This window comes from Nocardia cyriacigeorgica (assembly GCF_010868145.1).
GTDB classification, from domain to species: Bacteria; Actinomycetota; Actinomycetes; order Mycobacteriales; family Mycobacteriaceae; genus Nocardia; species Nocardia cyriacigeorgica_D.
The window spans coordinates 805,121-852,451 of the sequence record NZ_JAAGUY010000001.1; the positions used below are offsets into that span (position 1 = coordinate 805,121).

50 protein-coding genes and 1 pseudogene (1 of these 51 running past the window's edge) are annotated in these 47,331 nt (G+C 67.5%); 24 read left to right on the forward strand and 27 right to left on the reverse strand.

Annotation, left to right across the window (positions count from 1 at the left end; genetic code table 11):
* On the forward strand, nt 1-780 hold the 3' portion of the coding sequence (locus GV792_RS03605; RefSeq protein ID WP_163822111.1) for an alpha/beta fold hydrolase. The gene continues 189 nt to the left of window position 1, outside the view; 780 of the gene's 969 nt are visible here — the last part of the coding sequence; its start codon lies beyond the left edge, outside the window; its stop codon occupies nt 778-780.
* On the opposite strand, the gene GV792_RS03610 is transcribed toward GV792_RS03605, so the two are convergent.
* Nucleotides 700-924 carry a lipopolysaccharide assembly protein LapA domain-containing protein gene (locus tag GV792_RS03610; RefSeq protein WP_163822112.1) on the reverse strand — a complete coding sequence of 75 codons (225 nt, stop codon included), beginning with the start codon at nt 922-924 and terminating at the stop codon, nt 700-702. The two genes, GV792_RS03605 and GV792_RS03610, sit on opposite strands and share 81 nt — an antisense overlap.
* Nucleotides 925-1,334: 410 nt before the next feature.
* On the opposite strand from GV792_RS03610, the gene GV792_RS03615 reads away from it, so the two are divergent.
* From GV792_RS03615 to erm, 4 genes are all read left to right on the forward strand, one after another.
* Nucleotides 1,335-1,754: an ankyrin repeat domain-containing protein gene (locus tag GV792_RS03615; protein WP_175583074.1), complete on the forward strand. Its 420-nt coding sequence runs from the start codon at nt 1,335-1,337 to the stop codon at nt 1,752-1,754.
* Between the two features lie 100 nt (nt 1,755-1,854).
* Nucleotides 1,855-4,104, forward strand: a complete 2,250-nt coding sequence (locus GV792_RS03620) for a serine/threonine-protein kinase (RefSeq protein ID WP_163822113.1) — start codon at nt 1,855-1,857, stop codon at nt 4,102-4,104.
* A gap of 94 nt (nt 4,105-4,198) precedes the next feature.
* On the forward strand, nt 4,199-5,218 hold the full coding sequence (locus GV792_RS03625; protein WP_163822114.1) for a tetratricopeptide repeat protein: 1,020 nt from the start codon (nt 4,199-4,201) through the stop codon (nt 5,216-5,218).
* 287 nt (nt 5,219-5,505) lie between these two features.
* A complete protein-coding gene (gene erm, locus GV792_RS03630) occupies nt 5,506-6,321 on the forward strand; it encodes a 23S ribosomal RNA methyltransferase Erm (protein WP_163822115.1) in 816 nt (271 codons plus the stop codon).
* Between the two features lie 67 nt (nt 6,322-6,388).
* On the opposite strand, the gene thpD is transcribed toward erm, so the two are convergent.
* From thpD to GV792_RS03665, 7 genes are all read right to left on the reverse strand, one after another.
* Nucleotides 6,389-7,261: an ectoine hydroxylase gene (gene thpD, locus GV792_RS03635; protein WP_175583073.1), complete on the reverse strand. Its 873-nt coding sequence runs from the start codon at nt 7,259-7,261 to the stop codon at nt 6,389-6,391.
* 16 nt (nt 7,262-7,277) lie between these two features.
* On the reverse strand, nt 7,278-7,673 hold the full coding sequence (locus GV792_RS03640) for an ectoine synthase (protein WP_163822116.1): 396 nt from the start codon (nt 7,671-7,673) through the stop codon (nt 7,278-7,280).
* 15 nt (nt 7,674-7,688) lie between these two features.
* Nucleotides 7,689-8,951, reverse strand: coding sequence for a diaminobutyrate--2-oxoglutarate transaminase (gene ectB / locus GV792_RS03645; protein WP_163822242.1), 1,263 nt, complete (start codon nt 8,949-8,951; stop codon nt 7,689-7,691).
* The gene (gene ectA / locus GV792_RS03650) at nt 8,951-9,550 is read right to left on the reverse strand and encodes a diaminobutyrate acetyltransferase (RefSeq protein WP_375154329.1); all 600 of its coding nucleotides are present in this window, start codon (nt 9,548-9,550) and stop codon (nt 8,951-8,953) included. Before ectA ends, ectB begins: the two co-directional genes overlap by 1 nt.
* A 144-nt stretch (nt 9,551-9,694) precedes the next feature.
* Nucleotides 9,695-10,753, reverse strand: a complete 1,059-nt coding sequence (locus GV792_RS03655) for a sensor histidine kinase (protein WP_256668154.1) — start codon at nt 10,751-10,753, stop codon at nt 9,695-9,697.
* Nucleotides 10,754-10,775: 22 nt separating this feature from the next.
* Nucleotides 10,776-11,486, reverse strand: coding sequence for a response regulator transcription factor (locus tag GV792_RS03660; protein WP_163822119.1), 711 nt, complete (start codon nt 11,484-11,486; stop codon nt 10,776-10,778).
* Nucleotides 11,487-11,641: 155 nt separating this feature from the next.
* Nucleotides 11,642-11,959 carry a hypothetical protein gene (locus GV792_RS03665; protein ID WP_163822120.1) on the reverse strand — a complete coding sequence of 106 codons (318 nt, stop codon included), beginning with the start codon at nt 11,957-11,959 and terminating at the stop codon, nt 11,642-11,644.
* Between the two features lie 237 nt (nt 11,960-12,196).
* On the opposite strand from GV792_RS03665, the gene GV792_RS03670 reads away from it, so the two are divergent.
* Nucleotides 12,197-12,535 carry a hypothetical protein gene (locus GV792_RS03670; RefSeq protein ID WP_163822121.1) on the forward strand — a complete coding sequence of 113 codons (339 nt, stop codon included), beginning with the start codon at nt 12,197-12,199 and terminating at the stop codon, nt 12,533-12,535.
* Nucleotides 12,536-12,561: 26 nt separating this feature from the next.
* Here the strand turns inward: GV792_RS03670 and GV792_RS03675 are convergent, their stop codons facing one another.
* The 3 genes from GV792_RS03675 to GV792_RS03685 form a co-directional block, all read right to left on the reverse strand.
* On the reverse strand, nt 12,562-13,602 hold the full coding sequence (locus GV792_RS03675) for a PP2C family protein-serine/threonine phosphatase (RefSeq protein ID WP_256668153.1): 1,041 nt from the start codon (nt 13,600-13,602) through the stop codon (nt 12,562-12,564).
* Between the two features lie 182 nt (nt 13,603-13,784).
* Complete coding sequence (locus GV792_RS03680) at nt 13,785-15,158, reverse strand: FAD-dependent oxidoreductase (protein ID WP_163822122.1); 1,374 nt, start codon at nt 15,156-15,158, stop codon at nt 13,785-13,787.
* A gap of 89 nt (nt 15,159-15,247) precedes the next feature.
* Nucleotides 15,248-16,804: a flavin-containing monooxygenase gene (locus tag GV792_RS03685; protein WP_163822123.1), complete on the reverse strand. Its 1,557-nt coding sequence runs from the start codon at nt 16,802-16,804 to the stop codon at nt 15,248-15,250.
* A gap of 96 nt (nt 16,805-16,900) precedes the next feature.
* Here GV792_RS03685 and GV792_RS03690 point away from each other — a divergent pair, with 96 nt between their 5' ends.
* Entirely contained in the window at nt 16,901-17,536 is a 636-nt protein-coding gene (locus GV792_RS03690; RefSeq protein WP_375154328.1) for a TetR/AcrR family transcriptional regulator, read from the forward strand.
* Between the two features lie 55 nt (nt 17,537-17,591).
* Nucleotides 17,592-18,737 carry an LLM class flavin-dependent oxidoreductase gene (locus GV792_RS03695; RefSeq protein WP_163822125.1) on the forward strand — a complete coding sequence of 382 codons (1,146 nt, stop codon included), beginning with the start codon at nt 17,592-17,594 and terminating at the stop codon, nt 18,735-18,737.
* A 492-nt stretch (nt 18,738-19,229) separates the two neighbouring features.
* Here the strand turns inward: GV792_RS03695 and GV792_RS03700 are convergent, their stop codons facing one another.
* Nucleotides 19,230-19,955 carry an SDR family NAD(P)-dependent oxidoreductase gene (locus tag GV792_RS03700; protein WP_163822126.1) on the reverse strand — a complete coding sequence of 242 codons (726 nt, stop codon included), beginning with the start codon at nt 19,953-19,955 and terminating at the stop codon, nt 19,230-19,232.
* 299 nt (nt 19,956-20,254) lie between these two features.
* On the opposite strand from GV792_RS03700, the gene GV792_RS03705 reads away from it, so the two are divergent.
* Both GV792_RS03705 and GV792_RS03710 read left to right on the forward strand, forming a co-directional pair.
* Nucleotides 20,255-21,109: a helix-turn-helix transcriptional regulator gene (locus GV792_RS03705; protein WP_163822127.1), complete on the forward strand. Its 855-nt coding sequence runs from the start codon at nt 20,255-20,257 to the stop codon at nt 21,107-21,109.
* 263 nt (nt 21,110-21,372) lie between these two features.
* Nucleotides 21,373-22,002 (forward strand): HAD family hydrolase, encoded by a 630-nt coding sequence (locus GV792_RS03710; protein ID WP_163822128.1) that lies wholly within the window; start codon nt 21,373-21,375, stop codon nt 22,000-22,002.
* A gap of 302 nt (nt 22,003-22,304) precedes the next feature.
* Here the strand turns inward: GV792_RS03710 and GV792_RS03715 are convergent, their stop codons facing one another.
* Complete coding sequence (locus tag GV792_RS03715) at nt 22,305-22,610, reverse strand: hypothetical protein (RefSeq protein ID WP_163822129.1); 306 nt, start codon at nt 22,608-22,610, stop codon at nt 22,305-22,307.
* Nucleotides 22,611-22,744: 134 nt separating this feature from the next.
* Between GV792_RS03715 and GV792_RS03720 the strand changes: the two genes are divergently transcribed.
* Both GV792_RS03720 and GV792_RS03725 read left to right on the forward strand, forming a co-directional pair.
* Complete coding sequence (locus GV792_RS03720) at nt 22,745-23,905, forward strand: helix-turn-helix domain-containing protein (protein WP_163822130.1); 1,161 nt, start codon at nt 22,745-22,747, stop codon at nt 23,903-23,905.
* Nucleotides 23,906-24,184: 279 nt separating this feature from the next.
* A complete protein-coding gene (locus GV792_RS03725) occupies nt 24,185-24,763 on the forward strand; it encodes a class I SAM-dependent methyltransferase (protein WP_163822131.1) in 579 nt (192 codons plus the stop codon).
* A 79-nt stretch (nt 24,764-24,842) separates the two neighbouring features.
* Here the strand turns inward: GV792_RS03725 and GV792_RS03730 are convergent, their stop codons facing one another.
* From GV792_RS03730 to GV792_RS03745, 4 genes are all read right to left on the reverse strand, one after another.
* Nucleotides 24,843-25,085 carry a hypothetical protein gene (locus GV792_RS03730; protein WP_163822132.1) on the reverse strand — a complete coding sequence of 81 codons (243 nt, stop codon included), beginning with the start codon at nt 25,083-25,085 and terminating at the stop codon, nt 24,843-24,845.
* 259 nt (nt 25,086-25,344) lie between these two features.
* Nucleotides 25,345-26,217: an LLM class F420-dependent oxidoreductase gene (locus tag GV792_RS03735; RefSeq protein WP_163822133.1), complete on the reverse strand. Its 873-nt coding sequence runs from the start codon at nt 26,215-26,217 to the stop codon at nt 25,345-25,347.
* Between the two features lie 72 nt (nt 26,218-26,289).
* Nucleotides 26,290-26,484: a hypothetical protein gene (locus GV792_RS03740; RefSeq protein ID WP_163822134.1), complete on the reverse strand. Its 195-nt coding sequence runs from the start codon at nt 26,482-26,484 to the stop codon at nt 26,290-26,292.
* A gap of 12 nt (nt 26,485-26,496) precedes the next feature.
* Nucleotides 26,497-27,564 (reverse strand): SDR family oxidoreductase, encoded by a 1,068-nt coding sequence (locus GV792_RS03745; RefSeq protein ID WP_163822135.1) that lies wholly within the window; start codon nt 27,562-27,564, stop codon nt 26,497-26,499.
* A 105-nt stretch (nt 27,565-27,669) separates the two neighbouring features.
* On the opposite strand from GV792_RS03745, the gene GV792_RS03750 reads away from it, so the two are divergent.
* The 4 genes from GV792_RS03750 (at nt 27,670) to GV792_RS03765 (ending at nt 31,192) form a co-directional block, all read left to right on the forward strand.
* Nucleotides 27,670-28,287, forward strand: a complete 618-nt coding sequence (locus GV792_RS03750) for a TetR/AcrR family transcriptional regulator (protein ID WP_163822136.1) — start codon at nt 27,670-27,672, stop codon at nt 28,285-28,287.
* Nucleotides 28,288-28,332: 45 nt separating this feature from the next.
* The gene (locus GV792_RS03755) at nt 28,333-29,475 is read left to right on the forward strand and encodes an alkaline phosphatase family protein (RefSeq protein ID WP_163822137.1); all 1,143 of its coding nucleotides are present in this window, start codon (nt 28,333-28,335) and stop codon (nt 29,473-29,475) included.
* Between the two features lie 70 nt (nt 29,476-29,545).
* On the forward strand, nt 29,546-29,866 hold the full coding sequence (locus tag GV792_RS03760) for a hypothetical protein (protein ID WP_163822138.1): 321 nt from the start codon (nt 29,546-29,548) through the stop codon (nt 29,864-29,866).
* A 111-nt stretch (nt 29,867-29,977) separates the two neighbouring features.
* On the forward strand, nt 29,978-31,192 hold the full coding sequence (locus GV792_RS03765) for a helix-turn-helix domain-containing protein (RefSeq protein ID WP_163822139.1): 1,215 nt from the start codon (nt 29,978-29,980) through the stop codon (nt 31,190-31,192).
* A gap of 57 nt (nt 31,193-31,249) precedes the next feature.
* Here GV792_RS03765 and GV792_RS03770 read toward each other — a convergent pair whose 3' ends face one another.
* The 4 genes from GV792_RS03770 to GV792_RS03785 form a co-directional block, all read right to left on the reverse strand.
* On the reverse strand, nt 31,250-32,974 hold the full coding sequence (locus GV792_RS03770) for an ABC transporter ATP-binding protein (RefSeq protein WP_163822140.1): 1,725 nt from the start codon (nt 32,972-32,974) through the stop codon (nt 31,250-31,252).
* Nucleotides 32,971-34,743: an ABC transporter ATP-binding protein gene (locus GV792_RS03775; protein ID WP_163822141.1), complete on the reverse strand. Its 1,773-nt coding sequence runs from the start codon at nt 34,741-34,743 to the stop codon at nt 32,971-32,973. Before GV792_RS03775 ends, GV792_RS03770 begins: the two co-directional genes overlap by 4 nt.
* Before the next feature lie 145 nt (nt 34,744-34,888).
* A complete protein-coding gene (locus GV792_RS03780; protein ID WP_163822142.1) occupies nt 34,889-35,584 on the reverse strand; it encodes a TetR/AcrR family transcriptional regulator in 696 nt (231 codons plus the stop codon).
* Between the two features lie 6 nt (nt 35,585-35,590).
* The gene (locus GV792_RS03785) at nt 35,591-36,001 is read right to left on the reverse strand and encodes a DUF5997 family protein (RefSeq protein WP_175583279.1); all 411 of its coding nucleotides are present in this window, start codon (nt 35,999-36,001) and stop codon (nt 35,591-35,593) included.
* A 65-nt stretch (nt 36,002-36,066) separates the two neighbouring features.
* Between GV792_RS03785 and GV792_RS03790 the strand changes: the two genes are divergently transcribed.
* Both GV792_RS03790 and GV792_RS03795 read left to right on the forward strand, forming a co-directional pair.
* The gene (locus tag GV792_RS03790; protein WP_163822143.1) at nt 36,067-37,029 is read left to right on the forward strand and encodes a LysR family transcriptional regulator; all 963 of its coding nucleotides are present in this window, start codon (nt 36,067-36,069) and stop codon (nt 37,027-37,029) included.
* A gap of 74 nt (nt 37,030-37,103) precedes the next feature.
* Nucleotides 37,104-37,583, forward strand: a complete 480-nt coding sequence (locus GV792_RS03795) for a DUF779 domain-containing protein (protein WP_163822144.1) — start codon at nt 37,104-37,106, stop codon at nt 37,581-37,583.
* A gap of 56 nt (nt 37,584-37,639) precedes the next feature.
* Here the strand turns inward: GV792_RS03795 and GV792_RS03800 are convergent, their stop codons facing one another.
* Entirely contained in the window at nt 37,640-38,092 is a 453-nt protein-coding gene (locus tag GV792_RS03800; protein ID WP_163822145.1) for a MarR family winged helix-turn-helix transcriptional regulator, read from the reverse strand.
* 108 nt (nt 38,093-38,200) lie between these two features.
* Here GV792_RS03800 and GV792_RS03805 point away from each other — a divergent pair, with 108 nt between their 5' ends.
* Complete coding sequence (locus tag GV792_RS03805) at nt 38,201-38,848, forward strand: maleylpyruvate isomerase family mycothiol-dependent enzyme (protein ID WP_163822146.1); 648 nt, start codon at nt 38,201-38,203, stop codon at nt 38,846-38,848.
* Between the two features lie 26 nt (nt 38,849-38,874).
* On the opposite strand, the pseudogene GV792_RS03810 reads toward GV792_RS03805, so the two are convergent.
* Both GV792_RS03810 and GV792_RS03815 read right to left on the reverse strand, forming a co-directional pair.
* A pseudogene (locus GV792_RS03810) lies at nt 38,875-39,285 on the reverse strand (MmcQ/YjbR family DNA-binding protein); the annotation flags it as partial.
* Between the two features lie 40 nt (nt 39,286-39,325).
* Nucleotides 39,326-40,879, reverse strand: a complete 1,554-nt coding sequence (locus tag GV792_RS03815; RefSeq protein ID WP_163822245.1) for a succinic semialdehyde dehydrogenase — start codon at nt 40,877-40,879, stop codon at nt 39,326-39,328.
* 200 nt (nt 40,880-41,079) lie between these two features.
* On the opposite strand from GV792_RS03815, the gene GV792_RS03820 reads away from it, so the two are divergent.
* The 5 genes from GV792_RS03820 (at nt 41,080) to GV792_RS03840 (ending at nt 45,455) form a co-directional block, all read left to right on the forward strand.
* Nucleotides 41,080-43,500: a sensor histidine kinase gene (locus tag GV792_RS03820; RefSeq protein WP_163822147.1), complete on the forward strand. Its 2,421-nt coding sequence runs from the start codon at nt 41,080-41,082 to the stop codon at nt 43,498-43,500.
* Complete coding sequence (locus tag GV792_RS03825; protein WP_163822148.1) at nt 43,501-43,920, forward strand: roadblock/LC7 domain-containing protein; 420 nt, start codon at nt 43,501-43,503, stop codon at nt 43,918-43,920. It begins immediately after the preceding gene.
* A gap of 15 nt (nt 43,921-43,935) precedes the next feature.
* Complete coding sequence (locus GV792_RS03830; RefSeq protein WP_163822149.1) at nt 43,936-44,310, forward strand: DUF742 domain-containing protein; 375 nt, start codon at nt 43,936-43,938, stop codon at nt 44,308-44,310.
* On the forward strand, nt 44,291-44,905 hold the full coding sequence (locus GV792_RS03835; protein WP_163822150.1) for a GTP-binding protein: 615 nt from the start codon (nt 44,291-44,293) through the stop codon (nt 44,903-44,905). The genes GV792_RS03830 and GV792_RS03835 overlap by 20 nt, the downstream gene beginning before the upstream one ends.
* A 232-nt stretch (nt 44,906-45,137) precedes the next feature.
* Nucleotides 45,138-45,455 carry a hypothetical protein gene (locus GV792_RS03840; RefSeq protein WP_163822151.1) on the forward strand — a complete coding sequence of 106 codons (318 nt, stop codon included), beginning with the start codon at nt 45,138-45,140 and terminating at the stop codon, nt 45,453-45,455.
* A gap of 75 nt (nt 45,456-45,530) precedes the next feature.
* Here GV792_RS03840 and GV792_RS03845 read toward each other — a convergent pair whose 3' ends face one another.
* The 3 genes from GV792_RS03845 to GV792_RS29210 are packed head-to-tail and all read right to left on the reverse strand — an operon-like array spanning nt 45,531 to nt 47,230.
* Entirely contained in the window at nt 45,531-45,896 is a 366-nt protein-coding gene (locus tag GV792_RS03845) for a hypothetical protein (RefSeq protein WP_163822152.1), read from the reverse strand.
* Nucleotides 45,897-45,899: 3 nt separating this feature from the next.
* On the reverse strand, nt 45,900-46,427 hold the full coding sequence (locus tag GV792_RS03850; RefSeq protein ID WP_163822153.1) for a hypothetical protein: 528 nt from the start codon (nt 46,425-46,427) through the stop codon (nt 45,900-45,902).
* Entirely contained in the window at nt 46,424-47,230 is an 807-nt protein-coding gene (locus GV792_RS29210; RefSeq protein ID WP_218581181.1) for a PEP-utilizing enzyme, read from the reverse strand. The genes GV792_RS03850 and GV792_RS29210 overlap by 4 nt, the downstream gene beginning before the upstream one ends.
* Nucleotides 47,231-47,331 lie beyond the last annotated feature (101 nt).

Below are 47,331 nucleotides of genomic sequence, written 5' to 3' on the forward strand. Positions count from 1 at the left end.
ATGATCGGCATGGGGTTCTCCGCCAAGCCCGACGAGTACGACTATTCGGTGCTCGCGCATGCCGATATGCATGAGGCGCTGCTGGCTGAACTGGGCGTCTCGCGCTGCCATGTGGTGGCCCATGATCTGGGTGTTTCGGTCGCCCAGGAGATGCTGGCACGCCACGACGGCTCGACCCAGTCCGCAGAACCCTTCCGTATCGACTCATTGACCTGGCTCAACGGCGGACTGTTCATCGAGGCCTACCGGCCGCGGCTGGTTCAGCAGATCTTGTCGACGCCGGTGGGCGATGTGGCAGGTCGCTTCCACAAGGTGCTGCTGTCCAAACCGATGCTTGCGCGTTCCATAGATGAGATGTTCGGTCCCGCTACCAAACCGAGCCCTCAGCTGCTCGAGCAATTCGATCAGATCATGAACTACAACGATGGCGCGCGGGTCACCCACAAGGTGGGCAGGTTCGTGCGGGACCGGCTGACCTACCGCAACCGCTGGGTGCGGGCCATGCGCACTACCGCGGTGCCGATGCGGTTGATCAACGGTCCGGCCGACCCGAACTCGGGCAGGCATATGGCCGAGCGCTACCGCGAGGTGATCCCGGGCCCCGATGTGGTGATGCTGCCCGACGCCATCGCGCACTGGCCGCATATCGAGGCACCGGACGCGGTGCTCGAGGCCGCGCTCGATCACATCGAACGGGCCTCAGCGGCGTCGGCGCATGGTGAGCACACCGGCTACCCAGCCGACGATGAACACCAGCAGCAGGACCACCCACATCGGTGAGGTGATGGTGACGGCCAGGATCTCGATCGACACCTTGGTGCGATTTTGCAGAATGAAGATGACGGCGAGGATCGTCAGCACCAGCGCCACCCACTGTGTCGGTGACACTCGACCGAGCAACGATCGCTTCTCGGTGGTATTCATGGCACTCCCATCTACCCGACAGGGAACTCTGCACCCAGTATGACCGTTCGGCACCTGCGACATCGGTCAACGACGCGTCGGTGACACCGGCGGCGGACCTCCGTCAACGGGTCGAACCGGTGGCGGAGGGCCGCACACGTAACGGCACGCGCGGCCCGGACGCTGTAGTCGGTGGGGGTCGCACCATTCCGCGCCGACACACAGAGGTCCACCATGGTTCATCCGACCGTCGTCCCGTCGAATCCGATCCAGGCCATCCTGATGGCCCTGTCCTGGTTGGTCTGCTCGATCTCGGCCGGTGAGGGCTGCGCCATCATCCAGTGACGCTCCGCGTCGGCCTCCTGCCCGCGCCGGAGGCCTTCGGCAGGTCTGGGCCGCCTGGGCTGGGCTGGGCTGGTAATAGTGGAACGGTGACTGCGGACAACGATGCTGCCCCCGAACCCGGCGATCCTGGCATCGATCCCGAACTCGTCGAACTGGCCACCGCGGTTTTCGAGCTCGCCCGCAGCGGTGCGGCCGACCAGCTCGCGGCCTACCTCGATGCGGGTGTGCCGGTGAATCTCACCAACGATCGCGGTGACACCCTGCTCATGCTGGCTGCCTACCACGGTCATCGCGAAGCGGTCGGTGTGCTGCTGGCGCGTGGCGCCGACCCCGATCGGGCCAACGACCGCGGTCAGACACCGCTGGCCGGTGTGGTGTTCAAGGGCGAAACCGACATCGTGAGTGACCTGGTCGCCGCGGGTGCGGATCCGGACGCGGGTACGCCGTCCGCGCGCGACACGGCGACCATGTTCGGCAAATCCGACCTGCTGGAAATCTTCGGCTGAGCGTCGACCGACCTCCGGGCCGCTGCCCGTCGCGCAATAACGGGCGACCCGACCCTGCAAGTACCCGACCCGCCACCGCTGACGGCGTTACGATGCGGACATGGCGCAACCCGCCCCGCCGACCTCCGGGGTGACCGTCCAACCCGACCGGTCGCCGGAGACATCGCGTGGCAACCAGGTCACCGAGGCCATCGAACGCTTCACTGCGGCGTGGCAGGAGGCCGACACTCCCCCGGAACTGCGCAGCTATCTTCCTGACGCGCCCGCGATCCGGCGGGTCTCGCTGATCGAGCTGATCAAGATCGATCTGGCCAACCGGTGGCAGCGCGGCACCGCGCCGAAACGGCTGGCCGAATACGTCGATGAGCTGCCCGAGCTCCGCACCTGGCCGCTGCCACCGGACCTGATCTACGAGGAATTCCATATTCGCCGACGCGCAGGCAGCTCGGTCGATGTGGGCGAATACACCGCCGCCTATCCCGAACAGGCCGAACAACTTTCGCAACTGCTCACCACCGAGGACTATCACAGCACTCTGCTCGGAGCGTCGGCAGAGCCCGCGAACCTGGACGAACTCGAGGTCGGCCAGCGCATCGACGATTTCGATCTGATGACCGGACTCGGCCGCGGCGCGTTCGCCCGCGTCTTCCTGGCCAGGCAGCGTTCCATGCAGCGGCTGGTCGCGGTGAAGATCTCCCGCGACAAGGGCACCGAACCGCAGACGCTGGCCCAGCTCGACCACGACTACATCGTGCGGGTATTCGACCAGCGGGTCCTCGACGGTCCCGCGTTACGGCTGCTGTACATGCAATATGTGCCCGGCGGCACGCTGCTCACCGTGCTGGAACGGGTGCGCGGCACACCATCCGAACAGCGCAGCGGACAGCTGCTGCTCGACGTCATCGACACCGTGCTCGCCGGCAAGGGGGAGATCCAGCCCGCCGAATCGCCGGTGCGCGCCGAACTCGCGGGTTTGTCCTGGCCGGAGACCGTCGCCTGGCTGGGTCGCAGGCTGGCGCAGGCGTTGGATTACGCGGGCGGTGTCGGTGTACTGCATCGCGACGTCAAACCGGCGAATGTACTGCTCACCGCGGAGGGCGTGCCCAAACTCGCCGATTTCAACATCAGTTTCAGCGGCAACGTCTCCGGCGACAGTCCGGTTGCCTACTTCGGCGGCTCGCTGGCATACATGTCGCCCGAGCAGCTGTCGGTGGTGCATCCGAACCGGTCCGTCGCCGCCGCCGACCTCGATACTCGCAGCGACCTCTTCTCGCTGGCCGTGGTGCTGTGGGAGCTGCTCACCGGGCGCAAACCCTTCGCCGACGAGAACGCGACCGGCGGTGATCGCACGGCACTGGACTCGATGCTGGACCGGCGCGCCCACAGCCCAGAGGATCTGCCCTACGACGACCTGCCGCCCGGCACCCCCGCCGCATTGCAACGTGCGCTCGTGCGCGCCCTCGAGCCGGATCCGGCCAAACGCTGGGAACGCGGCGCCGATATGGCTCAGCAGCTACAGGTCTGCCTGGACGCCCGTGCCCGCGACCTGGTCGACCCCCCGCGGGGCAGTCCGCGGCTACGGGCGCGCAGCTGGATCCACCCCATCATGGCGCTGGCGATCGCTGTGCCGAACGCGCTGGCGATCCTCTACAGCTACAACCACAATCGGACGCTGATCTTCGACAAACTCGATATCGACGCCCAGCGGACCTTCGATCTGGTCGCCTGGACCTGTTACGGCGTGGGCTTCGTGATCGGTGCGGTGGTGACCATCGCGCTGGTGATGCATCTGTGGTTCATCATGCACGGAATGCGCACCGGCCGTGTCTACGACGCGCAGGCGTTGGCCAGGGCCCGTTCGGACACCCTGCAACTCGCCAGTCGCAATGTGCTGACCTGCTTCGTGCTGTGGGTGATCGCCGGTATCGCGGTACCGGTGTCGGTGCAGTTGTCCGGCAGCAACCTCAGCGCCGAATCCTCGGCCCACTTCTTCCTGACCCAGATCGTCTGCGGCGCGATCGCCATGGCCTATCCGTACTTCCTGGTCAGTTTCTACGCGGTGCGCTGCCTGTATCCGGCGTTCCTTCCGCTGGGAGGGCTCACCGCCGAGGACAGCGCGCAGTTGCGTGCGCTGGACCGGCGCAGCACCTACTTCCTGACCATCGCGGCGGCGGTACCGCTGCTCGGTGCCGCCGGGGTGACCTTCATTCCGCCCGAGGACATCGCGTCGGTGATCGTGCCGCTGCGGGTGCTGTGTTTCGGCGGCGCACTGGCTTTCGTCGGCGTGTACTGGTTGTTCCGGATGCTGGAGCGAGACCTGGCCGCACTCGAGCGCATAGTCACGCACTGAATCATTGCGAAATCGCGGGCTCCGGCTAGTACGGTATAGCCGCCGCGAGGGGTCGATCGCGGTGATCGGGTATCGGGGAAAGGCGGGGCTAGACATGATCGAACCGGTTACGTCCGCGGTCGCACCGGCGACCGGCACACCCTCCACCACCGGTCCCGAGCTACCCCTGGCGGCCAGATATCACAGTGCCGACCCGATCGACTGGCACGGCAGCACGGTGTACCCGATGTACACCGAACAGCTCAGCGGTTCGGCCACCACCCTCACCATGACCTTGCTGTCGGCGACGCCACCGCCGGGAGTCGTCGGGCTCGGCATGGGGTTGTCGATGGTCGACGGCTATGTCGGCGTCGATCGGCGCCACCTGGCGGGAGTGGACGTGTGGCACGACGCGCTCGAACGCGGCATCACGGTCGAATTATCGGCCGAGAGCCGCGGCGCGCTGTATTCGCTGACGCCGGTCTGGCGCGATGCCGACGGCGCCGCCTGCTCCTGGTCGGGCAACTACGGTGTCGTCGTCGAACGCACGGCACCGGGCCGTGTTGTGCTGTGGTGCAGTCTGGGTGCCGGTCCGCCGCATTTTGCCGACCTGGTCGTCGAGGTGGTCGCGGCCCCGGCGGACACGACCCCGATTCCCGCGGTGCGCGACATCGCCCGGACACCGGAGGCCGGCGAGGCGGCGCGGGCAGATCCCGGCGAGCAGCAACGCGATCCGGTCGCCGATGGGACGGCCCACTCCCCCGTGCCGGATGCTCACACCGGCGCGGCATCGTCGTCGGCCGACCCGGACTATCGCCGCGCGCTCTACGACCTCGGTGTCGCGATGTTCCGGCGCGGGGAGGAAACTCAGGCGTGCGAGCTCTGGACGCAGGCCGCAGCGGCCGGGCATGCCGAGGCGGCCTTCGATCTCGGCGTCGTGCGGTTCCGCCACGGTGATCTCGACGCGGCCGAACAATGGTGGCGGACCGCTGCGCAACGCCACGACGTGCGCGCCATGGTGGGTCTGTCCGAACTGATGACGCGGCGCGGCGCACATGCGCAGGCGCAGCTCTGGCATACCCGCGCGGTCACCGCCAAGACCGTCGCCGAGTCGCTGGCCAATCGCCCTGGATAGCGGTTCACGGCAGCCGAAATTCGATGGACGGCGCCTCGGGTGCGCGCTACGGTGGCCGCCATGAGTGGCATCACTGGTCAGCACGCGGCGTGCGCCGTCGGCGTGAACTTCTTCCGCCTGCGCACGGTAGCCCGGACTCTGCCGGTGCACCGCACTCCACGCTGACCGAACCGCTCGACGCATCGAGCACTCTCCTGCGGTTCTGGTAACCGTCGTCTTCACGTGCCCTGGCATGGGTCCGGGCGAATCACGCAGTCCCGATTCGTCCGCTCCGTTCGGAGGACCCCATGTCCCGCAAATACTTTCCCCCGCATGCCCACACCACCAGCACGCGTAAGCAGCTATCGCAGAATTTCCTCACCGATGTCCGCGCCGCACGCACGATCGTGCGTGCCGCCGAGGTCGCCACCGCGGATCTGATCCTGGAAATCGGCGCCGGTGACGGCATGCTGACCAGGCAGTTGCTCGACCGAGGCCACCGGGTGATCGCCTACGAGAAGGATCGCTACTACGCCCGGCGACTCCGCGCCCGCTACGGAAACAACCGCCGAATCCAGGTGATCGGCAACGACTTCCGCCGGGCGAACCCGCCGAGCCTGCCGTTCGCGGTAGTCGCCAACATCCCGTTCGGTATCAGCACCGACATTCTGCGCTGGTGCCTGGACGCCGGGCAGCTCACCTCGGCGACACTGCTCACCCAGCAGGAGTTCGCGCGCAAGCACACCGGTGATTACCGACGTTGGAGCAAACTCACCGTCACGCACTGGCCGACCATGGCATTGACGCTCGGACCGCGTATCGGTCGCGCCAGTTTCGACCCGGTCCCCCAGGTCGACGCCGCGGTATTGCGTCTGGTCCGCCGCCCGCGACCACTGCTGCCGGATTCGGAGCTGGCCGATTACCGCGCTCTGGTGGAACTCGGCTTCTCCGGGGTCGGCGGATCGTTGGCTGCCTCACTGCGGCGCGCGTGCCCGGCCGCAACCGTACGCTCGGCCTGCGCCGCTGCGGGTGTCGCCGCGGAGGAACCGGTGGGCCTGGTCGATCCCGACCGCTGGGTCATCCTGTATCGGCACCTCCGCCAGGTACCGGCGTACGCGCGCTGAGCCACACCTCGGCGGTGGGTAGGGCTTTATGCGCCCCGCCCACCGCCGTAGCGCAGCAGTCGCCAACTCAGACCGGAGTGAACTCGCGGCTCGCGATATAGGTGGGCCGCCGCGCCGGTGCGGCGAACGGCTCTTCCACGGTGTTCTCCACGCTGTTGAACACCAGGAAGATGTTCGAGCGCGGGAACGGCGTGATGTTGTTGGCCGAACCGTGCATGATGTTCGAATCGAACAGCAGCGCCGATCCGGCCCGGCCGGTGAACTGCGCGACGCCGTACTTATGTGCCAGCACCTCGATATCGGACTGCGCCGGGACGCCGATCTCCTGCTCCCGCAACGACTCCCGATAGTTCTCGGCCGGCGTCTCACCCTGACACGGCACGAAAGTGCGGTGCGAACCCGGCATCAGCATCAGGCTGCCGTTGAACGGATAGTTGTCGGTCAGCGCGATGGAGATGCTGACCGCCCGCGGCCTCGGCATACCGTCCTCTGCGTGCCAGGTCTCGAAATCGGAATGCCAGTAGAAGCCGGCACCGCCGAAACCGGGCAGATAGTTCACCCGGCTCTGGTGCAGGTAGACCTCCGAACCGAGGATCTGGCGGGCCAGGCCGGCGACCCGGGGTTCGGCAGCCAGCTCCGCGATCGCGGAGCTGAGCCGGTGCACCTCGAACACCGAACGCACCCGGTTCGATGACTTCTCCACGATCACGCGCTCATCACCGCGCAGGCCGGGATCGGCGGCGAGCCGGTCGATCTCCCTGGCGAAGTAGGCCACTTCGTCCGGCGAGATCAGTTCGTCCAGGATCGTGTACCCGTCGGTGTCGAATCCAGCGAGTTCCGGCGCCTCGATTCGACCCCACACCGTCGCATCGTGCCGCTCGACGTGCGGCGCCGGATCGGGGGTCCGGGTCGGGTAGTGATCGATCCGATTGTGTGCCAACGTCGCGCGTCCTTTCTCAGCTGGCCGGAACGGCGACCAACGGATAGACGCCGTTCTCGTCGTGAACCTCCTGCCCGGTGACCGGCGGATTGAACACGCACATCATGCGCATCCGGGAACGCACCTCGAGCTGGTGCTTCTCATGGCCGTCGAGCAGATACATCGAACCGGGAGCCAGTTCGTAGGTCTGGTTGTTGTCCAGGTCGGTCAGGGTGCCCTCGCCCTCCACCAGCCACACCGCCTCGATGTGGTTCTGGTAGTGGAAGACGTGGGTGGTACCGGCCTCGATGGTGGTCTCGTGGAACGAGAACCCGACACCGTCACCGCCGAGCACGATGCGTTTACTGCGCCAGCCGGTGCCGGCCACATCGCGGTCGGTGCCGGTGATCTCTTCGGTAGTACGCACGATCATGGGTGATTGCCCTCCTCAGGCGCCACAGACGGTATGGACGGCTCCGGTCAGGATCTGTAATCCATGGTCGAGCTCGTCCTCGGTGATGGTCAAGGGGGGAAGCAGTTTGACGACCTCGTCGGAGGCACCGGAGGTCTCGGCGAGCAGCCCGCGTTCGAACGCGACCTGGCACACCTTGCCCGCCTGCGAGGCATCGTCGAACACCAGGCCGTGCACCAGCCCCCGGCCGCGGGTCGAGATGCCGGGCAGCCCCTCGGAGATCGCGCCGAAGGACTGGGCGATCTGTTGCCCCTTGACCTCGGTGGCGGCCTGCAGCGCACCGTCGGACCAGTAGTGCTCCAAAGCCACCTGGGCGGTCACGAACGAGGGGTTGTTGCCGCGGAAGGTGCCGTTGTGCTCACCCGGCGACCACACGTCGTGCTCGGGCTTGAACAGCACCAGCGCCATCGGCAGGCCGTAACCACCGATCGACTTGGACAGGGTGACGATGTCGGGGGTGATGCCCGCGGACTCGAAGGAGAAGAACGGGCCGGTGCGTCCGCAACCCATCTGCACATCGTCGACGATGAGCAGAATGCCGCGCGCCGCGCACAGCGTAGCCAGATGGCGCAGCCACTCCGCGCGCGCGAGGTTGACGCCGCCCTCACCCTGCACGGTCTCGACGATGACGGCCGCCGGACGGTCCAGACCGGAGGACGAGTCGTCCAGAACCCGCTCCATCCACTGGAAGTCGGCGGTGGTGCCATCGAAGTAGCCGTCGTAGGGCATCGGGGTGGCGTGGTTGAGCGGCACACCCGCGCCTGCGCGCTTGGCGGCGTTACCGGTCACCGACAGTGCGCCGAGGGTCATGCCGTGGAAGGCGTTGGTGAAGCTCAGCACGGTCTGGCGACCGGTGACCTTGCGGGCCAGCTTGAGCGCGGCCTCGACGGCATTGGCGCCGGTGGGGCCGGGGAACTGGACCTTGTAGTCCAGCCCGCGCGGAGCCAGCAGCGTGTCCCGCACGGTTTCGAGCAGTTTGCGCTTGGCGACGGTGGACATATCCAGTCCGTGCGTTATCCCATCGGCGGCGATGTAGTCGATCAACGCCTTCTTGAGCACAGGATTGTTGTGCCCGTAGTTCAGTGCGCCGGCACCCGCGAAGAAATCGAGAAAATCCTTGCCCTCTTCGTCACGCAGCCAGGCACCTTTCGCGGTTTCGAAAACCGTGGGCCAGGACCGGCAGTAACCACGCACATTCGATTCCAGTGCGTCGAAGATCGTCGTGTCAGCGGTGATCATCATAGATCCCTTTCAGTTTTACGGGCGATCGGTGCGATTCGGTACAGGTCCTCGGCGATATGGCTGTCGGGAAAATCGCCGGGTGCGAACAACTCGTTCTTGGTCATCTCCGCATCGCGGCGCCGCGCCAGGGCGGCGAACATCGCGATCGAGGCCGGGTTGTCCGGTGAGACTGTCGTCTCCAGTGCGTCGATGCCGTTCCCTTCGGCATCGATCAGGTTGTCCACCAAGCGATCCAACATCGCGACGCCGAGGCCGCGGCCACGCTGTTCGTGATCGACGGCGACCTGCCAGACGAACACGGTGCGCGGCGACTCGGGGCGCAGATAGCCGATCACGAAGCCGACGACCCTGTCGTCCACCTCGGCGACCACCGAGGTGGCGGCAAAATCTCGGCACCACAGCAGATATGCGTAGCTGGAATTGGTGTCCAATACCTGCGAATCCTTGGCGATACCCCACATCCGGGCCCCGTCGCTGATTCTCGGTCTCCGCACCACCGGAGCGCCGGCGTGCTGCCGGTGCGATCCGGAGGGTGGTGTCGAGGAATCCGCGCTCCGTGGGCCTTCGGCCTGTGTGGGCAAAGCTTGCGTTGACATACAACTCCGAGGTTCGTGTGCAGTACTTTCCCAGGCTTACGAATGAACTTTGAGGTGACCTGGTCGAGTACTTTACGATCGTGTTACAGCCGTGTGACGCGGTTCATGAATCGTCCATTTTCGGGATATACCTCACGTTTCAATTCAATAGATGGCGGGCAGTCGGATGGTGAATCGCGCACCGCCGCCGGGGCGTGCACCGCATTCCACCCGCCCCTGATGGGTGGCGACGGTTTCGGCGACCAGCGCCAGCCCGATACCGGTGCCGCCATCGGCCTTGCGGCGACTGGTGCGTGCGGTGGCGAAACGTTCGAAGATCCGGTCCCGGTCGGCCGGTGGCACACCCGGCCCGGCATCGTCGACGGCGATCACCGCTTCGTCGCCCTCACGGCGCACGGTCACCGCGACGACGCCGCCGCCGTGCCGATCGGCGTTCTCCAGCAGGTTGACCACCGCGCGCTCCAGCTCGAGTTTGCGGCCGCGCACGATGACGTCCTCGGTCACCGACAGCAGCTCGGCGGGGTGTCTGCTGTCGCGCAGGGTGTGGGTGAGCAGATCGCGGACCGACATCGGGTCGGCGTCGCCGTGGTGCATGCCCGCCTCGACCCTGGCCAGGGCGAGCAGGTCGTCGAGTAGTCGCCGCAAATGGTCGACCTCGGCGGTGACGAGCTCCAATGCCCGGCGCGAGCGTTCCGGGAGGTCGTCGCGGTGTTTGTTCATCACTTCGACGCTGGCGGTGAGGGTGGTCAGCGGGGTGCGTAATTCATGGCTGACATCGCCGAACAACCGATGCTCGCGATCAATGCGCCGTTGGAGCGAATCGACCATCCGGTTGAAGGAATCGACGGTGCTGGCCAGGTCTTGATCATGGGTGTCGGGCAAACGGATACCGAGATCACCGGAGGCGATCCTGGCGGCTGCCTCGGCGACATCGCGCAGCGGCCGCAGCACGCGTCGCCCGACCCAGACGCCGACCGCGCCGCCGAACAGGGTCGCCACCAGTGCACAGCACACCAGCAGGACGGGCCGGTTGACCACACGCTGGCCGAGGGTGACACCGTCCTCGCCCAGACGGGCGAAGACGAGCAGGACCAGGGCCAGCGACATCAGGCCCGAGGTGGCTGCGAAGGCGATGGTCACCCGGCCCCGCAGGCTCCACAGGCCCGGGTCGAGCCGGGTGCGGACGCGTTCGGCGTTCGTCATTGATCTGCGATGGGCGGCCCGCTCAGCGTTGCATGTCGAGCCGGTAGCCCAGCCCCCGTACCGTGACGACGATGCGCGGATCGGACGGATCGCGCTCGATCTTGGTGCGCAGTCTGCGCATGTGCACATCGACGATGCGTTCGTCGCCGAAGAACCCGCGATCCCAGACCCGCTCCAGCAGTACCGAGCGGCTCAGCACGCGGCCTGGCACCTCGGCCAGCTCGCACAGCAGCCGGAACTCGGTGAGGGTGAGGCCGATCTCCTCCTCACCGCGGCGCACTGCGCCACCATCGGGTGCCAGGATGAGCGGCGCGTCCGGATCGGCGTCAAGCACGACCTCGACCGGCGCCTCACGCTCGGCCGAGAGTTGGGCGCGGCGGCGCAGCGCCCGCATCCTTGCGGTGATCTCCTTGATCTCGAAGGGTTTGGTGACGAAGTCATCGGCACCGGCTTCCAGTGCCGCGACCACATCATGGGTGTCGTCGCGCGCGCTGACCACGATGATGGGCACATCGTGGTCGCGGCGGATCTCGCGGATGCAGGTGAAACCGTCCATGCCGCCGAGCATGAGATCAACGATCATCACATCGGGGACGCCGTTGCTGCGCAGATGGTTGAGCGCGTCCTCGGCCTCCTCGGCTTCTGCGACGTCGTAGCCCTCGTCCTCCATGGCCAGGCGTAACGCACCCCGGACCCTGTCGTCGTCTTCCACGATCATCAGGCTCGCGCTCAATATTCAAATCCTTTGCAGATACGCGGGGCGCATCGCGTGGCGGAGATTCGCATCCCCTGACCGACGCGATGTTCCGCTTTTCAGCTTTTCTCGAGCAACTTTCCGGTAACAGTAGTGCCCTGTATGCCCGATTGCTAAACCTCGCGTGAGTTCGCTCACCAAACTGGTCGGTCGGGACGCTCCAGGCGGAAGAAGTTGCTCGGGCTGCCGTCGGCGCGTCGTTCCTGGTAGCGGAAGTACAGTCGCCGGGCATCGAAGGTGGCGAACCAGTCCTCCCATTCGACCGGGAGCAAGCCCGCGCCACCGTACCGGGGGAAGTCGAAACGCAGGACATCGACGCGTCCGTGGCCGTCGTACTCGCTGCCCGGCATGGTGGCCGGGTTCGCGCCGCGCCTCTCGGCCCAGCGGCGGATAACGGCGTGGTTGGTGGTGACCATGGTCTGTCCCGGACCGGCCGATGGTCCACCGTTCATGACGAACCTCCTCGCGGTAGGTGCGTGCGTATCGGTCACCGATGATCGAACCGTTGAAACGATTGCACCGGCTCGCCGAATTGGTACCCGCGTCCGTTCCGCGACAAACCACCGGACAGCACCGTGTCCCGCAATGCCCTGGTGGCGGTGGCCTCGATTGCGCGGACGATCACGGGGTACACGACCGCTATCACCATGCGGACGTTCGACCCGATCATGGACCGGAAGGAGACCACGATGGTAGCCGGACCCGACGATACGACCGGGGGTTTTCACCGCGATTCCCCCCACGTCCCCGAACATCACTTCCCGGACGACGCCAGGACCACCCGCGCGCACGCGGGTGAAACGATGGAAGACGTCCGCAACTGGCCGGGCATCGTGATGTGCGCGCTCGGGCTGGTGGCCGTCGCGTTGACGCTGACCGCCGCCGGCTACGGCTACGAGGGCTGGGCGATCGTCGGTGGGATCGCGGCCGCGGTCCTGCTGCTCGGCGGCGTGGGCATCATCGTCCTCGAGCATCGGCGGGTGAAGGCCGCGCGGGGACACAAGCTCACCGACCAGCAGGGTCACTGACCGTTTGCTCGCCGTGCTGTGCCGATTCAGGCCTGACCCGCGGCGCCCACCGGCACAAGCGCGACGGTGATGTTGTCGCCGCCGCCGCACTGCACCGCGAAATCGGCCAGATCGCGCGCCGCGGCGGCCGCGGGCTTCGCCGTGGCTATCGCGGCCAGCGCGACCGGATCGGGCAGATAGTTCCAGAGGCCGTCGCTGCACAGCAGCAGCACGCCCGGACCGGTGAACCGGAAGGTCTGCACGCTGCGCGTCGACCACGGCTGCTGGTCGTAGTCGGCGCCGAGCCAGCGCAGCAGGGTGTGCGCCCGTGGATCGGTCATGGCGGCCGTCTCGTCCATGGCGCCTGCGTCGACGAGGGCCTGGGCCCAGGAGTCGTCGAGGGTGAGTCGGCGCGATACGGCGTCGTGGGCGCCGTGTTCTGCGTCTTCGGGGACCAGCCAGTAGGCGCGGCTGTCGCCCACATTGGCCACGGTGATGGTCGCCGTGCCAGCGCCGTCGTCGTGCACGACCGCCGCCACATACGTGCACGACGGCGAGTCGCCGTCGATCGCGGCGATGTCACGCACCGCTCGAGCGGCTGCCGCCAGGCCCGCGGTGGCGGCGTCCTCGGCAGACCTACCCTCGGCCAACGCGCTCAGGCAGGCATCGACGCCGGTGCGCGAGGCGGTGCCGGAGGCGGCCTGCGGATTCGGCGACGACGACACGCCATCGCACACCGTGACCACCGTGACCTGCGGACGTCCGGGGGCGGGAACACCGACACCCGCGGCGACCGCGTCCTCGTTGCGGGCGTGTACAAGGCCGCGGTCGGTGATCAGAGCGACGGCACCGAGGTCGGCCTCGAACCGATCGGGCGGCCCTGACACATGGTTACGGCCGGGCTCGGCCATACCCGACGATGATTCGGCGTCCGCGTCCGCGTGCGGCAGCGCGATGCGGCGCAGCGCCCCGGCGCCCCCACCCGCGCCGTAGCTCTCGGCCGGAGCCGGGACGCTCACATACTCCGGGCTGCCCACACCCGCGCCGGCCTCCGGGCTCATCGGGTCACCGCCGTCCGTGCCGCGCATCCGGCATCCGCTCCATGTCCACGGCTTCGCAAAGCCCTTCCGTCCCAGCGGATGTGTACCCATACCCCAGGCAGCACCGCGCCCCCCTTCCGATCACTGTTGTCGATCGACGATAGTACGGGAGCGGTGAACGGGTGTGCCGACAGATCGCCACGATTGGCGAGCGAGGTGCCTGGTGCGGCTCAGCCGCGTGCGCGTACGGCGATGACGGCCTTGCGCGCTGCGACCAGTACCGGATCCCAGACCGGCGAGAACGGTGGTGCGTAACCGAGATCCAGCGCCGTCATCTGTTCGACGGTCAGCCCTGCGGTGAGCGCGACCGCGGCGATATCGACACGTTTGCCCGCACCCTCGCGACCGACGATCTGGACGCCGAGCAGCCTGCCGGTGCGACGTTCGGCGAGCATCTTCACCGTCATCGTCTCGGCGCCCGGGTAGTAGCCGGATCGGCTGGTGGATTCGATGGTGACGGTGACATATTGCAGGCCGATGGCACGAGCGTCCTTCTCCCGCAATCCGGTGCGCGCCACCTCGAGGTCGCAGACCTTGCTCACCGCGGTCCCGACCACACCGGGGAAGGTCGCATAACCGCCACCGATATTCGCGCCGATGATCTGGCCGTGTTTGTTGGCGTGCGTGCCGAGGGCGATATGGCGCTCGATGCCGGAGATCAGATCCAAGACCTCGACGCAGTCGCCGCCCGCCCAGATATCGTCGCGGCCGCGCACCCGCATCGAGACGTCGGTCAGCAGGCCGCCATGGACACCGAGGGGTAGCCCCGCGGCGCGAGCCAATTCCGTCTCCGGCCGCACGCCGATCCCCAGAACCACGACATCGGCGGGGTATTCGGCCTGCTCGGTCACGACCGCGCACACATGACCGTCCTCGTCGGCGCGGAGGGCGGTCACCTCGGCGTTGCCGACGACCTTGACTCCCATCCCGCCCATGGCCGTGCGGATGAGCGCGCCCATGTCCGGGTCGAGGGTCGACATCGGTTCGGGGCCGCGGTTGACCAGAGTGACCTCGAACCCACGGTTGATCAGCGCCTCGGCCATTTCCACGCCGATGTAGCCGGCCCCGACGACGACCGCGCGCTTGCCGTCGATGCGCTCGAGGGTGTCGATCAGCGCCTGTCCGTCGTCGAGGGTCTGCACGCCGTGCACGCCCGCGGCATCGATTCCCGGCAGTTCGGGACGGATCGGACGGGCGCCGGTGGCGATGACGAGTTTGTCGTAGCCGGTCCATGATTCGGCGCCCGAATCCAGCTCGCGCGCCCGCACCCGGCGCCCATCGACATCGATCTCGACGACTTCGGTACGCATCCGCAGGTCGATATCGCGGGACCGATGTTCCTCGGGCGTGCGTGCGATCAACTGATCGCGGTCGGAGACATCGCCGCCGACCCAGTACGGGATACCGCAGGCGGAGTACGAGGTGAAATGACCCCGCTCGAAGACGACGATCTCGAGTTCGCCGGGGTCGCGCATCCGCCGGGCCTGGGAGGCCGCCGACATACCCGCCGCGTCGGCACCGATGATCACCAGTCGCTCGCTCATACGGCCACGCTACCCAGCAGCGGCCGTCACCGGGCGAAACGACGACGCCGGCCGGGTCACGGGGACCAGGCCGACGTCGAAGCGATGAATCAGGCCGTGCGCGTACCGATCCGCGGCAGCCGTTCCACGGTCTTGCCGAACACACCACGCGGGCTCGCCTGCCGGATGCCGGTGGCCGTGGCGCCGGCGGCGTCGGTGAACTCCAGCGCCTCGTCTTCGACCGGACTGCTGCGCAGGTAGGCGCGATCGCGGTAGTAGTTGTTGATCACCTTCCACGGGCCGCGCGAACCCTGACGCGGCATGACGCCGTCACCACGCTGGATGTAGCCGGAGGTCAGCGCCCCGCCCATCAGCGAATCGCCGGAACGGTCGGCCTCGTCGGCGCGTGGCACGACCTGGGTGTAGCCCTTGTCGCGCATGTAGTTCAACAGCTTGCAGAAGTACTCCGCGGCGAGGTCGGCCTTCAGCGTCCAGGACGCGTTGGTGTAGCCGAGCACCACCATGGCGTTGGGAATGCCGTCGAGCAGGGCGCCCTTGTAGAGCACGCGATCGCGGGTGGCCACCGGTTCGCCGTCGACCTCTAGGGTCGCACCGCCCAGCATCTGCACGTTCAAACCGGTCGCGCTGATGATGATGTCGGCCGGCAGTTCTTCGCCGGAGGACAGCTTGATGCCGGTCTCGGTGAAAGTGTCGATGGTGTCGGTGACGATCGAGGCTTCACCCGATTTCAGCACCTTGAACAGATCACCGTTGGGCACCACACACAGCCGCTGGTCCCACGGGTTGTACTTCGGCGTGAAGTGGCGCATGTCGACAGTGGGACCGACCGCGAGTCGCACCGCCGACAGCAGCAGTTTGCGGGCCACATCGGGCTGCCTGCGCGAGAGCTCATAGGTGGCGCGCTGCAGCGCGATATTGCGGGCGCGACCCAGCTTGTAGGTCAGCGCGGCGGGAATACGGGCGGCGTTGAAGCCGACCGAGACCGGGTCCTCGCTGGGGATGGCGGCGATGTAGGTGGGTGAGCGCTGCAGCATGGTCACATGCTCGGCGTCGGAGCTCATGGCCGGGATCAGGGTGATGGCGGTGGCGCCGGAGCCGATGACGACGACGCGCTTGCCCGTGTAGTCAAGATCCTCGGGCCAGTGCTGCGGGTGCACCAACCGGCCGCCGAAACGCTCTTCGCCGGGGAAGCTCGGACGGTAGCCCTTGTCGTAGTCGTAGTAGCCGGTGCAACCGATGAGGAAGTTGCTGGTGTAGACCTCGGTCTCGCCGGTGTCCTCATTGACCGCCTCGACCGTCCACACGCCGGCCTCGGTGGACCAGCTCGCCTTCACCATCTTGCGACCGAACCGGATGTGCTCGGTGACGCCGTATTCGGCGGCGGTCTCCTCGACGTAGCGGCGGATGCTCGGGCCGTCGGCAAGCACCTTGGTACCGGTCCAGGGACGGAATCCGTAGCCGAAGGTGAACATGTCCGAATCGGACCGGATGCCCGGGTACCGGAACAGGTCCCAGGTACCGCCGATGGCGGTGCGGCGTTCCAGGATGGCGAAGCTGCGCCCGGTCTGCTCCTTGGCCAGATGACAGGCCGCGCCGATTCCGGACAGGCCAGCGCCGATGATCAATACGTCGACATGCCGCGTCATTGAGTTCCTCGTCTGGTCGCACTCGGACGCCTTCGACCGAGTTCCATCTGACTTTGAACGTAGTCAGATGACTCGAATCATGACAGAATGATGGCCGTGAGTCCAGCGCGCGTCTATGGAGGCCTGACCGCCGAGCAGCGGCACGATCAGCGTCGTGCCCGGCTGATCGAGGCCGCCACCGAGCTGCTGGGCACCCGCGGCGCGGCCGACACCACGGTGACCGCGGTCTGCGCCGAGGCGAAACTGACCTCGCGGTACTTCTACCAGCACTTCAGCGATCGGGACGCGCTGCTGCGGGCGGTAGCGGTCGAGCTGGAATCGGCGCTGCGACGCGAGGTCGAACTGGCCGCACCCGAGGACGACGCCGCCCCCGACGAGGTCGCGCGCGCGACCGTCGGCGCGTTCGTCCGGATGATCGACAAGGACCCACGCATGGCGCGGATCCTGTTCATCGAATCCACCGCCGAACCGGTCATGCGGCAGTTGCGCGGGGAGATCATGACCCGGTTCACCGATCTGGTGCTCGCCCATGCCCAGCGGTATCTGCATCTGGAAGCATCCACGCTCGCCGTGGCGAACCTGGGTTCGACGCTGGCGGTCGGCGGGATGTTCGAGGTGCTCCGCCGCTGGCTCGACGGCGAACTGGACTTCGATGCCGAGCAGATCATCGAGCACACGGCCGGGTTGTTCGGCGGCCTCGCGGCCTACGTCGCGGTCGTGCAGCCGGATTGAAACCGCACTGGTTTCAACCCGTGACCGGGACGGGTCCGCATTCGAGGATGAGCGGATGAGCCTGTCGTTCCATTGGTTCCTGCCCACCTACGGCGACTCCCGCGGCCTCGTCGCTGGCGGTCACGGTACCGCCATGTCCGGTGACCGGCCCGCGAGTCTGCGCTACCTGAACCAGATCGGCGCCGCCGCCGAGGACAACGGTTTCGAGGCCGTGCTGACCCCGACCGGCGCCTGGTGCGAGGACGCCTGGTTGACCACCGCCATGCTGGTCGACACCACTGAAACGTTGAAGTTCCTCGTCGCCTTCCGCCCCGGTCTGATCAGCCCCACCCTCGCGGCGCAGATGGCGGGCACCTTCCAGCGCCATTCGCGGGGACGACTGCTGTTGAACGTGGTGACCGGCGGTGAACCGCACGAACAGCAGGCCTACGGCGATTTCCTCGACAAGACCCAGCGCTATGCCCGCACGGGCGAGTTCCTCGATGTGGTCCGGCAGCTGTGGACCTCGACCGAACCGGTCAGTTTCGACGGTGAACACATCCGGGTGCGCGAGGCACTGCTGAACAATCGTCCCGATCCGGTGCCGCCGGTCTTCTTCGGCGGATCCTCCGGGCCCGCGGGCCCGGTAGCGGCACAGTACGCCGATACCTACCTCACCTGGGGTGAGCCGCTGCTCGCGGTGAACGGCAAGCTCGACTGGATCCGTGGGCTGGCCGCAGAGCGGGGCCGCCGCCTCGATTTCGGGCTGCGCATCCATGTCATCAGCCGCGACACCGCCGAAGAAGCCTGGGCCGAGGCGGACCGGCTACTCACTGGCATCGACCCCGCCGATGTCGAGCGCGTGCAGGCCAGTCTCGCGCGCAGCGAATCCGAGGGGCAGCGGCGGATGCTCGAACTACATCGCGGCCGCACCGACCGGCTCGAGATCGCACCCAACCTCTGGGCAGGCGTCGGCCTGGTGCGCGGCGGCGCGGGCACCGCGCTGGTCGGTTCGCACACCGAAGTGGCCGAACGGATCACCGAGTACGCCAGGCTCGGCATCGACCACTTCATCCTCTCCGGCTATCCGCACCTGGAAGAGGCTTACTGGTTCGGCGAAGGAGTGCTTCCGATTCTGGAACGCAAAGGGTTGTGGCGTCATCCGCATCGGCGAGTGCCCACATCCGTTCGGACGCCGTTCGCCGCGTCCGCCAGTAGCTGATCGGCCTCGAATGGCAGCCGGTGCACAATTGCACCGGCTGCCTACTCGCGAAAACTGCTGTCCCGCAGACCGAGCGGTTGGTCGCGGTGCCCGCCGACGGATGGGCTTCATCCATGCGATCGAGGCCACATCCGACGGTAGAACCGCAGATGAACTGCGCAACCGACGATCCCGTTCCCGCCGACAGGTGCCCGTCTCGGCAGTCGATGCAACCATGCGGCGGATGCCCGGATGTGCCACGGGGACCTACCAGCAGCCGATGCACTGACGGTTCCACGTGAATCACCACTCCCCCAGTCGGATTCACGATCACGTCGGCCGGGCCACCATCCCGCGGCCCCGATACGCTCGTTCACCTAGGGTCGCCACCTCAGCGGACGGGGCACGGATCGATCCAGCAGCCAGGCTCGCATTGATGGCGGCGGCACGGCTCAGCTCATCGAGGGCACCAAGGCCGGACGCACGAGATCGGCGAGTGTGGGGGGGGCCTGATCACCAGGGCAGCGGACCCTCGCGGTCGAAGTACCCTCCGGTCGGGCCGTCCGGTCCGAGGGTAGCCAGCCGGATGATGGCGTCGGTGCCTTCGGTGACGGTCTGATGTCCGCTGTTGCCGTTCAGGTCGGTGGCGGTGTAGCCGGGGTCGGCCGCGTTCACCTGAATGCCGGGCAACGCGCGGGCGTACTGGGAGGTGAGCATGTTGAGCGCGGTCTTGGAGGCCGGGTAGCCGAGGCCGAGGAGGGTCGACTCCAGCCGTGCCGGGTCGGAGGTGATGGACAACGAGCCGATCCCGCTCGACACCATCACGATCCGAGGCTGGGCAGCGGCTCGCAGCAAGGGGAGGAATGCGTGCGTCACCTGGATCGGTCCGAAGACGTTGGTCTCGAACACCGCCCGTACATCGTCGGCCACCGTGTCTGCAGGCGCGACCCAGGGTCCGCCGATGCCGGCATTGTTGATCAGCACATCCAGGTGCGGGGCCTGCTCGGTGACCGATTTCGCGGCCGCGGCAACCGATTCGCTGGATGTGACGTCCAACTGGACGAAGCTGACATCGTGGCCCGCGGCGGTGAATTCCGCCGCAGCGGCGCGTCCGCGTTCGGCGTCGCGGGCGCCGAGGAACACTCGCCACCCCAGTTCGGCCAGCCGCCGCACGGTTTCGCGGCCCAGCCCCTTGTTCGCCCCGGTGACCAGGGCCGTTGTCGTTGTCGTCGCGTTCATGCCACCAGCCTGGCGCGCGGCCGTGCATCCGGGCAGGACCGGCATGTCCTGGGATCAGCCGTACCACCACACGCGAGCCGCACGACCGCACCCTCAGACGGAACCGGACGGCCCCCGGCCCGACCAGCCGAACCAACCGCTCACGCCGCACGACCGCGCTCTCGGACGGAACCGGTCGGCGCCGGCGGGGTCAGCCGTGCCATTCGCTCACTCGGCACGCACTCATCGGCAGAACCGGTCAACCTCGGTGGGATCCGCGGTACCACCCCGCGCTCGGTTCGCTGCGGGATGATCGAGGGATGGATCGCTCAGAACTCGCGGCGCTGCTGCGCCAGGCGCGCGCCCGGATCCGTCCCGACGACGTCGGCCTGCCCGCAGGCGCGCGCAGGCATGTACCGGGGCTGCGGCGCGAAGAGGTCGCGCAGCTGGCCGGAGTGAGCGTCGACTACGTCGTTCGGCTCGAACAGGGCCGCGGCCCGCGCCCCTCGACCTCGGTGCTGGCGGCATTGGCTCGTGCACTGCGGCTGCACGACGACGATCGCGATCTGCTGTTCCGGCTCGCGGGCAGCGAGCCTCCGGGTGCCGACCGGATCGCCATGGTGGTGCGCGCCAGCGTGCTGCGGCTGGTTCTGGACCGAATGGTGGATCTACCGGCGCTGGTGTTGTCGGCCAAGAGCGATGTGCTGGCCTGGAATCCGATGGCGGCGGCACTGCTCGGCGATTTCTCCCGCTGGCCAGTGGCCCGGCGCAACATCATCTGGCACGCCTTCCTCGGCGACGGGCCGCACCGCGTGGTGATGACACCCGAGGACCGCGACGCCCTCTCCGCGACCTGGGTGGCGAGCCTGCACGCCGCCCGCGCCCGCTACCCGGCCGATCCCGGGCTCGACCGGTTGATCACCGAGCTACGGACCGGCAGCCCCCGGTTCGAGCGGCTCTGGGACGAACGCCGCGCCGGATACATGCGCAACACCCGCAAAACCATCGATCACCCCGACCTCGGCCGCCTGACCTTGGACTGCGACACCCTACTGGTGCCCGATGCCGACCAGACCGTGGTCGTGTACTCGGCGGCACCCGGCACCCCCGAGGCCGGCGCGCTCGAGCTGCTACGGGTCACCGGAACCGAGCAGTTCACGAATCTGGGGGCCTGACCTCGGGCCTCGAGGTCTGCTGGGATCACCTCCACTCGAGCCCGAAGTCCGTCATCAGCGGGGCCGCCGATCGGCTCGAACTCGGCGATCATCCAGCGAAAACCCGGTTCGCCTCTGAGCGCCGTTCGGATGGTCTCGCATCCCATCGGCATTCCGATAGGTTGCGCGCGTCCGCTTGACGGATTCGGTGACCGGAGGTTCTTCGGTGAGCGCGGTGGTGGCCGGGCGCGGGCTGCCACGATCGCGGTGGATATGGTCGAACCGTGACCTGGACCGTCGGCTTCGACCTGGATATGACTCTTATCGACTCGCGGCTCGGTGTCGCGCGTGCGATCGATGTCGTGGCCGCCGAATACGGGCTGGAACTGCGCGGTAGCGAGCTCGCCGAGCGGCTCGGGCCGCCGTTGGCGATGATCCTCGCCGATGCGGGTGCGCCCGAAGCGCTCATTCCGGAGCTGGTCACCCGGTATCGCGAGCTGTACCCCGATGTCATCGCCGAGGTTCCCGCGATGGCGGGTGCCGACGCCGCGATCGAGGCGGTCGCTGCGGCGGGCGGGCGGCTGCTCGTGGTGACCGGGAAATATCAGCCGCATGCCGAACTGCATGTCGGCCACCTCGGATGGCCGATCGATACCGTGGCGGGCGAGCTGTGGTCCGATCGAAAGGCCACAGCCCTGCGTGAGCACGGGGCGCAGATCTTCGTCGGTGACCATGCAGGCGATATGCGCGGAGCTCGCGCTGCTGGCGCGTACGGGGTCGGCGTCGTCACCGGGCCGTGCACTGCCGCAGAGCTCCGAGCAGCCGGTGCCGACATCGTCCTGGCCGATCTGACCGAGTTCCCCGCGTGGCTGACGGGGTTCGCCGGCGCTTCGACCACGCCGACACGCCCCTGATCGGAAAGGCGCGCGCTTCGCGCAACCACACCTGTCTGCTCAGCGGCCCGATCGCGAAAGCGTCGCACCGCCGGTGCTCACCCGTCGCGTTCGAGCGACGCTGATCGGAGTGTCCGCGGCAGCGGCGGGCAGGATTCCGCTTCCGAGGGTTCCATCACCCTGAAAAAGCCGACCTAGGCCGCCGGAAGGTACTCACTCGTGATCATCATCGGACCGGCGATCATGCGCCGGCGGCCACCACACCGCGGCGGCGATCACAGCGAGCGGCAATCCGATGGCGATTCCGAAGCCGATCGCGATGCTCACCACGCCGATCCGATCACGGTCCAGCGGGCGAACGACAGTCGAGGGCATACGGTTTCGACATCGCACAGATGCATGATCGCGTCGAGGATCAGCGGATCGAGGTGGTGCGGTGCGGGAATGATCACCGCATCCACATCCGCCGCACGCACTTGCTCAGCGAGCGGTAGGCAGGAACCTTCTCGCCCCCACTCCAAGACGAACCCGAGCCGCCGAGCCAACCGCTGCATCTGCGCGGCATCCCACTCGGGCGCGGTGGTGATCTCCGGGTCGATCCATCCGAGTGCTGTTGGTTGTGACCTCATAGTCGGTGCCCCTCCTTGGTCGTTGCTTCAGATTCGGCACCGGCGGGGTCGACGAGGGACAGCGAAGGGACAGAGGCGTGTTCTGCGGTTCGGACACGCGGGACAGGGCGCGGTGAACGATCTACGCTCGAATCATGTGGCAGCACCTGGGGCAAGCCGTAGCCGCGGAACGCAAGATCGCGGGCCTGAGTCAGCGACAGTTGGCCGACCGGGCGGCTTACAGCCTGAGCATGGTGAAGGCGGTGGAGCAGGGGCGCGAAATCGCCTCGCCAGGCTTCGTTTCCGCCGTCGCCCGGGCACTTCGAATCATGCCCGAGCAGCTGACCGGCGCGCCGTTCGACGATGGAAAACCGCTGTCGGATGCGGTCAACGAACTGTCGATCCTTCTGGCCCAAGGTCGTTTCGCCACGGCGGAGGAGCCGCATGGGCTGGCGCAACTCGAGGCTGAATTGACCGCAGCACAAAACCTTTACCGCAGTGACCGGACGCGCCAGACCCTCGAGGCCCTGCCCGGCATCATCCGCCGACTACACGGAGCTGTTCGCGATCTGTCCAGCGACCGGCAGGCGCGCGCCTATTCGCTACTGGCTTCGGCCTACATCCTTGCGGAATGGTCCGCACGCCGGACCGGCCATCTGATGCTCGCGCTGCCCGCGCTGGATCTGGCCGACAGCTACGCGCCGCTCGGCGAAGACCGCAACTTCGGTGCATTCTCGGTATTGGCCAGGGCAAGGGTGCTGACACACTATGGCGAATCGCAGGTGGCGTCGCGACTCATCGACGGCGCGATCAGCGCCGCCGACGACACCGAACAGGGAATGGTCCTCGCCGGCTACTCCCATTTGGCCGGAGCTATCAATGAAGCGCGCAAGCTCGATTACCCGGCGGCCACCGGCCACATCCAGGCGGCACGCGAGTTCGCCACCATGACCGGCGAGACCGACATGTACATGACCGCTTTCGGACCCCTCAATGTCGAAATACACGCGCACGCGGTCGAACTAGAGGCTGGCGACCCTCACCGCGCCGCACTCGAAGGCGCACAGCTGACCTACGGCCGGGACGCACCACCCACTCGCGTCGCGCACCACTGGCACGACAACGCCCGCGCCTGGCTCATGTCCGGAAAGCCGGACCGCGCCCTTGCGGCGCTGAACAAGGCCCGCGCCGCCGCCCCCCAGCAAACCCGCTTGCACCCCTCGGTCCGCGAGACCGTCTACGGCATAGCCTCCGCCCAACGCCGCCAATCCGACAGCCTGCTCGGCTTCGCCCACTGGCTCGGCGCCACCTTATAGGTCGCACAGGTTCGGAGGACGTCGCATACGCTGTGGCGCTCGATCCTCCCCACAACTTGTGCGACATCGGGCCAAGGGCCCAGCGCGGCTGGAACCAGCCACCGGCTTGGTGGCTGACGCGGCACGAAAGATGCCTTGGGCCGAAGTCGTGTCGCCCAGAAACGGCCGAGGCCAGTTCCATCCACGGGATGAACGCCGCATGCGCGCGGGCGGCGGCGCACAGTTCGGAGGTGGCCGTCGTGGTGGGTGGCGCGCGACGGCGGCCCGTACCGTGGACGCGTGACCGTCGACCCGTACTGGAATCACAACACTCACTACCACCCATGGCTGGTCCAGCAGGTGCCCGAGTCCGCCCGTACCGCCCTCGACGTCGGCTGCGGGGACGGGCTGCTGGCAGGAAAACTCGCCACCCGATGCGAATCGGTACTCGGCGTCGATATCGACGGGGCAATCATCGCTGGGGCCACCACACCGGCGAATGTCCGGCTCACACAGGCTGATTTTCGGGAGCTGGATCAGACCTTCGATCTCGTCACCGTCGTGGCGACCCTCCACCACGTGCCTTTAGCCGAAGGCATGGCGGCGCTCCGTGATCTCGTCGCGCCTGGGGGAACGTTGGCCGTGGTCGGGCTGTGGAAGATGAGCATCCACGCCGACGCTGCTTATTTACCGCTGCTGCCGGTGATCTGGGCCATCGGTCAGAGGCATGGCGGCAGCCAGGATCCGGGCTTCACCTGCCGTGACCCCGACACCACCTTGGCCGAGATCCGTGCCGTGGGTGGCGAACTGCTGCCCGGCGCGCGCATACGGCGCCGGCTGCTGTGGCGTTACACGCTGCTGTGGCGAAAACCTGCATGATCGGATACGTGCCTGCGACGGACCGGGTCGTCTAGCGAATGTGAGTGGTCCGAAGGTTCTCGGACCACTCACATCCACGCTAGACGACGCACAGCGGAACGAAGATCAACGGCCCGACAATCGGGATCCAGCCGAACGCGTTCGTGCAGTAGACCGTGACGAGCGCATCCCCAAAGGGATTGCCCGTCCGGTTCATGACCGGATTGACCGGGACGGGGTCGGGTTTGTTGGCGGCGTCCGCCGCCGCGACGCCTGACCCCAACGCTATGGCGGGCGCGATCGCCGCAGCGGCGATCGATGTCCGAATCAGGTTCCTTCTCATCGCGATTCTCCTGCCAGTCGTGTTGGACTACCTCCAACGTGGTGATTGCCAATTGCGGCACCAACCACCATGCCCACGCGGCCCGGACCACAACAATCCTCGCTGGTGTATATGCCACCTGCCCAAGGGGGGAGATTCATGACCCTGATGGGGCTATACAACAGCAGCCGATCCTGCTCCACACAGCGCGGCGGCGGCGCTGATGCTCCGCTCCACGCATCTGTGCCGCAGGCCCGTCTGATAGGGGTCGCGCCGGGTGTCAGCGCAGGTGTTCGATCACCGGCGCGAAGGCGTCCATGTTCGGCTCGAGCACGGTGATGTAGGAGAAACCGAAGCGATCCCGCCGATCACGCAACTGCTGAGCCATCTCGGAGGGGGTACCGAACAGCAGCGTCGGCAGCTCCTCGGGCGCATCGCCGGGCAGTAGGGCGCCGAACCTGTCGAGTACGGTGGCGCGTTCGCTCGGCCGCACCACCGCCTGGACGAGGATATTGAGCTCGACCTCGGTAACGCGTTCCCCCAGCAGCTTTCGCACATACCCGACGCGATCGATGGTGTCCTCGACTCCGGCGAGCCGCAAACCCGCGTCGGTGGTCGCCGCCGCACCGGTGAACGCGACGACGTCGGCGTGTGCGGCGGCGAGCTTCAACAACCGATCACCCCAACCCGCGATGAGCAGCGGCGGACCGCCAGGCTGCACCGGACGCGGCTGATACTCCGGGTCGGCGAACAGTGTCCGGAGCGTGGCGACTGTGTTCTCCAGATGTCCGACCCGCTCGCCGCCACTGCCGAACGGAATGCCAGCCGCCTCGAACTCGGAGCGCACGTAGCCCGCGCCGAGTCCGAGTTCCACACGCCCATCAGTGAACTGGTCCACGCCCGCCACATCGCGGGCCAAGAGCACCGGGTTGTAGAACGGGGTGTTCAGCACAAAGGTGTTGAGCCGAACCCGCTCGGTCGCCTCGGCCGCGAGCACCATCGACGGAAACGGCGCGGGCAGGCCGAGATGGTCGGCCACTCCGATGACGTCATAGCCCTGCGCCTCGGCCCGGCGGCATTTGGCGATCCACGCCTGCCTCGACTCCGGTACCACCATGTTCACACCGAAACGGAACTCATGCTGCGCAGTCACCCTTCTTGTCTACCAGGCGATTCACAACACAGCGCGAGACGGCCAGCATTCCGCCGGCGCCCGAGCACGCGATCAGCAGGCGACGCACGCGGCGGCGGCCAACGTTGCCCCGGACAGCGCGGCGGCCGACGCGGCGACGGCACCCGGCCGCCACCAAGCGGAGTCCCGTTTCGCGGTGCCGAGATCGGCGGCCGCCGTACTCCCCTCTCGCCGCCGCAGGCGCCGAAGCACCCCGAGAGTCGCGACGATCAATGTTGCGGTGATCATGAACGAATCTCCTTACGTGTGAGCCGGTTCGGCAGCATCCGCGCGCGCACCGGCAGGCATCGGCACCACCCCGAGCCGCACCAGGCTTTCGGCGGTATCGCGGACCGACTCGCGCACCGGTCGCATGGTCCAGCCGAGTTCACGTTCGGCTCGTTCGGCGCTGAGGCGTTCACGTTGCCCCAGGGAGGGCACGGTGAGCCGGACCGTCTTGTCCACCACTGCGATGGCGCGCACCAGCAGGTCGGGCAGTTGACGGGTCGGCACGCGGAACCCACGAGGCCCGAATTCTTCGGCCAGCAGACGCCCGAGATCACGCATCCAGAGATGTTCGCCCGCACAGATATAACGTTTGCCCGCCGCTTCGGGCGTTTCCATGGCCAGTCGGTGCGCGATCGCCAGATCACGCACATCCACTGTCGCCCAACCCACCCGCGGTGACCCGGGCACCTGACGACCGAGCAGCATCCGCACCGGTTCGTGGGAGGTGCTGGTGGCCTGCGACAGCGCCGGTCCGAGCACCATGCCCGGATTCACCACCGTCAACTCGGGACCGTCGGGACCGAAATTCTCTGCGGCGTAGTCCCAGGCCGCACGCTCGGCGAGGGTTTTGCTCTTCTGGTAGGCGGGACTGCGTTCCACAACTGTCCAGTCGGCTTCGGTGCGCACCGCATCGTCGCGATGGCCGTAGGCGATGGCGGCGATCGAGGATGTCAGCACCACCCGTCGCACGGTGCCCGCGGCCGCGGCGGCCCGCAGTACGCGCAGCGTGCCGTTCACGGCGGTGTCGATCATTTCCCGCTCGTCGTCGGGCGGCGCCGACGGGAACGGTGAGGCGACATGCAGGACGTAGCCGCACCCCGAGACGGCCGCCGCCCAGCCCGCGTCGCTGTCGAGATCTGCTGCGACGACATCGATCTCACCACCCGCACGCTCGGCGAGGTCGACCAGATGTTCGCGCTTGCCCACCGCGGCGAGGCTGCGCACAGTCCCGCGGACCGCGTATCCGTGGTTCAGCAATTCCTCGATGACATGCCCGGCGATGAATCCGGTCGCACCGGTGACGAGTACTCGTGTGCCCATGATTTTCTATTCCGTTCGACGGGAGAACCGGCCCTATCTGAGCGCCGCTCAGATAATCTAAACACTGCCTAGATTGGTTGTCCAGAGCCTTTCGCTTACGCTCGGATGGTGACCCGGACCTCGTATCACCACGGTGCCCTGCGTGAGGCGCTGCTCGAGGCCTGCCTGCGGCTGATCGAGACCGAGGGCATCACGGCGGTGAGCCTGCGCCGTGTCGCCCGCGAGGCGGGCGTGAGTTCCGGCGCGCCGTACCACCATTTCGCCGACCGCGCCGCCCTGCTTGCCGATCTGGCGACCCAGGGTTTCCGGCTCCTCGGCGCCGATGTGGCCGCGGCCAGGGATGCGGCACCCACTCCCCTTGCCGGGTTGACCGCGATCGCCGACGCCTACGTGAACTTCGCGCGGGACAACCCCGGCTATTTCCGGCTGATGTTTCGCCCCGAGCTGTCCCAACCGGAGAAACATCCCGATACCAGGGCCGCTGGCGAAGCCGCCTTCGCCGTGCTCGCCGATGCGGTGGCCGACTGCGTCGCCTCCGGCGAGCTGCCATCGGGCAAGGCCGACACCATTGCCGTCACGCTCTGGAGCCTCGGTCACGGGTTGGCCTCGCTGTGGCTGGACGGGCAGTTGGACAAGCGCAGCGCCCTGCTCGGCACGACCGCACCCGAACTGGTCGCCGATGTCATGAGCACCTTCCACGCCCTCATCGCTCCCGGCACCTGAAACAACCGGCTTGCGTCCACCGGCTCCGGCACGCATCCTGGGCACGTGTTCGTCGCGCCCCGTTACGGAACGGGTTCCCTGTCCGATCTCTTTCCCTCCGTACTCGCCGGTTTCGGCGTACCGGCCGAGCAGGATCGGCTGGGCCTCGGACTCGATGTCGACCGGGTCTGTGTCCTCCTGATCGACGGATTGGGCGCCGAGGCACTGGCGGCCAACGCCGAGGTGGCGCCGTTCCTGTCGAGCCTGGGGCCCGCAGTGCTCACGGCCGGGTTCCCGACCACAACGGCGACCAGCGTGAGTTCTCTCGGTGCGGGAGTACCGCCGGGCGAGCACGGCATCGTCGGGTATCTGCTGCGAGTCGCGGGGCAGGAGCGGTTATTCGACCCGTTGGGCTGGCGGCTGTTCGGCGCCCAGCACAAGGGCGATCTGCTCGAGCAACTCGTGCCCGAGCAATTCCAGCCCGGCGAAACGGTCTTCGAACGCGCCGCCGCACACGGCATCACCGTCACCCAGGTCGCGCCGCGCTATCAGGCAGGCTCCGGACTGACCCGTGCCGTGCTGCGCGGATGCGCCTTCCGGCCCAACTTCTCCGTCGGCGATCTGGTCGCCGGGGTGGTCGAGGCGCTGGAGGCCGGCCCGCGCTCACTCGTATACGCCTACCACGGCGAACTCGACACCACCGGGCACGTGCGTGGCCCGTCCTCGCAGTCGTGGTTGCTCGAACTCGCGCACGTCGACCGGATCGCCGCCGATATCGCCGAACGCATGCCCGCGGGCTCGGTGCTGATCGTCACCGCCGATCACGGCATGGTCGAACTCGCCGAACGGGTCGACTTCGACGCCGAACCCGACCTGCGTGCGGGCGTGCAGCGACTGGGCGGCGAACCACGCGCACGCCACGTCTACACCGTCGACGGCGCCACAGACGACGTGATGTCGACGTGGCAGGAGAAGCTGGGGTCACGGTTCCAGGTCCTTGCGCGGGACGCGGTGATCGACTATGGCTGGTTCGGCCCGACGGTATCGGCCACGGTGCGCGAGCGGATCGGCGATCTGGTCGTGGTCGCTCGGGACAGCAGTGGGATCGTGCGCACCGACGCCGAACCGTTGCAGTCGGCACTCCTCGGACATCACGGTTCGCTGACCCCCGCTGAGATGAACGTCCCACTCCGCGTGTTCGCCGGTTGAGCGCACTGGCCGCATAGGCTGTAGTCAACGGTCGGGCGATGAGGCCCGGCGCGCCGCCCAGGAGGAACAGATGAACGCCACCATCGCACGGACCGGCCTCGCCTGCGTGGCCGCGGCCGCCGCGCTGTTGCTGGCCGGCTGCAACGACATCGAACGCGCGCTCAACAGCGGCGGCGACACCCCGTGCCGGGAGTATGTGCAGCAGGATCCGGATACCAAGCGGATGACGATCACGAAGTTCATCAAGCAGAATTCCGGTATCGATCAGGAGCCGGCGGGCACCGCCGTCGACGCGACGATCATTCAGGTCGATCTTCTCTGCGGCGCCCAGCGCAATGCCGAGACCCCGATCAAGAACGCCGACGTGGCAGGCATTTTCATCACCAAATAACGCGCGCTCTTGTGCGGCAAAGCGTCCCGCGACCGGATCACTTGCGCAAGGATGGACGTCGCGAGCAGGCCGGTCGGCCGACCGGAAGCCGGACGACGATGAGGACTGCGTGTGGCACGGTTTCGCACCCTGACCCAGCGGCGGACCGACCTCGAGAAGGAATGGGAACGGGTCGCGACCGCACCGGACACCGCGGCGCGCACACCGAACACCTTGCTACGCACCGAGGTCGCACAATCCTGGCGGCGTTCACTATCGACGGTCGACCCGGGATGTACCGGTGCGCCCGGTCTCGACGACATCGGTGAGCGATGGGCGCGCTCGCCGCTGCGGGCGCCGGTCACCGAACTGGCCGGCGCTCTCGACGACGTCGCCGTCGACGCGGGCTACCTCGCTGCCGTCACCGATGAATCCGGTGCGATCCTCTGGTCCGGCGGCGACCGCGCCGTGCGCAGGCGAGCCGAGCAGGTCAACTTCGCGCCCGGCGGCTGCTGGGACGAGGCCCATATGGGCACCAACGCGGTCTCGATGGCACTGCTCACCGACGCGCCGAGCACCGTGTTCTGTGCCGAACACCTGGTCGCCGCGCTGCACGGCTGGGTGTGCTATTCCGCACCGATCCACGCACCCGACGGCAGGCAGGTCGGTGCGCTCGATCTGTCGAGTTCCTGGGATCGGTCCCATCCGCTGGTCATGTCGTCGGTGCGGGCGCTGGTCACCGCGGTGGAGACGATGCTGCGCAGCGCGGCGCCACCGCCGTCGTCGGGGCTGCGGCTGGAGTGTCTCGGCGAGTCACGGCTGACCCGCGACGGATTCACCATCCCGCTGCGGCCTCGTCAGCTGGAGATCCTGACTCTGCTGGCCCTCGAGCCCGAAGGATTCACCCCCGAACAGCTGCACGCCGCGCTCTACGGCGATCGCCCTGTCACCTCCGCGACGCTCAAAGCGGAGGTCTCGCATCTGCGCCGCGCTACCGGCGGACAGATCGGCAACCGCCGCTATCTGCTCACCGGCCCGATCTCCTGCGACGCGGTGGGTCTGCTGGCGGCCATCGCGGCAGGCGACACCGCCTCGGCGGTCTGGCTGTATCGCGGTGCGCTGCTTCCGGGTTCGGATACCCCCGGCATCGCGCAATGGCGGGCACATCTCGAGGTCGGAGTCCGCAACGCCGTGCTGGCCGGTGATCGCGCCGATCACGCCGTCGCATTCGGGGAGCGTGCGCCCGGCGATATCGAGGTCCATGAGCACGCGTTGCGGCTGCTGCCGACGAATGATGTGCGGCGCGCGGTCGTCACCGCGCGTTTGCACACCGCGCTGCGCGCCTGACGTCTCGCCGCACCGGCAGGCCCATGTCGGCTGTCGGTCAGGTGTGGCCAGCGCACCTCATCCGATCAACCGCCACCCCTGCGCACGCTCGCGTTCATGCCAGAATTCGGCGTACTTCCCTGGCTGCGCGATGAGCTCATCGTGGGTGCCGCGCTGCACGATCCGGCCCTCGTCGAGCACGAGAATCTGATCGGCGGCGGCGATGGTGTGCAGGCGGTGCGCGACCACGAGCAGCGTGCGGTCGTGGGCGAACGCGCGCATCGCGTCGGTGATCGCGGCCTCGTTCTCCGGGTCGAGTGCCGCGGTCGCCTCGTCGAACAGCACGATCGGCGCCTGCTTGATCAAGGCTCGCGCTATCGAGACTCGCTGGCGTTCACCGCCGGACAGGCTGACTCCGCCCTCACCGACGCGGGAGTCCCAGCCATCGGGCAGCCGGTCGACGATTTCGTCCACCCGGGCCAGTCGTGCCGCCTCACGCACTTCCTCGGCCGTGGCGCCGGGCCTGCCGATCCGGATGTTCGCCTCGATCGTGTCGTCGAACAGGTACACGTCCTGGAACACCATGGCGAGCTGTTCCATCAGTGCTTCGGTGGTCTGCTCACGCACATCGACCCCGCCCACCTCGACCGACCCGGTGTCGGTATCCCAGAACCGCGCCACCAGCCGCAGCACGGTGGTCTTGCCCGCCCCCGACGGACCGACGATCGCGGTCACCGTGCCCGGCTCGGCAGTGAATTCCAGGTCCCGCAACACAGAACGGGCGCCATAACCGAACCCGACAGCACGGAAGGACACTTCCCCCGCCCGGACCGGCCGCCGTACCGAACCTTCCGGCAGTGGTGGCACCGCGAGAACCTCGTCGATCCGGTCGATGGCCTCCGATGCCGTGCGAAGCGCGGCCGAATGGTCGACGAGTTCGATCAACGGCCCGGCGAAACGGGTGATGAGGACCAGCAAGGCAACGACTTCAGCGGCATCAAGCGAACCACCAAGTGCGAGGGCGACGCCTATCGCGATGAGCACTACGAACACCGCCTGCACGGCGGTCGAGAAGGCCACCAGCGCGACCACGGCGTTTCGGTTCATCGCCCCGTGGGCGCGACGCTGCCCGGTGAGTGCATCGTCGAGGAGCCGATTGTCGGCGCCGGTGCGACCGAATGCCCGCAATATCGGCTGCCGCTGCGCGAATTCCACGACCCGGCCCGCCGCTTCGACCTCGGCGCTATCGATGGCGCCGAAGGTGCGGGTGATCGCGTCCTGCGCCCAGGTGTGCGTGGCGAGCAGCACCAGACCTGCGATCAACAACGCTGTCGCGAGTCGCGGATCGAAGGTGAACATGCCGAGGGCAACAACCACCGGTGTGGCCGCCGCGGCGATGATCGGCTGCATGAGATGCGCGGGGACCGCGACGATGCTGGTCGTGCCCTGGGACATGGCGTGGGTCAGCCGGCCGGTGCGGTCGGTGTCGAACCAGCCAAGCGGCAGTCGGGCCAACTGGTCGGCGACCCGATGATGCAGGCCGAGCAGCAGATCGTCGGCGATCCGTTGACCGAGTGTGGCCTGCAGGTAGTACACCGTGCTCGCCACGACGGTCGTGACCAGCAGAGCGGTGAGCCATGGCATCGCCGCGTCCGCATTGCCGTTCAGCACGGGGCGCAGCACGGGCACGAGCAGCAGGATGCACAGTCCTTGCAGCACCGCGAACCCCACCATCGCTGCGATCCAGCGCACAAAGCGCGGTCGGTGATCGGCGTCGATGAGGTGAAACAGCTTGCGAATCATCGGGTGCGCTCCTTCGGCAGCGATTGTGCGGCCCACATTCGGGCGTACTCGCCGCCGGCCGCGAGCAGTTCGTCATGATGTCCGGCCTCGACCACGCGGCCACGCGACAGCACCACGATCCGGTCCGCACCGCGAATGGTGTGCAGTCGATGGGCGATGACCACGAGAGTGCGGCCCGCGATCACATGCGACAGCGCATCCTGTACCGCCGCTTCCGATTCCGGATCCGCGAACGCGGTCGCCTCGTCCAGCACCAGGATCGGCGCATCGGCGACGATCGCGCGCGCGATCGCGATCCGCTGGGCCTCTCCGCCGGACAGCTGAGCATCCTCGCCCACCACGCTGGCATAACCACGCGGCAAGGCGGTGATCCGATCGTGAACAGCGGCCGCGCGCGCTGCCGCTTCGATCGTGGCCTGGTCGGCGTCGGGTCGCCCGAGGGCGATGTTGTCACGAATCGAGGTGCGCAGCAGCGACGTCTCCTGGAAGACGAATCCGATCAGGCGGTACAGATCGTCTTCGGCGATATCCCGCACATCGACACCACCGATACGCACGGATCCCTCCTCGACATCCCAGAACCGCGGAAGCAGCCTGGCCAGCGTCGATTTCCCGGATCCGGAGGCACCGACCAAGGCGGTGACGCTTCCGGGGGCCAAGGTGAGATCGATGCCGTCCACGGCGTAGCCCCGGCCGTCATAGGAGAAACGGACTCGGTCGAATTCGACGTGCGCGCCGCCGGGCACGGTCGGCTCGCAAGCACGTGTCAGTTCGGGCGTAGCCAGCACCTCGGCGACGCGATCGGCCGCTGCTCTCGCGACCTGCAGGGCCAACGTGCCGAACCCAAGAGCAAGCACCGGCGCGCCGAGCCCGACCACGAGCATGGTGAACGCGATGAGCTCCACCGGATCGGTCCCGAGCCACACGCCGCCGCACAGGGCGACGACCAACAGCACGGGCGGCGAGATGAGCACCGAGGAGATCGCTTCGAGCCGATGCATCGGACCGAGCCACTCGCCGAGGAACCGGGCAAGGTCGTCACCGGCGCGCCGGTAGCGATCCTGTGCGCGTCCGGCCTGGCCGAACGCTTTCACCACCGCGATCCCGTCGACGTATTCGATGACCGCGGCGTCGACCTTCTCGAGTTCGGCGTTCCAGCGGACCATCCTGGCCTCTTCGTCACGCGACATCAACGCCGTCAACCCGAACCACACGATCAAGGGCGCAAGGCATACCAGCGCCAGCCGCCAATCCAGGACGAACAGATACACCAGCGCCACAACGGGTGTGAGCACGGCGGCGACCAGATCGTTGACCGCATGGGCGACAAGGTGATGGACGGCGGCGACATCGTCGGTGAGCGCTCGCTTCACACGTCCGGAGCTGCGTTCGGTGAACCAGCCCAGTGGAACGCGGCCCAGTCGATCGGCCATGGCGCGACGCAACCCGACACCGACGTCGGCATCGGCGATATGGCTGATCGTGTAGGCGGCGGCCGCGCAGCTCGTCCGCACGAGAAAACCGATGCCGGCGACAACGACCCAGCGCCACACCTCGGCGCCGTCGTCGGGTTCTTCGGACAACAACTCGCGGGCGATCCCGACGACGGCGAAGTAGGGCGCCAAACCGGCCAGCGCGCCTACCACCTGCAATCCGGCCGCCAGCGCCAACCGGCCACGCACAGGCGCCAGCACGGCGCGCAGTCCCGCGGCGGCGCCGGCGGGTGGACGTTCGGCTGCGGTGGGCAGCTCCGATACCGCGGTGCTCATGTCACCCCTTCAGAAATTAGATCAGTGTTCTAATTCTGAGTGTAGCGGTGAAGCCGCACCCCGCAAGGGGCGTCCTGCCTGGATCTGGACTTACCGCACAGCGCGGCCGTCCAGCGAGCCACGAGCGGTGGCCGCGGAGTGTCCGCTACTCGGTCGCGGTCGATGCCCGCAGTTCGGTCAGCCGGAGTTCCAGCCCATCGAGGAGGCGGTCGAGCGCGTACCGGCCGTACTCGCGCCGGACGCGGAGGCGTTCGTCCTCATCGGTCGCCGCGAAATCGGCGACCATGCGCCGCATCTGATCGGCGCCGACACCGGCGTCGGGATGGGTCTCGAGCATATGGCGCAGCCCGGCCAGGCCGCCGCCATCGCCGTCACGTTCACGCTGATCGTCGAGGGCGATCAGGCCGAGACAGGTGTTGAACGCGACCGAGTAGGCGGTGGCAGCCTCCGCACCCCAGCCCGCGTCGAGCATGCGCGACACCCCCGCGTCGAGTACCGGCACGAGTTGTTCGGTCTGCGGGCCATTACGCAACAGCCAGGCCGCGACGCCCGGATAGTGCGCAAGGTGGTCGATCATCGCGGTCAGCACCCGGTGCAGCAGCGCCCGCCAATCGGTGTCGTCGAGCGGCAGTGCCATCTCGGCGTAGATCGTGTCGACGACAGACGCGCAGACGCGCTCACGATCACCGACGTGGTGATAGATCACCGACAGTGAGGTGTCAAGGCGGGCGGTGAGATCCCGCATGCTCCAGCCGTCGAGCCCGCGCTCGGCGGTCAGCGCCACGGCCGCCTCTGTGATCGCCGCAGGCGTCAAGCCCGTCCGGTAGGCCCGCCTGGACACGCTGGGCTAGCGATTCTTGGCCGGGCGGTTGGTGGCTTCGCGGCGTTCGGCTTCTTTGGCCTTGATGCGGGCGTTCTCTTCCTGGACCGCGGTGTAGTTGTCACGTTCGCGGATCAGCCATTCGGGCGGGTCGGCGAGCAGGGCCGCGATTTCGTCGGCGGTGAGGGCGTCGGAGACCTCGGCGCGGGCCAGGCCGCTGTTGGAGACGCCGAGTTTGCGGGCGGTGATGTCGCGCGGGAAGGGGCCGGTGCGACGCAGCTCGGTCAGCCATTCGGGCGGGGCGGCGCGCAGCGCTTCGAGCTCGGCACGCGAGATCGGCGTGGTGCGGAAATCCTCGGGTGCCGCCGGAAGGTAGATGCCGAGTTTGCCGGCCGCGGTCAGCGGCTTCATGGTCTGCGGTTTCTTGTCCGGGCTCACCGATACATCCTACTGGGCGCGGCCGCACGCACCTGGCAGCGGGCCGTGCGCATACGCTGATACGAATGAGCCGCTTCGCTTCGATCGATATCGTGCGCCTGCGCTGGTTCGTCGCGGTCGCGGAGGAACTGCATTTCGCGCGGGCGGCGAAAGCGCTGCACATCTCCCGCCAGAAGCTCAGCCACACCGTCATCGAGCTGGAGAACGAGCTCGGGACCAAGTTGTTCGTTCCGGGCGCGCACCCGACGGAACTCACCGAAGACGGCGCCCAGCTGCTGGGCGAGGCCAAAGAGCTCATCGCGCGGGCCGACGCGGAGCAGGCCGCCCCCGAGCCGGTCGAGGCCAGTGGCCTGCGAGTGGGTTTCGTTCCCGGGGTCACGGTGTCGAAGTGGCAGCGGATCTGGGGGGAACGGTTTCCCGGCATTCCGCTGGAGCTCAGCGCGATCGCGCAGGCCGATCAGCTGACGGCGCTGGCCGAGGGTCGCGTCGATATGTGTTTCGTCCGGCTTCCGATCGCCGACGCGGGCCTGAATGCCATACCGCTCTACCGTGAAGTGCCGGTGGTTGTCGTGCCGAAGGAGCATCCGATCTCGGTGTTCGCCGAGGTCACCACCGCCGACCTCGCCGAGGAGCGTCAGCAGGACACCAGCGACCTCGATCAGGCCGCGGGCAGCATCGAACTGGTGGCGGCCGGTGTGGGGGTGACGATCGTGCCGCATTCGATCGCACGGCTGCATGCCCGCCGCGACGTGGTCTACCGCACGGTGACCGATGTCCCCGCGACCGAGATCGCGTTGGCCTGGCCGTCCGATACGACCACCGAGCTGGTCGAAGAATTCATCGGCGTGGTTCGCGGCCGTTCCGAACGCAGTTCCCGATCGCCGTCGACCGACCGACCGGACCAGAAGAAGGCCGCACGCACCGGTAAGAAGACGCAGGCCGCGGACAAGAACCCGGCCGCGGGGAAGGCACGGGCGAGCGGTGGACGAGCGGGCGCCAAAAAGACCGCGCGACGGCGCGGACGGTAGACCCGGCACCCGACACCAACGTGACACCAACCTTCGCCGACGATAGTTTTCGGCGTCGGAAGTCCGGAGGTGTCATGAGGAGGAGCGATGCGCTGCGTCAGACCCGAACCTGCAACCGCCGCGGACAATGCTTCGACGCCCGCGGCCTGATGCCCGACCGCAGCGTCCGCGGCGCCGCCACCGACTCCGCGCGCGCACTGTTGCGCCGGTTGATCGAGCAGCACGGCCCGGTGCTGTTGCTACTGCGCTCCGGCGCGGCGACCCCGATCTGTCTGCCGGCCCGCGAATTCCACCCCGACGACGGTGATGTCCTGGTCACCCGACTGCCCTGGCATACCGAGTTCTGGATGAGCGACGACAACTATGCGCGTTTCGCGGGGGACCATCTCACCGTCGACGTTCGTCCGGAAGCCGACGACGACGCGCCGACCGGCTCGCTGGAGGCGGCCGAACAGTCGAGCTTCGTACTGAGTGTGCGTCCACTCGACGCCACGGAGGCCGCTGCGGCAGCGGCCGCTCCCCCACCTCGCACCGGCGCCGACCGGCTGAGGTGATCACGCTACAGCGGTCACGCCCACTCCGCATCGGCGCTGATCGGCCGCGCCGACGCTCACCGATACGGATCGGTGAATTCGCGCAGTCGAAGCAGTGCCCGACGTAACTGCGCGGTGGCGCGCGGGCCCAGATGGTCGGACCATTCGGCTTCCACGTCGGTGGCGACGGAGTTGGCCAGTGCGGTCGCCCGGCGGCCGCGATCGGACAGCCGCACCAACCGGGCTCGGCCATCGGTCGGGTCCGGTACACGCTCGACGTAGCCTGCACGCTCGAGCTGGTCGACGAGGAACCCCGCAGTCTGCTTGGTGACCTGTGCCTGTTCGGCAAGGTCGGTAAGCCTGGTGCCCGCCGGGCCGATCCGCTGCACGATTCTGGCCTGGGCGAGGGTGACATCCGCATAGCCGGCGGTGGCGAGCGCCGCGAGAACGCGGTTCTCCATCGCCCGATACGGCAAGAACAGCAGCAGACCGATATTCGGCTCGTCCTCGGGACGTGGATCTACCGTCATCACCCTCCTCCCAAACCTTGTCATCAGTCAGATTCACTGACTAAAATAGTCAAATCAGCTGACTAATTCCACCGAATTCGCCACATGATGATCAGGCAGGTGAGATCCATGGACCGCGAACAGAGCTGGTGGGCGATCGAGCAGCAGCGTCGTGCGCTCGCCGCACTCCTCGGCGAGCTCACCGACGCCGAGTGGGACACCCCGTCACTGTGTTCCGGCTGGCGCGTGCGCGAGGTCGCCGCTCATATCGCATTGGCCCCACAACCCATCGGGCTGTGGTCGATCGTGCGCGAGTTCGCCCGCGCCCGTGGCGATTACAACGTGCTGGTCGACACCATCACCCGCGAGCACGCCCGCCGCCCCACCAGCGAACTGGTCGCCGAGATCACCGATCACGCGGCCTCACGGCACCTGCCCGCGGTCACCAACTACCGCAATATCCTGTTCGACGTCATGGTGCACGGCCAGGACATCTCGATTCCCCTCGGCCGACCCCTGCCGATCCCGGTCGAGGCCGCCGCCGCTGCCGCCACCCGCGCGTACTCGGTCGGCTGGCCGGTATGGAAGCGTCACCGCCTCGACGGTTTCCGGCTCCACGCCACCGACACCGCGTGGACCGCCGGCGAGGGCGCCGAGGTCGCCGGCCCTATCACCGCGCTGTTGTTGCTGATCACCGGCAGGCCGATCGCCCTGAACCAACTCACCGGTCCCGGCGTCGACGATGTGGCGGTGCGCCTAGCAGAACACGTCGGCTGACCAGTAGCGATCACCCCGGGGACCGGATGCTCGGCCAACCACAGCCGGGCCCGACGCGCCGATGCGCGCGAGAGCCACGCATCGGCGATAACCTCGGCCAGCTCCTGCCGGGTGATCCGATCGATGTGCGCCGCCCGCACCAGCACCGACGGGTGGCCGTCGAAATGTGGGGTGGTGAAGAACGGGCTGTCGCGGTCCTGGACCAGTGCCAGCTTGTCGCCCTCGGAGGGCACCCAGAACATGATCACGTCGGGATACTTCTCCCCGGTGTCGGGGTCGACGGCATCCGGGCGTGGGGTGCGGAAGAAGACGAACGACTTGCCGCCGACCTGGTACACCGGATTGCCGCGAGGTCCATCCACTCGCGTCACATGCGGCATCGCTGACGCCAGTTCGTGCACATCGGCCGGTCGCGCGGGCCGTGAGCGCTTCGGCATGCCGCCAGGGTAATCCCGGGTGGCATGCCGGAGCGACGGGTCAGCGGCCGGGCAGGAACCGTAGGTTGCGCGCGATCGTCATCAGGAAGCGCTGCCATTTGTCCTGCGACAGCATCGGCGGCGGATCCAGGTTCATGAACCGGGTGACGACGACGGTCTGCGGCTCGGTGAACTTCAGCAGCCCATCGGCGCCGTGCCTGCGTCCGACACCGGAAATCCCCATGCCACCCATCGGTGCGCCCGTGGAACCCCAGGCCGGCGCGTAGCCTTCATCGACGCACACTGTGCCCGCGCGCAGCCGCTGGGCGATCTTCTCGCCCTCGGAGGTGCTTGCCGCCCACACGCTGGCGTTGAGACCGTATTCGGTGTCGTTGGCCAGACGAACGGCCTCGTCGACGGAATCCACTGGATAGATGGAGACCAGCGGGCCGAAGGTCTCGTTGCGCCCGCACTCCATCTCGTCGGTGACCTCCGACAGCACGGTCGGCTCGAAGAACAGCGGTCCGAGATCCGGGCGGGGCTTGCCGCCGGTGAGCACCTTGGCGCCCTTGGAGGTCGCGTCGGCGACATGCTTGGACACCGTCTCCAGTTGCGATTCGGAGATCAGCGAACCGATATCGGTGGAGAAGTCGTAGGTGACACCGAGTTTCGCGGCTTCGGTGGCCGCGACGAATTCGGCGGTGAATTCCTCGGCGATCGAGCGCTCGACGTAGATGCGTTCGATCGAGATACACAACTGCCCGGCGTTGGAGAAGCAGGCGCGCACCGCCGCCTTGGCGACCTTGTTCAGGTTCGCGCCCTTGGTGACGATCATCGGGTTCTTGCCCCCCAGTTCCGCGGAGAACCCGATCAGCCGCTTGCCGCACTGTTGAGCAAGCGTCTGCCCGGTGGCGGAGGAGCCGGTGAACATCAGGTAATCGCAGTAATCGACGATCGCGGTGCCGACGACGGTGCCGGGTCCGGTCACCACGGCAAGCAGGTCACGTGGCAGCCCAGCGCGGTACAGCAGTTCGGCGCCGGCCAGCGAGGAGAACGGGGTCTGGCTATCGGGTTTGACCACCACGGCATTGCCCGCGAGCAACGCGGGAATCGAATCACCGATCGAGAGCACCAGCGGGTAGTTCCACGGCGCGACCACACCGACGACGCCCTTGGGCTGGGCCCGCACCTGCGCCTTGTTCAGCACCGGGAAGGCGCCGGCCACCTTGTGTGGTTCGAGCAGCCCCGGCGCGACCCGCGAGAAGTAGCGGGCGGCCAGCATCAGGCCCATGACCTCTTCCTGGGCAGCCCAGCGCGCCTTGCCGGTCTCGGCCTGGATGACGTCCATGAGGTACTCACGCTCGGCGACGATGAGCGCGCGGTAGCGCTCGAAAACCGCGGCGCGCTCGGCGGCGGGTCGGGCAGCCCAATGCGCTTGCGCGGCCCTGGCTCTGGTGAAGGCATCGGCGACATCGTCGGCGGTGCCGACCGGCACCGTACCGAGCGGTCGTCCGGTGAACACTTCGGTGATGGTTCTGGTGGGGCGTGCCTCGGCGCCGTCGATCGCCGCGAGGGCGCTCAGTCGGGCGAAGACGTCGGCTTCCGGCGCGGGCATCATTGCCTCCTCGATGGGGGTTACTCGTCGGTACACACAATCTACCCACTCCACGCGTGCGATGGTGCCGGGTGTCACATTCGCGCAGGGTCCGGCGCGAGGCGGATTCTATATTTCCCCGGCGCCGGCGGTGTCAAACCCGGTCCCGCTCAACGGGACCGGAGTCCCGATTCGGTCACGATGTCGTTTACGTTGTGCCGATGTTCAGAGCGAGGCTCGGTGTCCGAGCTCGGATACTGGCGATCGCGCTCATTCCGAGCCTGACTCTGCTGGTGGTCGGCGTGGGCGCAGCGGGGTACCTGGTCGATCGGGGAAATCACGGCAAGCAGTGGGCCGAGGCGATGCAGTCCGCCATCGATCCGACAAGGCAGCTACTGGACGCGATCCAGCAGGAACGACAGCTCACCCTCGCTCACCTGGCCGGTGATCCCGACGCCGCCGCGGGACTGGCCACCGCACGACCCAGAGTCGACGGGGCCTTCCAGGCACTGGTCGACGCGTCGAATCGGCTGCGCGAACTGGACTCCGAGACTATCAGCGACAATGTCGGCGGCTTCATAACCCTCGGGCAGCAGGTGCAGATGGTGCGTGACGGCACCGACGCCCGCACCTTGTCTACCGCGGACGCCTACACCTTCTACACCCGAGTGCTCGATGTCATCATCATCGGCACGCAGCTGGCACAGCGGTCGGCGCCGGATCCGGCCGTCGTCGTCCAGCTGGCGCTCTCGACCCGCCTCATCCATGGCATGGAGGCGGTCTCCCGCAGCAATGCGATCGCCGGGGCCGCGCTGGTCGATGGCAGCGGCGTCGTCGCGCTACCGGAGGAATTCACCGCGCAGGTCGGCGCATCTCACGCGACGCTGACCCAGCTGGCAGCCGAACTCGAACCGACCTACCGGGACAAACTGCAGACCCTGCTGCAAAGCCCAGCCTGGCAGCGACTCTCGACGATGGATCATGCGCTGATGCGGCGCACCCTCGACCCACCGGAACCGCCCGGATCATCCGAATCATCCGAGACTTCTTCCGATGACTCCGCAGGCAGCGATTCCGGCCGGAAGAACAGCTCGAGCACCACCAGCGATGACGAGCCCCCGCCGCTGCCGTCGACGACCGAGCAATGGCAGGCCGCCGTCTCCGAAGTCGACAACGCGCTGCTCGACATCTGGGACCTGCACAACCGCCGCGCTCAGCAGTTGGCCCGGGATTCCGCCGCCGAGACCGCCGCGACCTCGCTGGCCGCCGGTATCGCGGTCCTGCTGATCAGTGCGGGCGCGTTCGTGGTGTCGCTGGTGCTGGCGAACCGATTCATCCGCAGGCTCAAGCGCATGCGTGACCAAACACTCGCACTGGCCGACGGGAAGCTGCCCGACATGCTGCGCCGTCTGCGCGAGGGCGAGCATGTCGATCCGATCGAGGAAGCGCCGCGGCTCGACTTCGGCCGCGATGAGGTCGGCGCGGTCGCCACCGCCTTCGAACACGCACATGCCGCTGCGGTCACCGCCGCCATCACCGAGGCCAGGACCAGGGAGGGTGTGCGTGCGGTCTTCCTCAACATCGCCCATCGCAGCCAGATCGTGGTGCACCGCCAGCTCGAGATCCTCGACGCCGCCGAACAGCGCGAAGAGGATCCGGCCATGCTCGAGACACTGTTCCGGCTCGACCACCTGGCCACCAGGGAACGCCGCAATGCCGAGAACCTCATCATCCTCGGCGGCGGCGAGCCAGGGCGGCGCTGGCGCAACCCGGTGCCGCTGATCGACCTGGTCCGCAGCGCGATCGGTGAGACCCTCGACTACACCCGGGTGCGTCTGGGGACCCTGCCGCAGTCACTGATCGCCGGCAATGGTGTCGCCGACCTCGTCCATCTGCTGGCCGAACTCGTCGACAACGCCACCTCCTTCTCTCCGCCGCAGTCACGGGTGGAGGTCACCGGCAATATCGTCGGCAAGGGGCTGGTCGTGGAGATCAGTGACCAGGGCATGGGCATGGACGCCACCGAGCTCGCGCGGGTCAATGAACTGCTCGCGGATCCACCCGATTTCGGTGTGGCCGCGCTGTCGGCGGATTCGCGCCTCGGGCTGTTCGTGGTCGGTCAGCTGGCCTCCCGCCACGAGATCTCGGTGCGGTTGAGCGAATCCGATTACGGCGGCGTGCGCGCGATCGTGCTGGTGCCGTCGAAGCTGCTGCTGCCGGGCGATACGGGGCCGGCCTCGTCCGACGCCTCCCTGCCCGATCATGCGCGCCGCCGGCCGGCGCTACCGGCATCGAGCGAACCGGCCACACGCGCCGTGGAATCGGCGACCGCACCGACCGCGACCCTGCTGGCCGATCCGCCGCAGACGCCCGCACCGCGGCCTGCCGAGCCGGTGGAGCGGACCGCTGACGGACGTCCCGTTTTACCTCGACGCAACCGGCAGACTAGTCTCGCACCGCAATTGGCGGAGCCGGTCACCCCGCAGCCCGCCCCGCAACGACCTCGCACGGCCGAACAGGCCCGAGATCTGATGTCGGCCATCGAGAACGGCACCAGGCAGGGTCGTAAGCCGCTGCCCGAGAACGATCCCGTCACGCCACCACCGTCGGCGAGCACGACCCCGAAGGAACAGGAAGGCTAAGTGTCCACTTCCCCCGCAAGTGATCTCAACTGGCTGCTCGACGATCTTGTCGAACGGCTGGCCGGCGTCCGGTACGCGGTCGTCCTGTCCACCGATGGTCTGCTGCTCGGTCATTCCAACGGCATCGTGCGTGAGGACGGCGAACACTTCGCCGCCATGTCCTCCACGCTCTACGGTCTGGCCCGCAGTGCGGGCAGCCGGTTCGACGGTGGCGGCGTCCGCCAGGCCGTCATCGAACTCGACCGTGCCGTGTTGTTCGTGACCTCGGCAGGCGAGAACGCCTGTCTGGCCCTACAGGCCTCCGAGACAGCGAACCTGGGCATGGTGGCCTATGAGATGAACCTGACCGTGCAACGGGTGGGCAACTACCTGTCGACCACCGCGCGCAACGGCGCCGCCGAGGTCGAACCGCAGCGGTGATGTGGTGAGTTCGTTATGACGCGTATGGGTGAGCCGTGGTTCGACGAAGCGGCGGGTCCGCTGGTGCGGCCGTACGCGGTGACGCGCGGCCGCACGATGGGCGCCGCGCACGATTTGGACATGCTGACCGCGGTCGTGGCGGCGCGTCCCGCACCGACCATGCGGCGTGTCGAACCCGAATACGCGCAGATCGTCGCGGGGTGTGTGCAGCCGCGATCGGTGGCAGAAGTGGCAGCCACCTTGAAACTGCCACTGGCAGTGACCAAGATTCTCGTCGGAGATCTGATCGGTGACGGGCACCTGATCTTCCGGGCTCCGGTGCAACCGGAGGCCGGGCCCGGCGACCTCAACGTATTGCGAGCGGTACTGGATGGAATCCGAAAAATTTGACCCTGCCCGGCTCGACCCGAACGGAGTGCCCCACCTAGCGGCCTCGGTGAAAGTTCTCATCGCGGGCGGATTCGGCGTCGGCAAAACGACATTGGTCTCGGCACTCAGCGAGATCACGCCGCTACGCACCGAGGAGATGATCACCGAGGTCAGCGCCGGTGTCGACGACCTATCCGGTGTCGAGTCGAAGACCACGACCACGGTGGCGCTGGACTTCGGCCGGATCACCATCGACAGCGACCTTGTCCTGTACCTGTTCGGTACACCTGGCCAGGACCGGTTCTGGTTCCTGTGGGACGAACTCGCCCGCGGCGCACTTGGCGCGGTGGTGCTGGCCGACACCCGCAGGCTCGGTAACTCCTTCGCCGCGATCGACTATTTCGAACGCCGCAAACTGCCGTTCCTGGTGGGGGTCAACTGTTTCGACGGCGCACCCCGCTACACCACCGACGAAGTGCGCGACGCCCTCGATCTGGATCCGGAGACGCCGGTGATGCTCTGCGACGCACGCGACCGCGTGTCGTCGAAGAACGTGCTGCTCAGCCTGATCGAGCATCTCATCGACCGAGCCACCCGGGCGCACGTCACCATGTGAGCCGCCCGCACCGCCCGGTTCCCGCAGGATCACGCCGGGCTCGGGCGGTGCATGACCGGAGCGTGAACACCCGGCGGCCAAGGCACCGGGATATCGGTACCGATGCCGATGCGTGCCGGGGGCCGACTGTGCGCCTCCGGCCTTCCCACCATAAAGAACTTTACGGTTTGATGACGCCACCTGCGGATTCGTACACTGGCGCGCCGAATCTGTCGTCAAGGAACGGAATTACATGCGCACAGCACATCGGGTAGTCACGAGTCTCGCCATTGCCGCCACGTCCATCGGGTTGACGCTCGCCACCGCGCCCGCGGCCTCCGCCGAAGAGGGCGTCAGTGGTTGCATTTCCTACTCGTACCACCCTGGGACGCTGACAACGACGGTGTACTACCGCAACCGCTGCGACGTGCCCCGGCATGTCTACATCCACCGCGTCGGCAACCAGGGAACCTGTGACTCCGTCATCACGATCCGGGTGCCGGGCAACAAGAAGGGCAACGAGGTCGTCCGGTGCGGCGAGGTCAAAGAGGTGATCGGCGAGGACCGGTAGCGCCCACGGCCGCGACCGGTCCTGTGCCACACGGCGACTCCGGACCGCTGTTCCGCGGGAGCCCGGGAGCAAGCGTCACGGGCCGACGTCTTCGGCTTTGAGCGGGCGGCCGAGGATGCCGTCGGTGGTCAGATCGTCGAGGCAACCGATCAGCCGGCGCTCGGTGTGGGTACCGAGCGCCGGCTCCAGTACGACGGTCCAGTACTCACCGACCTGCGAAGGGCCCCACACGATCCGGACGTGGTTGACGTTGCTCGCACAGTCGCGCCACAGCCGCAGCGCCGGCTCGCGGATATCCGAGCGTGCCGTGGCATCGAAATGGATGATCGTGCGGCTGCCCGCCGGGCCGCTATCGGTTTCGAACTTCATACTCGATGCCATGGCGGCGATGCCGATTCCGATGACCATCGCCAGTACCGCGAGGACGAGCAGACGTCGCACTGCTCACCTCCGTGACCCGACCAACGGCCCGGTGAGCAAGTGCAGCCGGTCCGGGACGGGAGTCAGAAAGCCGGATTCCGGTAGCTGTAGCCGATCCAGCCCGGCGACGATACGACGTTCGGCCGACGGGCCCGCCGTCACCTTGGCGATCCGTTCCACCAGCCAGGCCACGCCGGTCAGTAGCACACCGCCGGCCAGCAGTACCGGAACGAACACACCGAGCCGATCCGGCCGTGCCAGCCAGGCGAATCCGACCCGCGACGCCGGGACCGCGGCGTGCACGATGCGTGCCGTGCGCTCGCGCTCGGCCCGACTGTGATGGGTTGCGCTCCCCTCCCCTAGATCACGTTGTATTGCGCGCAGCCGCTTGGTCAGCACCATGGCGACCAGCGCGATCTCGGCCGCGATGAACAGAGTCGCGGTGAGGATGGCACGATTCCATTCCCACCGGTACAGGTAGACGAAAACATATGTGCCGGTCGCGATCAGTGATCCGATGGCCAGCAACATGCTGAGTCCCCGTGCGTTCATGCCTGCGCCTCCTCTGCACTCACCCGCACCGCACCCGTGCGCCCGTCGAGTTCGACGACCGCACCGTCCGGCAGCCGTCTTGTCGCGTCCGGATAGCCGACAACCACGGGAATTCCCTGTTCGCGAGCCAGGATCGCGACATGACTGAGCGGGCTTCCGGTTTCGGCGATCAATCCCGCCAAACGCGGCACCACCACCGCAAGGCGCGGATCCAGATGCCGCACCACCAGCACCGAACCCTCCGGTGGGCGCTCACCCATATGCACGACACCCTGCCCGGCGCCGCCACCGGCCCCGACACCGCCTGCCGCGCGGTCGCCGCGAGACCCGACCGGAATCGGCCACCCGTCCTCGGCGAGCCGGAATTGTGCGGGCAGATGGTGCACGGCTGATTCGGACGAGCCTGCGGTATCGATCGGCGCACCCACCTGATCGAACCCGGGCGGCGCGCCGCCCAGCCCTGAATCCACGGAATGTCGCTCGCTCGATGCCGGGGTCTCGGCACCGACGATCATGTGCCGTCCCGCCCGGCGCTGCGCGATCCGCACCCCTTCGGGCGCGATACCGGTGCCCCGCGCCGACCGGGTCCGCGCCGAACCCGATCGAACGGCTTCCCGGCTCGCAACCGACGTATAACCACCGACGGCGGCGGCCACGTCGTCGAACCGCATCAGCGCCACCGCATCCGGTGCCTCCACTACGCCGTCGGCGTGCAGGTGCGCGCCGAGCTCCCAGGCCGCGCGGGCGCTCAGTTCATGGACCCAGCGGGCCCGCAGTCGCAATGCCTCCCGCGCGAGCGCCAATTCGCCGGGATCGGTGTCGGCGAGGAGTGTGCACGATGCGTGCCGTGCGCTCGCGCTCGGCCCGACTGTGATGGGTTGCGCTCCCCTCCCCTAGATCACGT

Coding starts and splice junctions, on each gene's coding strand:
- GV792_RS03610 (WP_163822112.1), bottom strand. CDS start 924: ATGAATACCACCGAGAAGCGATCGTTGCTCGGTCGAGTGTCACCGACA.
- GV792_RS03620 (WP_163822113.1), top strand. CDS start 1,855: ATGGCGCAACCCGCCCCGCCGACCTCCGGGGTGACCGTCCAACCCGAC.
- GV792_RS03625 (WP_163822114.1), top strand. CDS start 4,199: ATGATCGAACCGGTTACGTCCGCGGTCGCACCGGCGACCGGCACACCC.
- erm (WP_163822115.1), top strand. CDS start 5,506: ATGTCCCGCAAATACTTTCCCCCGCATGCCCACACCACCAGCACGCGT.
- GV792_RS03640 (WP_163822116.1), bottom strand. CDS start 7,673: ATGATCGTGCGTACTACCGAAGAGATCACCGGCACCGACCGCGATGTG.
- ectB (WP_163822242.1), bottom strand. CDS start 8,951: ATGATCACCGCTGACACGACGATCTTCGACGCACTGGAATCGAATGTG.
- ectA (WP_375154329.1), bottom strand. CDS start 9,550: ATGTCAACGCAAGCTTTGCCCACACAGGCCGAAGGCCCACGGAGCGCG.
- GV792_RS03655 (WP_256668154.1), bottom strand. CDS start 10,753: ATGACGAACGCCGAACGCGTCCGCACCCGGCTCGACCCGGGCCTGTGG.
- GV792_RS03665 (WP_163822120.1), bottom strand. CDS start 11,959: ATGAACGGTGGACCATCGGCCGGTCCGGGACAGACCATGGTCACCACC.
- GV792_RS03670 (WP_163822121.1), top strand. CDS start 12,197: ATGGTAGCCGGACCCGACGATACGACCGGGGGTTTTCACCGCGATTCC.
- GV792_RS03675 (WP_256668153.1), bottom strand. CDS start 13,602: ATGCGCGGCACGGACGGCGGTGACCCGATGAGCCCGGAGGCCGGCGCG.
- GV792_RS03680 (WP_163822122.1), bottom strand. CDS start 15,158: ATGAGCGAGCGACTGGTGATCATCGGTGCCGACGCGGCGGGTATGTCG.
- GV792_RS03685 (WP_163822123.1), bottom strand. CDS start 16,804: ATGACGCGGCATGTCGACGTATTGATCATCGGCGCTGGCCTGTCCGGA.
- GV792_RS03695 (WP_163822125.1), top strand. CDS start 17,592: ATGAGCCTGTCGTTCCATTGGTTCCTGCCCACCTACGGCGACTCCCGC.
- GV792_RS03700 (WP_163822126.1), bottom strand. CDS start 19,955: ATGAACGCGACGACAACGACAACGGCCCTGGTCACCGGGGCGAACAAG.
- GV792_RS03705 (WP_163822127.1), top strand. CDS start 20,255: ATGGATCGCTCAGAACTCGCGGCGCTGCTGCGCCAGGCGCGCGCCCGG.
- GV792_RS03715 (WP_163822129.1), bottom strand. CDS start 22,610: ATGAGGTCACAACCAACAGCACTCGGATGGATCGACCCGGAGATCACC.
- GV792_RS03720 (WP_163822130.1), top strand. CDS start 22,745: ATGTGGCAGCACCTGGGGCAAGCCGTAGCCGCGGAACGCAAGATCGCG.
- GV792_RS03730 (WP_163822132.1), bottom strand. CDS start 25,085: ATGAGAAGGAACCTGATTCGGACATCGATCGCCGCTGCGGCGATCGCG.
- GV792_RS03740 (WP_163822134.1), bottom strand. CDS start 26,484: ATGATCACCGCAACATTGATCGTCGCGACTCTCGGGGTGCTTCGGCGC.
- GV792_RS03745 (WP_163822135.1), bottom strand. CDS start 27,564: ATGGGCACACGAGTACTCGTCACCGGTGCGACCGGATTCATCGCCGGG.
- GV792_RS03750 (WP_163822136.1), top strand. CDS start 27,670: ATGGTGACCCGGACCTCGTATCACCACGGTGCCCTGCGTGAGGCGCTG.
- GV792_RS03760 (WP_163822138.1), top strand. CDS start 29,546: ATGAACGCCACCATCGCACGGACCGGCCTCGCCTGCGTGGCCGCGGCC.
- GV792_RS03770 (WP_163822140.1), bottom strand. CDS start 32,974: ATGATTCGCAAGCTGTTTCACCTCATCGACGCCGATCACCGACCGCGC.
- GV792_RS03775 (WP_163822141.1), bottom strand. CDS start 34,743: ATGAGCACCGCGGTATCGGAGCTGCCCACCGCAGCCGAACGTCCACCC.
- GV792_RS03790 (WP_163822143.1), top strand. CDS start 36,067: ATGAGCCGCTTCGCTTCGATCGATATCGTGCGCCTGCGCTGGTTCGTC.
- GV792_RS03795 (WP_163822144.1), top strand. CDS start 37,104: ATGAGGAGGAGCGATGCGCTGCGTCAGACCCGAACCTGCAACCGCCGC.
- GV792_RS03800 (WP_163822145.1), bottom strand. CDS start 38,092: ATGACGGTAGATCCACGTCCCGAGGACGAGCCGAATATCGGTCTGCTG.
- GV792_RS03805 (WP_163822146.1), top strand. CDS start 38,201: ATGGACCGCGAACAGAGCTGGTGGGCGATCGAGCAGCAGCGTCGTGCG.
- GV792_RS03815 (WP_163822245.1), bottom strand. CDS start 40,879: ATGCCCGCGCCGGAAGCCGACGTCTTCGCCCGACTGAGCGCCCTCGCG.
- GV792_RS03820 (WP_163822147.1), top strand. CDS start 41,080: ATGTTCAGAGCGAGGCTCGGTGTCCGAGCTCGGATACTGGCGATCGCG.
- GV792_RS03830 (WP_163822149.1), top strand. CDS start 43,936: ATGACGCGTATGGGTGAGCCGTGGTTCGACGAAGCGGCGGGTCCGCTG.
- GV792_RS03835 (WP_163822150.1), top strand. CDS start 44,291: ATGGAATCCGAAAAATTTGACCCTGCCCGGCTCGACCCGAACGGAGTG.
- GV792_RS03840 (WP_163822151.1), top strand. CDS start 45,138: ATGCGCACAGCACATCGGGTAGTCACGAGTCTCGCCATTGCCGCCACG.
- GV792_RS03850 (WP_163822153.1), bottom strand. CDS start 46,427: ATGAACGCACGGGGACTCAGCATGTTGCTGGCCATCGGATCACTGATC.